Source organism: Wandonia sp. (assembly GCF_984588085.1).
In genome coordinates, this window is sequence record NZ_CFIGVI010000002.1 from 115,343 (window position 1) to 161,070 (window position 45,728).

Here is a 45,728-nt window from a genome sequence, read left to right on the forward strand (position 1 = left end):
CGTACTGTGGACGTGCATAGGTTTCATGAAAGTCTTTTGAACTGAATTGTTTTTGTTCAACATGAATACTTTTTTTAATTTCTGTTTTAGACATACCAAATTGTTTTTGTTTTTTGCAGTATTGCAAGTCAAAAGTATTGTATATTTGGACTATTGAAGTGATACAGTTTTTGTAATTTTAAATAGTCCAGATGTTGCGTCCGTGGAAAATAGAAATCCAGTTAGATAAAAAATCAGGTAAGGCAGTTTATCTGCAAATAGCAGACGCTATTGTTTCTGACATTCAATCGGGAAGGCTTAAGCCGGGAGATGCTCTTCCGGGTAGTAGAAATCTGGCGGGAATTATTGGTGTAAACAGAAATACGATTGTTGAAGCATTAAATGTTTTACTGATAGAGGGGTGGTTGATTTCAAAAGAAAGAAAAGGGACTTTTGTATCGGATACCCTTCCTCTAACTTCCCGAAACAACAAACAATCATCAAAAGATACGGATCAACCCATTGTCGATAAAAGAATGTTTATATCGATTGATGATGGTCATCCTGACAGTAGCTTTGCACCTGTTGCAGAGTTAGCCAGAGCCTACCGTCAGCTGTTCGGGAGGAAAGCCAAGTGGCAAATGATGGGTTATAACGATGAGCGGGGAGACCCTGAGTTTCGTCGGGCTATTGTCCAGATGCTCAATCATAACAGAGGTATGCATGTTGATGAAGGTGGTGTTTGCATTACACGAGGTAGCCAGATGGCTATGTACCTCATTGCACAGTGCCTTTTTGAAAAGGGAGATTTTGTAGTAATCGAAAATCCGGGATATAAACCTGCCTGGGAAGTGTTTGAGCGGGCAGGTGCTGAGTTGTTGCCTGTTACTGTGGATAACGATGGAATAGTTATTGATGAAGTTGAACGTTATCTTAAAACGAAAAAAAAGATAAAGGCTGTTTATTTGACCCCTCATCGACAATATCCTACAACGGCAACGCTTAGTTTGCAGCGCAGGCTGGAGTTGATTCGCTTATCAAATCAGTACGGTTTTACAATCATTGAAGATGATTATGACAATGAGTTCCATTTTGGTTATCGACCAGTATTACCCATATCCAGTTTTTTTGAATTGGAAAATTATGTGTACATCGGTACCATGAGTAAAGTTGTTGCTCCGGCCTTGCGTATTGGTTTCTTAGCCAGTGGTAATCATGCATTGGTTTCCCAAACAGCTGCTTTACGAAAATTGATAGATGTGCAGGGAGATACGATTATGGAGCAGGCAGTATTGGAGTTAATTCGGGATGGAGCGATTAAGCGTCATATCCGAAAAGCTTCGGCATATTATGAAGCAAAGAGAGATTGTGCTGCCAAATTAGTAGAGAAATACTTAAAAAATAAGGTGAAATATCAGCTTCCTGACGGGGGGCTTGCCTTTTGGCTGATACCACTTCAGGAAACTGATTGGACTAAACTTTCGGATCAATTGGAAACGAGAGGAATTCGCATTATACATCCTGAAAAGTACAGTTACGGGAAACCAATTAATGGCTTGCGCCTTGGGTACGGTTCTCTTTCGGAGGAACAAATGGAAGAAGCGCTGAGAACATTATCGGAACTTTTATAGTCTGATTCTAAATGAAGTGATTCCACTTGTGCGTATCGGGAATATTTCCTTTCCTGATTTTTTCTAATTGCTGTTTCAGCCGGAACATAACTGCATCCTTTTCTGTATAAGGAAAGTAGTCATCTGTTTCAATTCTGATACGAGATATGGGAGAAATAACAGCGGCTGTCCCTACACCAAATAATTCAATTTTATTTCCGTTTTTTATTTCACTTCTAAGCTCTTCATGGGAAATACGTCTTGTTTCTGTTTCTATTTTGAGATCTTTTGCGATTTGCAAGATAGAGTCTCTTGTGATACCATCCAGAATCGTATCGCTGAGTGGTGGCGTGACTAGTTTATTCTTTATGACAGCCATTATATTCATTGTTCCTGCTTCTTCAAGGTATGTGTGGGTTGTTGCGTCTGTCCATATAATTTGGTCAAAACCCTCATCTTTTGCTTTTTGAGTCGGATAAAATGAAGCTCCGTAGTTTCCTCCACATTTCGCGTAACCCACACCTCCTTCTGCTGCTCGTATAAATTGGGTCTCAATTTTTACCTGTACAGGTTTGGGGTAATAGAGACCCATTGGAGTACAGGTTATACAAAAGAGGTATTCATCAGCTATTTTTACCCCAAGCCTTGGTTCTGTGGCAATAACAAAAGGGCGTATGTAAAGACTGATGTCCGTTTTATCAGGAATCCATTGTTGGTCGATGCGAACCAGTTCCTCTATTGCTGACATAAATAAGTCTTTGGGGATTTGGGGCATGGACATTCTGTCTAAAGATTTGTTTAGTCGGGAATGATGCTTTTCAGGTCTGAAAATATGTACAGCCCCGTTATCCTGACGGAATGCCTTCATTCCTTCAAATACGGTCTGTCCATAATGCAGACAAAGTGTATTGGGACTTAAGGAAAGATTTCGGAAGGGTTCGATTCTATGATGTTGCCATTTTTCATTTCTGAATTCAGAAAGAAATATGTGATCGGTAGGTTGTATGCCAAAAACAAAATCATCGTAGTTGAAATCTTTCTGGCTACTTTTTGTAACCTGTTGGATAGAAATGTTTCTTTTTATCATGTTTTAAAGTGTTAGTTCCATTTTCTTAGTATTTAGTAAAAACAAAGAAAATTGAAACTTTACGATGATAACAGATACAATTTTGTTAATTTCATTGAGTACAGTTTAAATATGAAAGAGTTACTTTATCAACGGATTGCCCGGATTATTACAGGGCAGATAAAAAGTGGGGTGTATGTAACGGGTGATAAGTTGCCGTCCCTGCGAACTGTGTGCGATGAATTCGGAGTTAGTATGAACACCTCTGTTCAGGCTTACCTTGAATTAGAAAAAAGTGGATTGATTATTTCGCGGCCACAATCGGGGTTTTACGTTACATTTAAGTCTGGGCGTCTGAAACCTCCGAAAGTGAGTCGTCCTATAATTAGTCCGGGAAGTGAAAGTGTAGGAGGGTTGATTGCAAAAGTGTACCAATCACTTAATGACAAAGAAGTTACCCGGTTCTCTTTAGGTGTTCCTGAAAATGAATTGCTTCCCATTGCAAAGCTAAACAAATCTCTTGTTGAGGCTATGCGATCATTGTCCGGTGGAGGAACCGCTTACGATGAGATTCAGGGAAATTATAAGCTCAGGAGAGATATTGCGAAGTATGCGTATAACTGGGGAGGATCTTTGTCTGCGGATGATATTGTTACAACTTTTGGTGCGATGAATTCCATCGCGCTCGCCTTGATGTCATTAACGGAACGGGGGGATATCATTGCAGTCGAAAGTCCTGTCTATTTTGGTATTTTACAATTAGCCGAAAGTTTGGGGTTGCAAGTATTAGAGTTACCAACTCATCCTCGTACTGGGATTGATCCCGATGCTTTAAAAGCGGTTGTTCAAAAAATAAAAGTTTGCCTGTTGGTAAGTAATTTTAATAATCCTTTGGGGAGTTGTATGCCTGATGAACATAAACGGGGGGTAGTACAATTGTTATCGGAAAATGGAGTTCCGCTAATTGAAGATGATTTGTATGGAGATGTTTATTTCGGGAGTACTCGTCCCAGACCTTGCAAAGCATTTGATGAAGCGGGAATTGTACTGTGGTGTGGATCTGTTTCTAAAACATTAGCACCGGGGTATCGCGTAGGGTGGATTGCCCCCGGCCAGTTTAAAGAAAAAATAATTCATCAGAAATTGATACATACAGTGTCAACAACGTCTTTAACACAGGAAGCAATAGCGAATTTTTTAGAGGTAGGGAAGTTTGAACAGCATTTACGTTATCTACGTAATCATCTTCATGGGAACAGTTTGCAGTTTATTCGTGCTATTAGTGACTATTTTCCGGAAGAGATTCGTGTAACTGATCCACAGGGTGGTTTTATGTTGTGGCTGGAGCTGGATAAGAAGATTAATACAGTTGAATTGTATGAAAGGGCTATGCGGCAGAACATTAGTATTGCTCCCGGACGTATGTTTTCATTACAGGAACAGTTTACAAACTGTGTGCGATTGAGCTATGGACAAGTTTGGAATGAAAAAATTGAAGATAAACTCAGAGTGTTGGGACAAATAACCAAAGGGATGGTAGTTTAAATATAATTTCCGTACTAGAAATAGTAGGAAAAAAAGGTGCGGAGAGTGAGGGATTCGAACCCCCGGTACCTCTCGGTACAACAGTTTTCAAGACTGCCGCAATCGACCACTCTGCCAACTCTCCGCGGCAAAAGTAGTAATACTTTGGATACCTGCAAGTGTTTTTTTTATTTTTTTTTCGAAGTAGGGGTTAACCTTTTGAAAACTAAATGAATCTAAGCGTGCAATTTTTAATGACAGGTAGGTGAAATCAATAGTACCATGTCTTTTAAATGTTTTTCACTGCTTGAGTATTCAGGGAGAATACCTACTTTTGAGATAAATCAGGATCAGGATTTATGGTATTAACAATTGAGAATATTTTACTGATTGGCTCTTTATTACTCCTGGTCAGTATAATTGCAGGAAAAACATCTTATCGTTTTGGCGTACCAACTTTGTTACTCTTTTTGACGGTTGGTATGCTGGCTGGCTCGGAAGGCATCGGAGGAATTAGCTTTAATGATCCCAAGCTAGCACAGTTTATTGGGATCGTATCACTTAACTTTATCTTGTTTTCCGGAGGTCTTGATACAAGCTGGAAGGCGATAAAACCAATTTTATGGCAAGGAGTTGCTTTGTCTACGTTGGGGGTGTTTCTCACCGCTGTTTCTCTGGGGGTGTTTGTTTATCTGGTAACTGATTTTACATTGTACGAGGGACTTTTGTTAGGAGCAATTGTGTCGTCTACAGATGCTGCAGCCGTATTTTCTATTCTTCGGGCAAAAAGTTTGGGGTTGAAAAAGAATCTTAGACCCACTCTGGAGTTAGAAAGTGGAAGTAATGATCCGATGGCGTATGTATTGACTATTGCCTTTCTTGGGCTCGTACTAAATCCGGAAAAGAGTGTTTTGTCTGTCATTCCACTGTTTTTACAACAAATGATTTTGGGGGCTTTGTTTGGATACTTGTTTGGAAGGTTAAGCAAATACATCATCAATCGTATCCGACTTGACTTTGAAGGATTGTACCCTGTACTGGTCATTGCTTTGATGTTTATCACCTTTTCCACAACAGATTTTCTTGGAGGAAACGGATTTTTAGCTAACTACATTTGTGCTGTCTTTTTAGGGAATCATAAGATCATTCATAAACGAACCATTATGAAAGTCTTTGACGGATTAGCCTGGCTAATGCAGATTGTTTTATTCCTGACATTAGGATTATTGGTATTCCCCTCCCAGATAGTGCCTTATATAGGAATAGGTCTGGTTATTTCTTTGTTTCTCATTCTTGTAGCCAGACCGTTGGGGGTGTTTTTAAGCCTCATTCCATTTCGGATGAAACTCCGAAGAAGGTTTTATATCTCATGGGTAGGGTTAAGGGGAGCTGTTCCCATTGTTTTTGCGACCTACCCTTTACTTGCAGGAATAGATAAGGCTGATATAATCTTCAATATTGTATTTTTTATTTCCGTTACATCAGTAATGATTCAGGGAACAACATTATCCTATTTTGCGAAGCTGCTGCATGTTGCTGTTCCTGAAAAAGTAAAACATCGTAACCCGGTTGATATCTTTCTTTCAGATAAGGAAAAAACTGTTATGTTGGAAATTGATGTCCTGGACCGTAGTCCTGTAGTAGGAAAAGAAATAGTTGATCTGGATATTCCGGACTCTTGTGTTATTGTTATGATTCAGCGCGAAGGAAAGTATATAACCCCTTCAGGGAGCACAATGTTGGAAGGAGGAGATAAACTCATTATTCTTTCAGATAGCGCAGATGGTGTAGAGAAAGTACAGCAATGTCTGGCTTAAAATGTTAAGATGGGTAAAAAAACCGGAAGGAAATCGTATATTTGTGATAACCTAACTTTACATTTTTACGAGATGAAAAACCAACCTATCAAGAACTGGTCTGTAGATGACCGTCCCAGAGAAAAAATGGCCTTAAAGGGAAGGCGTAGTCTTTCAAATGCAGAATTATTAGCAATCCTACTAAGAACAGGTACATCCAGAAAGTCTGCCGTAGAGCTAGCTCAGGATATTTTGCGTTCCTGTTCAGGTAATTTGCATTTACTTGGAAGAAAAGACCTACATGAATTTGTACAAACAAAGGGTATTGGAGAGGCAAAGGCGATTACCATAATAGCCGCCATGGAACTGGCCAGGAGGCGAGGTGAAGAAATTGAAATTTCTACCCCAAAAATTAATTCTTCCGGAGACGTTTACCGCTATATGAAGCCTGTCTTAAGTGATCTGCATCATGAAGAGTTTCATATTCTTTTACTGACAAGATCCAATGCCATTATTGGTAAAGAATTTATTTCTCAGGGAGGTTTTAGTGGTACAGTAGTAGACGGGAAGTTGATCTTTAAAAAAGCATTGGATCGCAAAGCATCAGGAGTTATTCTGATACATAACCATCCTTCCGGAACACTGGAACCAAGTATAGAAGATCTCAGGATAACACGAAAACTTGTGGATTTCGGAAAGTTGATAGACTTACCCGTTCTGGACCATGTAATTTTCACTGATAATGGTTACTTTAGCTTCTCAGATAACGGCAAGATGTAAAAAATACCGTTATCGTTTGTTTTAGAAGATGAAGAAAATAATTACGATAGTTGGTGCTCGTCCTCAGATTATAAAAGCTGCTGCTGTAAGCAGAACTGTGCGACATTCTTTTTCAAGTGAATTAGAAGAAGTTATTTTGCATACCGGGCAGCATTATGATGAGAAAATGTCGGGCGATTTTTTTAGTGAATTAGAAATACCCAAGCCTTTGTATAACCTTCAGGTTCGCTCTTCTTTACAAGGAGGGCAGACCGGAAGAATGCTTGAAGGAATAGAAGAAATTCTATTAAAAGAAAAACCTGATGCGTTACTCGTATATGGTGATACAAATTCGACTCTGGCGGGGACACTTGCTGCCGTAAAACTACATATACCCGTTATTCATATTGAAGCAGGGCTTAGGAGCTATAAGAAATCCATGCCGGAAGAAATCAATCGTATTGTTACTGATCATTCTTCGACGCTTTTGTTTTCACCGACTCAGGCCGGAATTGATAATTTATCAAAAGAAGGTTTCGAGGTTAGTTACCGGGGAAAATTTTCGGCAGATAAACCGGGGGTTTTTCATTGTGGTGATATTATGCTGGATAATAGCCTCTATTTCTCAGCTAAAACTGATGGTGTGGCATTAAAAAAGTTTGATCTTGAGAAAAATAAGTACTTCCTGGTTACGATACATCGCCCTCAAAACACGGATAATCCAGAGCGTCTGGCGTCTATTCTGAACACTTTGATGTCCATTGCGGACGAAGAGGATTGTATGATGGTTTTACCATTACATCCAAGAACAAATAAGGTGCTGACGGAAATTCATCCTGAACTGTGGAGCGATTTATTGGAAAGTCCTTCTGTACGGGTAATTCCTCCAGCTTCCTATCTGGAAATGATGGATATGGAGCGTAATGCGTGGTTTATTGTTACCGATTCAGGTGGTGTACAAAAAGAGGCCTATTTTTTTAATAAACCGTCTCTGATTTTGCGATCAGAGACAGAGTGGGTAGAAATCTGTAATGATAATAATGCTTTGCTCGTTGATGCTGATCCGGATAAAATATACAACGGAGTCAACTGGATGAAAAACGAAATGAATACAACTTTTGCACCTTACTTCGGAGATGGAAAAGCAGCCGAATTTATTGTCGGAAAGGTTCTTGAATTTTTGAAAGATGTATAATGGTTTGGATCTTCTCAGATAGTATTACTCAGCGATTAAGCTATACGCTTGATTTTATCTTTGAAGCAAGAGGGGTTACCTATACGTTGACAAATGATCCGGAACTGTTTATCCGTGAGTTAGAAAAAGGTGTAGGCTTTGTATATAGCGATTACCCTTTTTCAATGAAGTACCCTACGATATCTCCTGCAGAACTTTTGTTTGAAGAAGAAGTTTTTGATCAGAAAATTTCTACGGGAGAATGGATGGGTAATGAATGCTTACTTTTTAAGAGAAAAATAGATCCTATAGCTTCTGTTTTTTACGTTCTGTCAAGATATGAGGAGTACCTTGAATTTGTCCCTGATGAACATGGAAGGTTTAAAGCAAAAGATTCTGTACAGGCAAGAAACGGGTGGTTACAATTGCCTATCTGTGATTATTGGGCCGAAGCACTTATAAAGTGGTTGGAGGAATTGTATCCGTGTAAATTGAATCCAGTGCGTTCATCAGAGTTGCTGGTTACTTTTGATATTGATAATACTTATGCCTTTAGGTATAAGAATCCTGTCCAGTTATTAGGAGGGCGAATAAAAGACTTTTTGACGGGAAATCATCAACGGATGGATTTACGGCGAAATGTTCTCAATAATGAAGAAAAAGATCCGTTTGATACCTTTGATGTAATTGTTCAATTATCGGAAAGTACTATTCCGGTACGGGTATTTTGGTTACTTGGAGATTTGCATAAATACGATAGGAATGTCCCCTGGACACAGCCTTTTCATCAACGATTGATCCGGAATTTGAATCAGACTATCCCGGTTGGGATTCACCCTAGTTATTTTTCCAATACACAAATAAGAAAGATCTCGGAAGAAAGGGGACGTCTTGAGTTTATATTGAATCAGCCTGTGTACGATTCACGACAACACTTTTTGAAGATAGAGTTTCCGGTAACTTTTCGGAGGTTAGCTTCGTTAGGAATGAAACGGGACTATTCAATGGGGTTTGCAGACGATGTAGGATTCCGTTTGGGCACTGCCCGCCCTGTTGCTTTTTACGACCTTGAAAAGGATGAGGTTACCGATCTTACACTGGTTCCTTTTGTATATATGGATGGAACCTTGAATCAATATCTGGGACAAACGCCTGATGAGGCAAAACTATTGATAGAGAATTTAGTGCGGGAGGTTAAGAAATACGGTGGTATTTTTTGTTGTATCTGGCATAACGAAACGATTGGAGAAACGGGAATATGGAAAGGGTGGAAGGAAGTGTTAGATTATACCGTTTCGACATTTAACAGCTAAGAGAAGAATAATGAAGTTTCGAACAGAGGTATTGGTTGATGATTTTCCTACTAAGTTATCGCATGGGGACAGGATACTGAGCCTGGGAAGCTGTTTTTCAGAGAACGTAGGAAACAAGTTACAGTATTTTGGTTTTGCAGTGTTAAATAACCCTTTTGGGACCCTTTTTCATCCATCGGCCATGGCTGAAATTCTTGACCGGATTGTTAACAATCCGAAAAGTGAGTTTAGGATGTGTCAAAGAGATGGACGTATATTTAGTTATGATGTACATGGAAAATTATCAGGTACCTCTGAAAGTGAATTGAAAAACATACTGGAAGTTCGATTTGCTGAATCACGGGAGTTTTTAAAAAGAGCAAAAGTGTTAATTCTAACGTTTGGTACGGCCTGGGGCTACTATCTGGATGAACGGATTGTAGCGAATTGCCACAAACAGCCAGCAGCCTTTTTTTCCAAACGCCTGACGGAAGTCGAGGAAATGCAGAGCATTTGGCGAAAACTCATCACACAAATCAAGATTCTGAATCCCGAAATTACGATTGTAACAACGGTAAGTCCTGTCCGGCATATCCGGGATGGGATTATTGAGAACAATAGAAGTAAATCCCGCCTCATAGAGCTTGTTCATGCGTTGGGAGTGAGTTATTTTCCCTCTTACGAATTATTTATGGACGATTTGCGGGACTATCGATTTTGCAAAGATGACCTTGTGCACCCTTCAGAATTTGCTATACAGTACATTTTTGATAAATTTTCGACAGCAATGGTAGCTAAGGAAACAGTTCAGTTATTCGGTAGGATCGATAAGCTTCGGAAAGCTGAAATGCATAGGGTAATGAGTGATGGAGATGCTGCGAAACATTTTTATCAGGAACAGGCTAAAAAAAGAGAGGGCTTTCTAAAAGAAAACCCTCTGATTGTTTGGTAATTTGTTATTGTACTATAATAATATTTCCTGAATATTTTTCGGGGAGACCTTCTTCATTAATGAGCGTTACTACCCAAACAAAGTTGTTCCCTAATTTTGCTCGTTCTCCATTAAGTGTTGTACCGTCCCAGGAACTATATTTATCCGTTGTTTGATATACAAGCCCTCCGGATCTGTCAAAAATGCTCATTTTGAATTCAACTTCTCTCGTTAGCAGGGCTTTAGGAATAAATCGGTCATTAAGACCATCTCCATTTGGAGAGAATCCGCTAGGAGCCAATAGATTATAGTCTTCTCGTACCTCAACTTCTCCTTCGTATTTCACAGGACAGTTATTCAAATCACGACCTTCAATAGAGTAAGTATATCTACCTTTTTCGGTCATATATAATTCCAAAACATCTCCGGATGCATGTGAATACTCCATCGTCCAGTTAATGTCTTTTATCTCTTGATTTTGATTTTCAAGTTTGAAATAGGGTTTGGTATTCTTGATGTCTTCAGTTATCCTAACAACAGGTTTTTTAGATTCTTTTACGATAGCCTGTGCACTTTGGTGCACTTTTTTATCGGTATTATCTTTATTTGTCAATAGTACTTCAATCAGAACGGACTCTTCAGGAGACAGTGTTATCTCTGAAGTGTTCGCAGCAAGTAAATGACCAGCTTTCCATTCGATTAGCGTATTCTTCGGTACATTTTTCACAACAGCTGTGATTTCAGATCCTTTGCAGATCGTTTTTTCACTGAGTTGAATGTATGCATTCTCAGCAAGTGGGGTCCAGGTGTCCGCTATATTTTTAAGTGTACCGGTTGCATGATTTGAATTAACAGGAGCAGGATCTTTTTGCGTTTCCTGATGAGTTGATTTTCCATCGATCGAAGCAGGTGTGTTTCCTCTTTTTTCTGCTTGCTCTGGCATTGAAGAATCTGCTTCACCTGAGGTTTCAGCTTGTAAAACGGAAACTGTTTCTTCTGTCTCCTGTGAATTTGTTTTTTCAGTATTCTCAGTCGTTTTTTCGATGGTTTTAACCGGAGTTGTCTGAGAAGGTTGTTGCACAGTTTGTTTATCCGTATGTTGATCAGGTAAGGTAAAAAATGTGATTAGCGATACAACAGCAATAATACCGGCAGCAATCCCTGCTTTAGTTAAAGAGGATAGCTTGCCTCCTGGTAGTTGATTTTTTACATTTTCCCAGGCTCCGGCATCATAAGGCATCTCATGATTCTCAAGAGATGCTTTGAATATTTTTTCCAGATTCTGTTTCATTTTTTTTCTAGTTTCACCAAATTTTGATGGATTTAGTGGTGTATTTTGTCAAATTCTTTTTCTAATATTTTTTTTAAATTGGCTTTTGCCTTGGCAAGATTCGATTTTGAGGTTCCTTCTGAAATCCCGAGTATTTCTGAAATTTCTTTGTGTGTTTGATTTTCGAAAACGTAGAGGTTGAAGACAGTTTGGTAAGCGGGTGAAAGACTTTGAATCGCCTTCATTGCCATTTCAGCTTTCATTCCTGTTAGTTCAATCTCTTCCTCATGGATCATTGGTTCAGGACTATTGTCCTTAAAAGTTCGTGCTTCGTCTTCTGCCAAAAACGGATCTTTTTTAGACTTACGTATGGCATCTATAGCTGTATTGGCCATAATTCGTCGTAGCCATCCTTCGAATGAACCATTAAAATCGTAACTTCCCAATTTATCAAAGACCTTAATAAAACCTACTTGTACTATCTCCTGCGCAGAATCCTGATCGGGCATGTAACGCATACATACAGATAGCATTTTTCCGTAATACATCTTAAAGAGACGCTCCTGATACTTTCGTTTTCCCCGAACGCATCCTTCTATGATCTCTTTGAGTTGTTTGTTACGGTCTTCTTTTTCCACAAGTTTGTTTCGGATTATTAACGTTATTTTTCCCGGACGGTTGCCTGAAAGTATAAAATATTCCAGAAACAGTTGTCCTTCCGGATGTAAATAAATATTGTGATTTTTGAGAAAAGTTGAATGATCTGCCCTACTTTTGTATCGGTAAGCTACTTCATCGCTGTTTCGGTTGATAAAACCGGAAGAGAGGAAAGTCCGGGCAGCACAGAGCAGTGTACTTCCTAACGGGAAGGCTTCGTTTGCTGAAGCAGACGGGGACAGAAAGTGCCGCAGAAAATAAACTACCTTGCAGAGTTTACTTTGTCAGGAAAAGGTGAAAAGGTGGGGTAAGAGCCTACCGCTTTGGTGGTGACATCAAAGGCAGGGTAAACCTTACGCGCTGAAAGACCATGTAAACCGGGGGTTGAGGGTTGCTCGCCCGATCCCGGAGGGTAGGTCGATTGATCCCGGTTGTGAAACCGGGGCTAGATAAATGATGAAGATGTGTTGTTAACACATTACAGAACCCGGCTTATTGGCTTGCCGTTTTTTAATCTTCCAGAAGCCAAAGTGCTTCTCTTATTTCGTTAATGGCCTTCGGGTCATTTTCTTTTTCAGCAATCCGAAGAGCTTTTGTCAACCAGTTTATAGCTTCTTCAATATTATCGCTTTCAGCGTACCACTGCCCTAGCTTAAAGTGAACGGGACAGTAAGAGGGGTGTTCTGAAGCTAGCATTTTCATGTGTTGGATAGCAGAAGCGAAATCTTCTGTTTTATATACCTCCAGACCGATTGCGTATCGGACAAAAATGTCGTTGGGTGTTTCTTTAAGCATTTGACGAAGTTGTTCCAGTCTTTCGTTTTTCATTTTGCAATCGTTTGTTACAAAAATACGGAAGTTCATTAACTTTGTACTAAAATTATAAAGATGGCTGATAATACGAAGAGTAAAAAAGAATTGAAGATTGATACTTTGCTGGCGGATGTCCGATCCGGAAATAGCACAAAAGCGAAGGGAGCAATTCAAAGTCTGAAAGTACACGGAGACAGTACGGTTATTGAGCCTCTTTTACGTGTATACGCAGATCCGAGGTTTGAAGATCTGAGAAGTGAGATTCATGCTTTTCTTTCTGATATTCACGATGAAACAGCACGACCAGAGTTTGTACGTGTGGCAGAAGAGATAACTGATTTGAGAAATGACACACTAAATATCGTATGGAATTCTAAGATGGATTTTAGCGGGTATATTGATTCTATAGTTACTCTGGCCGTTGAAGGTGATTTTATGACAACAGTAGAATGTCTGACTATTATCGAGAATATGCAGGGACCTTTTGAGGAAATGGACCTGATAGAATGTCAGATGGCATTGGCAAAATATCCTGAACACCCGAGTAAAAGTGATCAAAAAGATCAGTTAATCAGCGAAATTGCTTTGTTGATTCAAGATATTGAAAGAAATATAGAGGGGTAATCAGAATAACCCGTTGATTTCTGCATCAATTGAATTAATTATTTTTCCGAGATCCTCGGCATCTTCATTAAAGTTATTGTTATCGACATCTACGATCAGAAGCTTTCCTTTATCGTAGGTCGAAATCCATGCCTCATAACGCTCATTAAGACGTTTCAGGTAATCGAGACGTATACTTTCTTCGTACTCTCTCCCTCTTTTTTGGATTTGGTTGACAAGTGTAGGGACACTTGCTCTTAGATAAATCAAAAGATCCGGAGCGGAGATAAAGCTTTCCATCAGGTTAAAGAGTGAGAAGTAATTCTCAAAATCACGGGTGGTCATTAACCCCATCGAATGTAGGTTGGGAGCAAAGATATAGGCATCTTCATAAATTGTTCTGTCCTGAATCACATTCTTCTGGCTTTCTTTTATTTCCTGAATTTGTGTGAAACGACCGTTTAGATAATAAATCTGAAGATTAAAAGACCAACGTTGCATATCCTCGTAGAAGTCATTAAGATAAGGGTTTTGTTCAACATCTTCAAAGTGAGTATCCCAATTATAATGCTTTGCCAGTAAGCTGGTAAGCGTTGTTTTTCCTGATCCTATATTCCCTGCGACTGCGATATGCATAAGTATAATTTTAGCGAACTAAATTACAAAATCTGACGAATATGTGCCTATTTTTTTGATTTGATTATTTCACAAATTCGTATTGTTTTATCCTGAATGAGATAAAATCGGTTTTTACTGTATTGAAAGTAAGGAGATGTTACAGGAACTTCATCTGTTGAAAAGAATTGTGCAGTTTTACGATTAAATGACCAAAGCTTTTTATCCTTGACAAAGTACAGATTGTTTTCTCCCGCCTGAATCCACTGTACTTCTGGTAAATCAATAAAGTCAACAAAGGTTCCGTACATATCAAAAATGAAGATTCCGTGAAATTCATCAACTAGATAAAGGAGGTTATTTTTCTCCAAAAGCTGAACGGGAGATTGAATATCAAGTAACCCCATCAGGTTTTCTGTTTCCAGATGCTTGCGACCGTCATTTTTAAAGAGCAATAGCCGGGAATTATCCTGATCATATACCCAAAAGCGATCCGGCTGGTTGGAATAGCAAATTTCAGTTCCGTAAGAGACTCCAAGTGATGATAGTTGCTGCGAAGCCTGATACGGAGTAAGTGTATTATCCAGAAATAAGATGGACTGCTGTGCTTCAAAAAAGACAAGGGGTTTCATCGGGTTGCTTACGTCTATATTCTCTATCCGGCCGTTTGACTTCAGGCTTTGCCGAAAAAGAAGTACATTACTCGTATCATATTTTTCAATCATGTCATGATCAAAAAAAGTGAAGTAGCCGAGTTCATCCACTCTGAAAGATTCTCTTACAAGGGAAATTTCCTGAATAGTACGGAGAGAAAACTGGCTCCATACTGCCGTGGGCAGTAAATATGCAATTATGATTATACTTCTAACTGACAAAATAATTTAATTTCTTCGATTATTTTCCGATCGTTTGAAAGACGGGGAACTTTATGTTGACCACCTAATTTACCTTTCTGTTTGAGCCAGTGGTCAAAATCTCCTGCGTTCAAAACATGTACTTTAGGGCGCTTGAGTGCAATGTCTGCTGTACGCTTGGCTTCGTAGTCACTATTCAATTGCTGTAAAGTTTGATCCAATGTATCGATAAAACGATCTAAATTTTCCGGTTTATGAATAAACTCAATCAACCATTCGTGAGTTCCGCCATCCGAATTTTCCATAAAGAACGGAGCTGCAGTATAATCTCTGATTTGAGCACCATGATTCTCGCAGGCTATACCGATGGCCTTGTCTGTGTTTTCTACAATTAGTTCTTCTCCGAATGCATTGATAAACTGAGTTGTTCTACCTGTAATTTTGAACCGATAGGGAGAAGTACTGGTGAAACGAATTGTATCCCCAAGAATATAACGCCACAGCCCTCCGTTTGTAGAGATGACCAAAGCGTAATTTTTGTCGGGTTCTACGTCTTTTAGACTAATCACTTCTGTTGAATGCATGCCATTGAACTTATCCATAGGAATAAACTCAAAAAATATGCCGTAATCCAACATGAGAAGTAGTTCGTCCGAATCTTTCTGATCCTGAATTCCAAAAAAACCTTCAGAGGCATTATAGCTCTCAACATACTTCATGTTTCCGGAAATAATCTTTTTGTATTCATTTCTGTACGGGTCAAATTTTACCCCACCGTGCATAAATAATTCCAGATTAGGCCATACTTCCTTGATATCTTTTTTTCCGGTTATTTCCAGAATTCTGTTTAGCAGAACAAGTGTCCAACTTGGAACCCCGGCGAGAATGACAACATCTTCCTGTATCGTACTTCGTGCTATTTTTTCTATCTTCTCTTCCCAATTACTCATTAGAGCGATTTCACGGGAGGGAGTGCGCTTAATTTCTGCCCACCAGGGTAAATTTTTAACAATAATAGCTGAAAGGTCGCCAAAGTACCCATCCTGACCAATCTGATAGGGTTGAGAGCTTCCTCCTACCACCAGGTGCTTACCTTTATACAGCTTTGTATCCGGATAATTATTGTAATGGATGCTCAAAAGATCTTTACCACCTTTATAATGGCAATCCTCCAGTGATTCTTTTGTTACAGGGATAAATTTACTTTTGTCAGAAGTGGTTCCGGATGATTTTGCAAACCATTTTACATCTGTAGGCCATAATAACCCCTGCTCGCCATCAAACATTCGGTTTACCCAGGGTTTGAGGTCATTATAATCCTGTAAAGGAACTGCTTTTTTGAACGCGTCGTACGAATCAATGTTTGCGTACCCGTGTTTTTCTCCCCATTCAGTAGTTTCTGCCGTAGTAATGAGTTTGGTCAGAAGTTCTTCCTGAACTTCAATGGGGTATTTTTTAAACAAATCAATTTGATGTATTCGTTTCTTTATTATCCACCCAAATATTGAATTTAACGGCATCTGTACGTATTTTGTGAGCCTAATTTACTAAAAAAAGAACGCTTTTAACCGTTTAGGGGAAAACAAAAGAGAGGTCGCTTAAAACCTCTCTTTCGTATACCACAAAATTAACTAGTACAATGACATTACTTTAACTCACAGGAAACATTGCTGTGTTCTGCCTCCGCTTCTAAAAGAGTTTTATGACTGTCACATACTTTTTCAGCATCTTTCTTTTTAGCATCCGTGATGGAGTAGTTAGCACTTTCGTCGTGTGTATGATCTTCATGTGCTGCTTCAAAAGTACAGGCACATGAATAATCTTTTTTACATGAAGCAAATACTGCTGTCATACCAAGTAGACTGAAAATAATAAATGTCTTTTTCATATTTTCCTTATTTAAGAATTAGAATTATCTCTGCAATAGTAGTATATAAAATTCATTTATGCAACAATGTTGCATAAATAGTTTGTGAATTTTTAGAATAAAAAAATCAGCCCGGACAACTGCCAGACTGATTTCAAAAATACGATGTGTATACTTACTTAGTAGGTAAGTACATCATATTTGTCAATTACCCTACTGAATTTTAGTGTATTGCTACTGTCAGTTAACTCAATCAGATAGGTGTGTTTCCCTTTCTTTAATTCTTTGATCTTCCTGCTGTCTGCAATTGAAAAGAAGGAAACACGTTGATTAGGAGTAATTTCAACAAGAGAGTCGTGAATAACATGATTCTTTTTAGTATCCTGTTTCAGGATTCGTAACATCAATTTTTGTGTTTTATTCAGGTCGTTAACCCCCACGAATTGTAATTGACCGTTTTCTACTTTTGGTATGACGGCTACGGGGGCATAAATCCATTGTAATTGTTTGTGGGATTCTTTCCATCTACCAAAAACATCACGTGTGGACCAACTGGGACCGGGCCAACAATCATTCAGTTGCCAATAGAGTGTCCCCCCGTTGTATTCTGCAAGACGATGGGCATCAATAGCAACACGCATTGCCAGCGCCTGTGTATGTTGACTGAACCGGACAAATTCTTCAAAATCTTTCGGCTTGTCAAAATATTGAAGTCCTTGTTTTTCGATTAATCCGTTACCGGGAGGACTTTTCTGATGCCATTTCATGACTTCACTATCCAATGCCCAGTCTTTTTCCGAACTAAATGCTTTTATCGTTTCCATGTCGGGAAAGGACTGAAAGCCCCATTCGGCCATAAAACGCCCGAGATATTGTCTGTATTTTTCAAATGGATGTCCGGCATGCCATACTCCCCAGTAGTGAACAGTCCCTGATTTTATTTTCTTTAGTTTGGTATAACTTCTTTCTGGTGAAGTTGGGGTATAACTTCTTTGCGGATCATATTGAGAAACGACAGAAGGAATAAGTGTGTCGAACAATTTGAGATAATTATGGTAAAGGAAAGTAGAATCGGATTTTGAATAATTGAACTTGCGTTGCCATCCCCATTGGTGCCAGGCTACTTCTATTTCATTATTTCCGTTCCAGTGTGCGATACTTGGGTGATTTCGTAATCTCAACACATTCTCTTTCACTTCCTCTTTCACATTGGAAAGGAAAGTTGAGTCACCGGGATACATGGTTCCGGCAAACATAAAATCCTGCCAGACAAGTATTCCGTTTTCGTCACAAAGTTCATAGAAGTAGTCGTTCTCATAGATTCCACCACCCCAAATCCGGATCATGTTAATGTTTACTGCTTTTGCATCAGCGATCAGTGAATCATACTGTGTGGTTCTGACGGAAGGTAGAAAGTTACTCTGAGGAATATAGTTTGCTCCGCGGGCAAAAAATTTCTGACCATTTACCGTGAAGTAAAAACTTCTCCCCAAATCATCTTCCTCCTGAACAAGTTCTATTGTACGTAAACCTATTTTTCTTGTTTTTTTATCCAGAAGAAAATAATCTTGTTTTAGTTGTACAGGTACAGTGTACATATACTGGTTTCCCCATTCGTGCGGCCACCATAATTTGGGGTTTTCAATAGAGATAGTGTAACGTATGGTCGTATCGCCAATAAAGTTCGACAGTTGAATATTCTTAGCTCCGGTAACGACCGAATAATCTTTTTTCTCAAAAGAGCGAACGGAAACAGTAACCTCCAGTTCGGCCAGTGAATCCGATAATATTTTCTGGTGAACCTGAACATCATTTAACATTGCCGTATTATAAAACTTCAGATAGACCGGACGCCAAATTCCCATAGTAACATATCTTGGACCCCAATCCCAGCCAAAGTGATATGGAGCCTTACGTACATAAGGACTAACCCTGATGTCAACCATTTCGGATGAAGCAGGAAGTTCTACAGGAGCATTTTTTACATATTCCTGCCATTTGGTTACCGGAGATTCAAAAATGACTGTAAGGTTATTTTCTCCTGCTTTTAATAGTTTCCTTACTTTAAATTCCCAGGACCTGAACATATTGTTAGATATACCGATGGTATCGCCATTAAGGATGATAGTTGCATAGGTATCCAAACCTTCGAATATCAGTGATACATTGGAATTTTGTAATTCCTCCTCGCTAATTTCGAAATCCAGTTGATACTGCCAGTTTTTTTCTTCTACCCATTGTATTTCTTTCTCGTTTAATCCGTACCAGGGGTCGGGAATCTTATTATGAGTAAGTAAATCCGTATGCACAACACCCGGTACTGTAGCTTTTAACCAATTCGTTTTTTGTGCTTCTGAAAATACCCATCCCTCGTGCAACTTGCGGATTACAGGTTGTTGATCAACTTGTCCGTGCGACGAACAACCGGTTAGGAGGGACAGGAATAAAATACTTAAAAAGAAGAACCGCATGTATCAGATTTACGTTTACTACAAAGGTAGAATTAATCCTACGATCCTTTTTATATTTTATTGTGTTGCTCTGTGAGCAAAGAATATCAGAAGATAAAAAAAACCGGAGAATGAATTCATTCTCCGGTTTTTGTACGTACAGATTAGATTGAGCTTATTGTTTTATAAAACGTTTTCTGATAACAGTATTGTCTTCACTTTCAATAAAAAGTGTATAAGATCCGGATGCAAAATCAGTTGTATTTACCTGTTTGATCCAGGAACCTTTTTGACAAATGAAGGATTCATCCCAAACGATTCTTCCTGTAGCATCAATCACTTTCATTCCTAGTTTTCCAGTCGTCATATTGGAAAACTGAATGTTTAGTAACGTAGAAACAGGGTTAGGGTATAAGCCCATGACGATAATGTCCTGATCGTTTTCCAATGCATTTGTAGGTTCTTCTTCGGGTTCCTCCTCGGGTTCTTCGACTACAACTCTCGGACAGTATTGAGGGACGTCACTGAAAACATCTTCTCTGGCAAAAGAAACCGTATTTGTTTCATGTAATTGATTGGCGTTGGTATTTTTGTAGTACGACTTTGCCCATGAGTATGACGTATTGGGCTCATCTATGGTTGACATAAAATACCAGTCAGACTGAATTCGGTTTTGATTAACATCGACAATTATATATCCTTTCTTGTCAAGGTTTGTCCACTTAATATGACTATTGGCAGCAAGAATGGCTCCCGCTCCGATATCAGCAGCAAATTCTACCCCTGGAGACGTAACACTTGGTGTGACAAATTCAACTCCCACATTTGTAGAATTAATCCGTATTTCCGAAGCCCAGGAAGTATGTATATCTCCGGTCAGTACAACAAAGTTTTGAATACCCTGATACAAGATATGGTTGAGAAGCATGGATCTTTCCAGCGGATACCCGTCCCACTGATCCATGTTTAAAGCAATACCAAAAGCGGTAAGTGGTGCAATCATAACCTGTTGGGCAACGATTTTGTAGGTTGCACTACTATTCGATAATTCATTGAGTAACCAATCTCTTTGGGGAATTCCCATCAAAGTTCTGGTTGGGCTGTTAAGTTGAGAACTGCCAAAACTAACCTGTTCACTTCTTCCTTCAAGCCGGGTGTCAAGAAATAAAAAGTCGACCAACGTTCCGTAGGATATGGAACGATAAATCTGATATTGTCCCTGTTCATTATTATCGCGGATTGGCATCCATTCAAAATAGGCTTTTTTAGAAGCATTTTTTCGTTCGATCCAGTCTCCTTCATCCGAAGTGTGATTCTCAGCACCGTTTAGCCAGGAATCATTTGCCGATTCGTGATCATCCCAAATACAAAACCAGGGAAACAGCTGATGTAATCTGCGTAAATCGGGATCTAGTTTATAAATGGAATGTCGCATACGGTAATCACTTAGTGTAACAATCTCATGCATGGGGTCAACAACTCTTCCCGCTTGAGGGTTAGGTGAGTATCCGCCTGTCTCGTATTCATAATAATAATCACCAAGACAAAGTACGGCATCAAAATCCTTGCGTTCTGCTAAAGAGGCATAGACATTGAAGAACCCAGCTTCAAAATTAGCGCAGGATACAACTGCATAACGCAAACTATCCTTAAACGTCATTTCGGAAGGAGTTGTTCGGGTTCTTCCCTGAATACTGCGTTGTCCGAAAGCGTAAAATTCATAATAATACCAGGTGTCCGGAGCAAGATTGGTGACATCGATCTTAACGGTATAATCCCGCTCATGAGTTGTGATAAGGCTACCGGATTGCACAACATTAGTCATCGCAGTATCTGTAGCTACTTTCCAGCTTACAATAACCGGTTCCTGATCGGTTGAGATCGGAGTGACACGGGTCCAGATTATTACCTTATCCTGTAAAGGATCTCCGGAAGCCACACCATGATAAAAAGGCTCCATACAGGGTTCCGGAGTTATACTTTTCGGAGTAAGAAGGTCCGACTGAGCAAACAAGAAATTTCCTGCGGATATGATTAAAATGAATAGTAGAAGACGATTCATAATTACTTAGTTTTTGAGAATCTTGGTTGTAACGTAAGCATTCTGTCTTTTAATCGTAACAAAATATAGACCGGAGCTCAGTCCTGCCATACTTATTGTAACAGAAGAAGGAATGTTTTCCTGTGATACAACAGTTACTCCTTTTGTATCAGTAATTGTTACTGATGATGAACCAGCCTCTCCATTGAGAAGATCTACCGTTAGAATATCATTTACAGGGTTCGGATAGATTGAAAAACGAATAGCTTCTTCATGATCCAGTCCTGCATAAGCTTCACAGACATACGCATACGTTCCTTCTGAGGCAGTTACTCCACCTGCAATATTTATTTCCGGGGTAATCTGGTTTGTACTGCAGTATCCCGTAAAAATCTTAATTCGACCTCCGCCGCCTGATCCTCCGTCTCCACCATTTTGTCCATTTCCAGTGGTAATAGATTCTGAGTCACAGAACAAATTTCCACCATAGCTGCAGGAACCTCCAATACCACCGTTCCCGCCATTTCCACCATTTCCACCAGCTGCTGATAAAGTCCCTGATATAGAAGCCGTTTCGGATTGGATAAGAATTCCTCCCCCTGATCCAGCACCTGCACCCGATCCGGCACCTGCACCAGAAGAAACTGTTGCTTCACCACAATCATCGCAAGCGTCGGAGCAACATCTGGGAGTTTCTCCTCCATTTCCTGCATGTCCTCCGCTCAGACCATCTTCGCCGTTTACATGAATGTAACCGGTTATTTCAACTGATTCAGTTGCGGACAGGATAACAAGTCCTCCGCCGTTTCCTCCTCGGTTACCAGAGCTACCGGATGTGAAAGAACGTCCGCCGCCGCCACTTCCGGCACCACCTGATCCCATATCGATATCTTCTTCCGAATCGGTTCCATAGGTCTCTCCGTATTGGCCTCCTGTTCCGCCAATTCCTGCGGTTATAGGGTAAGCAGAAGACGCAGAAGGTCCGTTGGATCCATGTGTAGAAGAGCCGTTACCACCGGTAGAACCACTTGTTCCGTGTCCTCCATAACTGGCACCGCCACCTCCACCGGCACCACCACCACCGGGAATCATTCCATAAACATCACCATTGTTTTCACAGCGTTGCTTGGGACCTGAACCGTTAGATCCTGAATTTCCGGGTAAACCGGCTCCTGAGCCATTTCCTGTTGCTCCTGCATCTCCTCCGGAAACTGAAACAACACCGTGATCATCTTTACTACTGCATCCGGTAAGTGCATTAGCATGTCCTGTCTGACTGTTTACTGCTATTCCTCCCGCTCCGGCAGTACCACCGGGGTATCCGGCATAATCACCGTTAATTTCTCCTTCGATAGTAATGTTTTCAGCGTGTATTTCCAGTTTTCCACATCCTCCTGAAGTAAAGGGTTTTACATAGATCGCAACATCTGAAGCAATTGTAAAGTTCCCGTCAACGTAATAAACTCCTGACATGAAATCGCTCATTGTGATATCCATATCACCAGTAATATAAGTGGTATCACATTGCGCCTGGGCTGAATAACCGAGCAAAAGTGCAGTGATCGTTGATAGGATTGAGAATCCGGTAGATCTACTCTTTTTCATAATGACGATTACTTAATAATTAGTTTTTTCGAAGAACGGCCTGATTCTGAAATGATTTCAACGAAGTAAACACCTGCTTGAATTCCGGATAAGTCAATATTTGTTTTTTCGGAAACCGGAGTTATATTTGTTTTAACTTCTTTTCCTGATAGATCTTTGATAGAAATAGAAGAAGGTGTTAATGTGTTGTATTCGATTGTAATCATATTTTCAGCAGGATTTGGAAATACATTCCAGGAATTGCTCAATTCTTCTTCAGATAGCCCGACACTTGCTACAGCTATACAATCAGAAGTAACTGTACAACCATTTTCTGTAACCTGAACAGAATATAATGAGTTGTGGGTAGCAGTGAAAGATTCGTAGATAGCACCTGATACAGGGGAATTTCCGGTAACACAGTCAATCCATTGGAATGTTGCATTCCCAATCGCTCCTGAATATTGAGCGGTAAGAGTAACTCCTTGTTGATTAATCGATACCGTATTGTTTGATACCTGAAGTTGCTCCGAAGACTGGGCACTACCATTGGCCCCATAAACGATAATCGATCCTGAAGTAGCATTATCTAGTTCGGAAAGAGTAATTTCTGTATCACTAACAACTGTGAAAGGTACATTATTGCCATTAACAGAAACTGAATCAATGTCAACGAAATTGGTTCCGGTTATTACGACGGGTGAGGTACTGTTTGAACAAACAAAATCCGGTGTAAATGAAGATATGGTTAACCAGGAAACAACGACGATCCCCTGCGCTCCGGAAGCGCCATAACGGTTAGATTCAGTTCCACTCCAACTCTTTCTGGCGCCACCGCCACCGCCACCGTAGTTATATCCTTCGACACCGTCATCGTCACCACCGTCAACGCCGCCGTTACCACCGCTACCACCATAATTGGAAGTCCCTATACCCGGAGTTCCTACTCCACCGTTTTGTCCGGGACCGTTACTTCCGGCGGCTCCACCACCACCGCCACCGTAGTCGTTATCGTTGGTTGACCCTCCGTTACCACCATTGTAACGGGCAAGGTTCCCTACTGAGTTGGCTGCTTTTCCCCCTTGTGCTCCTGTCGATTGACTTCCGTCAGATAGAATAAGTGTTTTTCCTCCTTCGGCACGAACCGTTGTTAAAGCGTCTGTAGAGGAAGCGCTACCGAAATACGAGTTTCCTCCATGGATAGCGGTACTTGAGTTTTGGACTCCGGCGTTACCTACATGGATAATATAGGTTTCTCCTGCTGTTACGTTAACAATACCACTTGCATAAGCAGCTCCGCCACCACCACCGGATTCGCGAGCGGAAGAACCTTTTACACGTCCTCCACCGCCACCGCCACCGATAGCCTGAACTTTTACGGATAGTACACCTTCGGGAGCAACAAAATTATTGTTGCCGACATTTGTGAACTGTTGAGTTTGTGCCAGACCTCCTAGTGAGGTTAGCATCATAATTAGTACTAGTTTACTTGATTTCATAGTGCTGGATGTTATTATTTGATGATGTTTTATTACTGTTTTAAGAATGATTGCTGAACCTCTACCTGATCTGATTTTAAGCTGATTGTATAGGAGCCTTTGGCGAGATTACTAATTTGAACGGTTGAAAATGATTCAGATACATTACCCTGAAGAACGATTCTACCACTTGCGTCCGAAATCGTGTAGTTGGCGTCTTTCAAAAGATCAGGAATGACCAATGTGATTTTTTCAGATGCAGGGTTCGGGAAAAGCAGGAAATTTTCATTTTCAGAAGATGTCAGACCCAGTGTTGAAGGGTAGCTATATTCTTCTGAAATAGTCGTACATCCGTTCTCAATATTTGTGATGACAACATGATATACACCATTGAACATTGGTTGATAGTATTGACTCGTTGCCCCCGAAATAAGATTGTCATTGAGATACCATTGGTAAGTATAGTTACTTCCTGATGCGGCTGCAAGTACACCCGGAATCGGCTCTGTTATTTCTGTTCCGGCAGCCGGAAGTACATTAATGGTAAATGACTCACTAACTTGCTGTCCTGTTAAGTTGTCTGTAACAGTCAGTGTAAATTCTGTCGTTTCTGTCGGAGAATAATTTACGATTGAATCTGTCTGATCTGTTTCCGACCATACATAGTTGATGTCATACGATCCGCCTGTATACAAAGCTGCAACATCAATTGACTCTCCAAGACAAATTGTATGATCGGGGAGATTACTAAGATCAAGATCCTTTTTCAGGATGGTAAACTGATCCGCAATAGCACCTTCTTTTGTCAGGTATTTCCCATCCAGTCGGTTTCTGTCAACATCTATTATAAAGGACCCCATAGCGTCCTGATCTCCATGTCCGAAGTACATAGCAGGGTGATCCAATGTAGGACTACTTTCCGAACTTCCTGAGTTTCCACATACCACATAAATAGTCCCTTCCGGTGTGCTGTATGAGTTATCTTTGATGTAAGGCGTTCCCTCATCGTAGTTCCCGTTAACACCATTCTGCATTAACATTGTACCCGGGTCAAAACTGTCAGAGTATCCGTAATGACCTTTAATAAGATAACTTCTTTCAAAGACGTGACTGTGTCCGCAGACAACCAGATCAATATCGTATTGCTCAAGCAGTGGAATCACTTTTTCGCGCATTGCTTTCATCACCAGTTCATACAAATCGTCAGAGTCATGAGAACCTTTACTGTAGGGAGGTTGGTGGAAATAAGCAATTGTAAATTTACGCGTGTTCTGCTGCAAGTCTGCCTCAATCCATTGTTTCATTCTATTGATTCCGTCATACGAGAAAGTATAATCAAACACTTCGGAATTAAGAGAAAGGAAGTGTACATCTCCGTAGTCATACGAATAAAACACTTCAAGGTGAGAAGGAAAACCTCCTGCTTCAGCATGCTCAGGAACATCCACCATGTCGAAATATGGACCTTCGTGATTTTCAAGAGGGATATTCGTGTAGGGAATTCCGAGTGTTGTACTTTCTGCCCACACGGTATTATAATCATGGTTTCCGGGTGAAGGGTAGAAAGGAAGATGGGAGAAGATGTCACTAAATCCGTTTACAGCAAAAACTTTACTTTGATACTGTGCATCCGTTCCGTCATTATAGGCATTATCACCTAGCCAAATCCAAACATCAGCTTCGCGATCACCAGAATAGTTCTCGAAAGCTTGTTTCATTGCTACCTGTCCCTGATTTCCACGTCCAAAGTCACCAATAGCCCATACTCGGGTCGGAACGGTAGTTCCGGGTATGGGGTGGGTTTTGAAATACTGACTGGCAGCGTCTGGGGCAAGTTCATTGTTTGCGTCTCCTACTTTATAATAATAACGTGTAGCGGGTAGCAAACCTGTTATCAGAACCGTGTGGTCAATAACATTGTCGTAAATTATTTCAAAATCAGTCAGGTTGTCGGGGTCGGTACCGTACCAAACTTTCGAGCTGGTACTGATGTTTGTACGCCACATGACCGTGATACTTTCGTGTGTGGGACTTTGTAAATAAGGTCCACGAACAATTGTTTGGGAGTAAACCGCAAATACATTTAGCAAAATGATAGCAGAGAGTATAGTATTTTTCATAGTATCGGAAAATTTTCTGCTAAAATACTTTGTACTCATTGCTTGTTGATTAAGAGCTTTTTATGAGTGAATTAATTTTTATTCAAAAACGCTTGATCTTATTTATCAATTAGATAACATCCACTTAATCGTGTTACGTCTTCTGTCAGATTAGCTTTGTTACATGAAAAGTTGGAGGGTAAAATACATTCCGGTAATACTGGTTTCAGTGTTGTTTATTTTGTCTATTAGTTCGGTTAAGGACAGGGCAGATGTTATCGAAATGAATTCTGCTGAGAAGATTGGGGTCTTGTATGCTGAGAATCTGAATCATTTTCTCCGGAAGATAGATACACTTGATAGTCTCGTACATCAGGGGGTGAAGGAATCTGAGTTGATACCTGCGTTTTTGGAAATGCGGGAGGTATTTAAGACGTGTGAGTTTTTACTATGTTATATAGAAAGTGATGAGGTGAGACGTATTAATGGTGCTAATCTGATTACGAATGCATACCATCATAAAACGCCTATGGAGGAGAAGTACCCGCACGGTCTCCAGGTAATTGAGGATTTGTTGTTTAACCCAGGGGAAGGGACTTACGAGGAATTGGAGAAAGAGATTGTTTTGCTGAGAGAAATAATTGCAACATCTGTTGAAAGAAGAGAAAGCGATTCAATTGTACGTGCAAAAGAATACAATATAGTTGTCTGGGATGCATTTCGTTTGGAATTGTTTCGGATAGAAACTTTAGGAATTACCGGGTTTGATGTTCCGGAAAGTCTCAATAGTCTTCCTGAGACAATGGCAGCAATGAGATCATTAGAAGAAGTTGTACAGGCTTATGAACCGGTATTTAAATATAAAAAAGCAAAAAAACAGTTCAAAGAAGGGATCGCACTGTTTCGTAAATCCAGCGAACTTCTTCAACAGGCTGTCGACTTTGATTCATTTGACAGGTTGAAGTTTATAACAGAAGTCCTTCATCCGCTCGAAAAATGGACGAAACAAGTTATCGATGAGTTTGCCTATACTTACCCGGTAAATTTTCGTCCAATTGATAATCGCGCGACATTTTTGTACGACACTTCCTTTTTTAATACTGATTTTTTCGCTCCCGGAATAAAACCCGAAAGTGTGAGATTAGGTAAGAAATTGTTCAATGATCCATTGTTTTCAGCAGATGGATCGAGGAGTTGTGCAAGCTGTCATATCAGTGAGAAAGGTATGGCAGACGGAATGATGAAAAATACGGCATTGGATGGAAGCGAATTGCTGAAACGAAATACACCTACCTTATTGAATGCAGGTTTTCAGACGCGTTTTTTTTATGACAGTCGTGCAAAACGATTGGAGATACAAGTGGTGGATGTTATTCATAATCCTCTGGAGATGGGAGGTAATGTAGTGGAAATTGTATCCCGGTTAGAGCAGGATTCATCGTATGTACAATTGTTTAAGGAAGCCTATAATGGAATCGTCACAAAAACAACCATCTCAAATGCGCTTGCTGATTATGTGCGGTCGTTGGTAAGCTTTAATTCCCGTTTTGATAAGTATGTCAGAGGGGATAAGTCAGCCCTGAATGAATCGGAAAAAAACGGATTCAATATTTTTTCCGGAAAAGCTAAGTGTGCAACATGTCATTTTGCTCCTCTGTTTAATGGATTATTACCACCTCATTATAAAGATAACGAATCAGAAATTCTGGGAGTTCCGATTGCAGCAGACCGGCCTGATGTATTAGATGATGATTTGGGGAAATTTAATAATACGAAACTGGAATTGCATAAATATGCTTTTAAAACAACTACGATAAGAAATGTGGAAATAACAGCTCCTTATATGCACAACGGAATCTATAACACGCTGGAGGAAGTTGTAGATTTCTATGATAAAGGTGGGGGACTGGGGCAGGGAATAAATCTTCCGTCACAAACTTTGCCCGACGCTCAATTGCGGTTAACAGAGATAGAGAAAAAAGACCTGGTCAATTTTATGAGAACCCTTACGGATAATCCGCAGGAATAGATGTAAGGGGTGGTTAGATGGATAAATGAAAAAGTCCCGGATATCCGGGACTTTTTGTTTGTTGGAATGAATTTATAGTCGTGTATATCGTTGAGGATATTTATCTTCTGCAGATGATCTTTTTTAGTTCTTTCTGTGTAACTTTGACAATCGAAATATTTGGGCATGGAAGTAAAAGAAGAACGTCATATAAACTATGACAGAAGTGAGTTTTCAGATGATGAATTGCTATCTGTCTATAAAGCAATTAAGAAGCCTCGTGTTATAGAAGAGAAAATGTTGGTGTTACTTCGACAGGGGAAAATATCAAAATGGTTTTCCGGTTGGGGACAGGAAGCAATTTCTGTTGGGACAACATTAGCAATGGAAGCGGAAGAATACATACTTCCAATGCACAGAAATCTGGGGGTTTTTACAACAAGAGGGATTCCATTGAACCGTCTTTTCTCCCAGTTTCAGGGGAAAATGTCAGGATTTACCAAAGGAAGGGATCGTTCATTTCATTTCGGTGCAAGTGAGTACAATATTGTAGGAATGATTTCTCATTTGGGGCCTCAACTTGGTATTGCTGATGGTATAGCGCTTGCTTGTAAATTGAATAAAGAAAGTAAAGCAACTCTTGTTTTTTCCGGTGATGGAGGAGCGAGTGAAGGAGATTTTCACGAAGCGTTGAATGTTGCTTCAGTATGGCAGTTGCCGGTGATTTTTGCTGTAGAGAATAACCAGTGGGGGCTTTCAACTCCAAGTAATGAGCAATTTCGTTGCCGCCAATTCATCGATAAGGGAATCGGTTATGGAATGGATGCTTTTCAGGTGGACGGGAATAATATCCTTGAAGTGCTTTCTTCAGTTAGAAAGATTGCACAGTCTTTGCGTGAAAATCCACGTCCGTTTTTACTTGAATTGATGACATTCAGGATGAGAGGTCATGAAGAAGCTTCCGGAACAAAATATTATCCGGAGGGAATTCAGGATCAATGGGAGAAAAAGGACCCTGTCAGAAATTTTGAATTGTTTTTGCAGGAGCAGGGAATTCTTACTGAAGCCATGATCGATCAGGTAACGGAAGCTGTAAAGAATGAAATTCAGGAAGGATTGGATCTGGCTTTTGCAGAAGAAAAAATCGTTCCTGATACGACTGTGGAGTTGAACGATGTATATGCTCCAACAGGAGACTATACCGTTCTTCCAGCTACAGAAAATAAATCGGAAAAGCGTTTTGTTGATGCGATTTCAGATGGTTTGCGTCAGGCAATGGAGCGCCATGATAACCTTGTTATTATGGGACAGGATGTAGCCGAATATGGAGGTGTCTTTAAAATTACAGAAGGGTTTGTAGATCAGTTCGGGAAAGACAGAGTCCGTAACACGCCTTTATGTGAGTCTGCTATTGTAGGAACAGGACTTGGACTTTCGATTAAAAAAATGAAAGCGGTTGTAGAAATGCAGTTTGCTGATTTTGTGACGTGTGGATTTAACCAAATCGTAAATAATTTAGCTAAAATGCACTGGAGATGGGGACAAAATGCAGATGTTGTTGTCCGTATGCCTACAGGAGCGGGTGTTGCTGCAGGTCCGTTTCATTCGCAAAGTAATGAAGCGTGGTTTGCTCATACTCCGGGATTGAAAATTGTATATCCGGCTTTCCCCGAAGAAGCAAAAGGACTATTAGCATCGGCCATTGAAGATCCGAATCCGGTTATGTTCTTTGAGCACAAGTTCTTGTACCGAAGTTTAAAAGAAGAGGTGCATGATGATTATTTTACGGTGGAAATCGGAAAAGCAAAAGTAAGAAAGACAGGAAATCAGATTTCTATCATTACTTATGGAATGGGAGTGCACTGGGCATTGGAAATGGCTGAAAAGCATCCGGATATTGACATGGAAATCGTTGATCTTCGTACATTACTTCCTTTGGACACGGACACTGTTTATGCTTCCGTTCGAAAAACAGGGCGGGTAATTGTAGTGCATGAAGACTGTTTGACAGGTGGTTTGGGAGGTGAAATTTCAGCCTTGATCAATGAGAACTGTTTTGATGCGTTGGATGCTCCGGTTGTTCGGGTAGCCTCTTTGGATACACCGGTTCCTTTTGCTGCTGATCTGGAGCAGAACTTTTTACCAAAGCATCGCTTCGAAGAGAAGTTGTTGAAACTGGTAGAATATTAAGAACTTGTTAGTAGGAACTGGCGTAAAAGTATATTTTTACTAACTTTCGCCCCGAAATAGACACATTATGGCAACATATTTAGACTTTGAAGAACCACTTAGGGTACTTCAGGAAGAGATAGAGAAAGTAAAGGAAGTCAGCGGAAATACAGAGGTTGATATGTCCGATAAGGTGGAGGAACTGGAAAAGAAACTTGCCGATAAAACGAAAGAGTTATTTTCTTCATTAACTCCCTGGCAGCGGGTTCAGTTATCCAGACATCCGGAGAGACCCTATACGTTGGCTTATATAAATGCAATCACAGATGGTACTTTTCAGGAGTACCACGGAGACAGAAATGTTCGTGATGACAAAGCGATGGTCGGAGGTTTCGGTATGTTGGATGGACAAACTGTGATGTTCATAGGACAGCAAAAGGGAATGAATACAAAAATGCGTCAGTATCGCAATTTTGGTATGGCTAACCCTGAGGGATACCGGAAAGCACTTAGACTTATGAAACTGGCAGAGAAGTTTGATAAACCGATCGTTACTTTTATTGATACTCCTGGAGCATTTCCTGGATTAGAAGCCGAGGAGAGAGGTCAGGGAGAAGCTATTGCCCGAAACATATATGAAATGATGAAACTGAAGGTGCCTGTAATCTGTGTGATTATCGGAGAAGGTGCTTCAGGAGGTGCGATAGGAATCGGAGTGGGTGATAGAGTGTTGATGCTTGAGAATTCATGGTATTCTGTCATCTCACCTGAAAACTGTTCTACTATTCTTTGGAGAAGCTGGGATTATAAAGAAAAAGCAGCGGATGCATTGAAGCTAACTTCTTCAGATATGAAAAAGTTGGGATTGGTAGACGATATCATTAAAGAACCGTTAGGAGGTGCGCATCGCCATCAGGAGGAGATGTTTGAGATTGTCAAGAAAGAATTGAAAAAGCAGGTTAAAGCACTTGCTAAGATTGATACAGATAAGCGGATCGAAGAACGCATTGAAAAATTCTGTAAGATGGGGGTTGTAAACGAGAAGTAAGCAAACTATGAAAAGAATTTTTTTCGTTGTACTTACGTCTGTTCTGCTTACAGGATGTTCAGAAGATGATTCGGTCGATGTAAAAGATGAAAACCAAAAGGAGTCATTCAACCCGGATGCTCCTTTTGAGTTTAATGAACAGATGTTTTTGAAAGTGGCTCTATCGAAAATCGGGGCTGTGGAAAATGAAGTAAGTTGGGAGGTCGGGAGAGCCCACCTTAATGAGGATGGTATTCAGGATGCATATTTGTCTGTAAATTTATCCAGAAGAGCGCAGAAAGATGTCGAAAATGCTAAGAATCCTTCCTTTTTGGTAGATCTGGGATATCTTGGTAATTATAATTATCTGGTTATTTGGGATGGAGAAACCAAACAGGTAAGTAAACCATATCTTATATCCAGTAATGGACTGGAAGCTTTAAAAGTAAAAGAGCAAAACCTTCTTGATCCGGGGTACAAAACGCTGAGTGCAATATACAGGGTTAAGAATAGTGCTTTCGAAGTCTTTTTTCGTTATCTAAACGGAAGTATAGTACCGGTTTTCTCCTATAAAATTATTGATGGGATAGGAACAGATCACCCTGAAGCGTATGTGCATGAAATTGTCGATAATCCACAGCAGCTTCAACAGGATATCATTATTTATGAAGCAGAGATACCAGGGTATAAAGCAATAAGTGAACACGATCCCAATTACTACCCGATTAATAATTTAAAAGCAAAACCAACTGTGGTGGTGCGGTTTTTCTTTGAGAAATCAATGGGAAAATACGCTACTAACGTTGAGGAAGAGGATTAGTTATTATTAAAAAAATCCAAATCTCCTTTTTTCATTTTGTGATATGCTTGTGCCAGCTTAACCAGCATTTTACGCATGGCATCAAAAGCCTCTTCCGTTTCTTTGAGGATTTCTTTCCCCTTTAGTTTGAGGAGGAGTTTCATGTAAAGTGCTTGTACAGCCAGATCAACATCGTTTAGTTTTGAATCTGATTTTTCCCGAAATTCAGTAATAAACGGTAGAGCCTTATTGAAAGCTTCGGTATAATTTTTGTCTTTTACCAGATTTACCAGTGTCGTGTGCAGGTAAAAAAGTTCCATTTGTACTTCATGAAGTTCAAATATATGTCCTTCTTTTTCCTTGCGTTGTTCTTTCATCGCCCGAATCAGCCCTGTATACCAGTTTCTGTATTCTTCAGCTAGTTTTTCATCCTGAACCTGAGGTTCTATAATACGTTCATAAAGTAAATCCGCGTCCAGTTGATGGGCGCGGATCAAATCTTCTATCTGAAACATATAGAGTAAATACTCAATGATATTTTCCTCTTTTTTCTGACGTGCTATTAACATAGTTTACTCTTCGCTTTCAAGCGTTTCGTTAAGTTCTGTGTATTCGGTATTCAGACCATTTACGATATCTTCAGTAACATCCATTCCGGGAGAGATATAAATTACCTGTCCTCCTTTGGCATATTGAAGAATCATATCAAACCCGTTCTTTTCCGCATAATTCTTTACAAAATTCTCCACGCGGTTGAATGCTTTGATAAGATTGTCATTTTGTAGTTGCTGGATTTTACCCTGAAGTTGTTGTTCCTCCTGAGCCAAAGCCATCTGACGTTGCTGGAATTGCTCCTGAAACTTTTGAATTTCTGAGGAAATCAGCATATTGTTTTTGATCTTTTCGTCATAAGAACGTGCCCAGTTTTCAAAACTCTTTACTTTCGCCTCAAAATTACTACTCATCGTGTTTACCTGTGCTTCGAGATCTTTTTCAATAGCCTTGATTAACTTGTAATTGGCATTAAGTGAATCACTGTTATAATAACCGATTTTGATTCCCTCTGCATAAACAGGTGTTTCTTTAGGGGTAGTAGTTCCCTCTTCCGTAACAGTTTTTTTATCTCCGCCACAAGCGGTGATAGTCATAGCAGCTCCGAAGAACAAGGCGATAAGTTGTACCTTTTTCATTTTTCTAGTTTACGTTTTTATTTGAAAAGCTTTTTAACCAGTCTTCCCGCATCGTTAGAAAACGACCCATACAATTTTCGAGAAATTCATCAGTGAGCATACCTTTTACTTCTTCAAGCCCGATAACATCTGCTTCACTTATTTTGTAAATTTGCTCAAACTGTCCGAGTTCTATCTTAACAATGTACTTGGAGTTGTACGAAAAGACAGAAATGCGGAATGTATGATGAGGAATTTCAGCAATTGTACGCACGAAAATGTTTTTTTGCAAATGTAATATAAAATGAACCATCGGAATAGAGTTTTAACGAATATTCACTTACGTAACCTGTATTGGCTGCTTTTTTCTCCCGTTTTGGAGGTGAATACTACATATGAAAAGTCAGGATTACTTTTTCCGCAAGGATTACAAGACAAATGGTTGGCTTTGCATAGGGATTGGTTTTACAAAGAAGATGGTGCGCCGGGAAAAATTAATAAACTGATTACAAATTGTCATGCAGGGTATAAGATTGGAGTATATGCAGAACAGTTATTGTTGTACTTTTTTTCTGAATCTCCATTTATCAAACTTCTTGAAGCAAACAGGCAACTAGTGCGGGATTCCGTTACGGTAAGCGAAATTGATTTTTTGGTGGAGTTTGAAGGAAAACTACTTCATCTTGAGGTGGCTGTTAAGTATTATCTTCTTACGGATATTAAAGAGTGGGTAGGACCTAATAAAAGAGATACTTTTCAAAGGAAATGGGAAAAAGTTGTTCAGAAACAAGTTCCGGAGGCTCAACGTTTTTTCATAGAGCAAGGGTATGGTAATGTCGAAAGCTTTTTTTTCGTGAAAGGTTATCTTTTTACTCAAAATTCGGAAAGAAATAACTGGGTGGCGTTAAGCGATGATTGTCTATATGAAGATAAAATGGGAAAAGGATTTGTCTTGCCGAAGAAGCCAAACTGGATGGCAGATTTTGAGCATTTCAGAGGAAAAACTTTGAATGCGTTTGAGCTAAACCGCCAACTAAAAGAGTATACTACGGTTCTAAAAACAGCGACCCCTGTAATTACCCTTTCGGGAAGCGGGCAAAAAGTAACGTTTATTGTTCCGGAAGACTGGTCGGATAAGACTATACAACCATAGCTAAAGCACTCTGATCCTGTTTTTTGAACTCAAAAGGAACTTTAACCATAAATGCATAATCCTGACCAACTTCATACATGTCGATATCCTCCGTATTATAGTACCATTCAACAACGGCTTCAAAACCTTGTGTTTTCATTTCGTTCAATTTATAAAGAAGTAACAAGAGACTTTTTGAGGAAGATATATTGAAGTATTCCAGGTCAATGCGAATTGTTGTTCGTTGAGCAGGAGTGCGCATATAAAGCGTAAACCAGTTTAATACCGGATTCCAGAAAGTCTCGGCATCCTTTGGAATAGAACGACCCTTAATGGTCATAATACCAGATGCTTCGTCAAAAGATATAAAAGGTGTTTTGGTGGTAGCTTCAACAAACAATTTCTCCATTGATTCTATGAATTTCTGACCCCAATATCGGAATTATTTTCTTTGAAAAATCATAAATTCTACAAAAAAACAATGGCTATCGACCAATGGCGTGTAATGTCAAATGAAAAAAATGGTCTCTTTTTGGTTTATTATGAAAGAGTTAGCTTTGGGCTAGGAGAAAATGAATGGGTGATGGAGTCAAAAGCAGGGTAGATGAGTGAAAAAACTGTTGTAATTCGTCCTGTAAAAAGTTACCGATTGATCCGCTTACACCAATCCGAGAATACTTTTTATCCGAGGGAATTTCTGCTGTAAAATCAACAAGGGCTTTGGTGATTAAGTTTTTCAGCATCGGGTTCTGTTTGTTGCGGATAACGGGTCTGGCAAGTTTACCAACTTCTCCGGGTATAAGCTGCTTTTTAGAAGTAAGTTGTTGTACCAGTTCATATTCATCTTTGGTGAGAAAAGGAATGATATCCTTATGATCATACTGTAGAAGCCGAAACCCCAAATCAGCTCCGCCGGCAAAATCTCCACCAGGAAACCCTTTTCCTCCAAATACCTGAACAGGTTTTTTTCCGTCCCATTCAAAAGCTACAGAACCGGTTCCAAGTATAATCCCTAAACCGGCGTGATTTTTTAATGTACTGATTCCTGCCGCGTGAAGATCGGAGTATATTTCACTGCTTCGAATAGAGGGAAATACTTGATGCAGAAGAGAACGTACACGTTGGCTAGGTTCGTCTCTCAAACAACCGGAACAGAAAAGATGAATTTCGTTAAAATAAGCAGATTCAAACTCCACTTTAACCTCCTGAAGAATTTTATAGATATCTTCTGATTTGCTTTGTGTTCCTCTGAATCCTTGGGTTGTAAACAGAGTTTTCGGTTTTCCGGCTATTCCCCAGGACGATTTTGTTGCGCCGCTTTCACCAATCAGAATCATGAAACGAAAATAAACAAATTTAGTTCATTTCAATCTTATTCCATGTTTTGATCAGGCGGTGGTACTCTTTGTAGAATTTGCTGAGGTAGAGCATAGTTTCGGAGTCATTTTCCTTTGTGCGATTTTTTAACGAGTGGAAAGACTTCATAATGAGAAGAATAATATCGGAATTCAGAAGTACTTTGGAGGTCTCCGGGTCAACATCATAATTTTCGTAGACATGGAATACAAAAGCTTTATCTTGTTTCTCTTTCTTGTTCAACCTTTTCTTTCGCGTAATTTTTTCCAGATAGGGCAGGAGATGAGCACTCAGTTCAACAAAATGTTTCATAACCAGTAGTGCTTCATTCAATTGCCTGATTTGCGACAGTCCTGTTTGCATAACATCCTGTTTATTGTTGGTAACTATATTCTAAGACGAAGGATAGACGTAGAACGTTGGTTTCGTCTCTTGTTGATTGTAAATCAAGCTGTTTTTTTCATGTTAGGATTGTGTGATTTTTTTTCACTTTTACGGTAAATCGTAAAATAAAAGGATAATTTTTTACTTTTGCTGTTATGATATTCTCCCGGTTGGGTTGAGATCAAACTTACACTTATGAAAAAGATTTACACAGGAATTATTGTTTGTGCTTTCCCGTTTTTGGGATTTACTCAGCAACAGTTTGAGAATGGAGGGTTTGAGTCATGGGAAAACACGGGGTCGCCTACAGAAGAACCTACAGAGTGGTCTTCACTGAAAACATCCGGTGGTGGACAGGCAGGAGTAGCACCTAAGGTAATATCAAAAGCTCCGGGGAGATTAGGGGGAAGCTCTATTCGTATGGAGAATGAAAGTGCCCTGGGAATAACAGCTAATGGTATTTTAACAAACGGTCGGGTTTTTGCTCCTGATTTCAATCCTGAGAATGGTTACGTGGCGACAATCTCTGCGGAAGGGAAATGGAATACGCCGTTTACATCTCGTCCGGATAGCCTTGTGGGGTGGTATAAGTATTCACCGGCAGGAGGAGATAAAGGAAAGGTAGAGGTTGCTCTGCACAGAGGATCTACCTGTGAACTACCTGAAGGAAATACGCCAAATGATCTTGTGGCTGTTGCGCGATTCCATATGGTAGGGACAACAGCTAACTGGAAACGTTTTTCGGTGCCTTTTAATTATATGAATGGTAATACGCCGGACTATTTATTGTCAGTATTAACGTCAGGGGATAGTACACTTGCTGTAGTTGGGTCGGTTGCTTATTTTGATGATCTACAATTGATTTATAATTTACCCGTAGTAACTCAGAACCTGGTTTCAAACACGTATGCGATTACAAATACAACCGGAGCTGCAATAAGTGTTCCTTATACGGTTCAGGGAGGTTTGTTTTCAGGAACTAATGAATTTATTGCGGAGTTGTCAGATGCTAATGGTGACTTCTCCGATCCGATAGAGCTTGGACGTATTACTTCTTCATCAAGCGGAACTGTTGCAGGAACTATTCCGGCACAGATTCAACCGGGTACGGCTTACAGAGTTCGCGTTCGACCTTCGGAAACCGTTTCAGGATATACAATTTTGTTGAACGATAATGATGAAGATATTACGATCACATTGACAGGAAGCTATATTGGGTTTACAGGAAACTCTACTTCTATTGTCGGAGAAGATCCAATTGACATGATGGTGTATGAGAGTCCGGCTGCTACGGATCGTGAGTGGAAATACTCATTGACTTCCGGTGGACCTTATGAATCTTTTGATCCTGTAAAAGTACAAATAACAGAATCTTTTTCTTTTGATAATGGAGGATTCTATTACGTGATTTGTGAATCGGTTATTGAAGGGATTACTTCCATTTCAAATGAGCAGTCATTGTACTTTGGTGTACTGACGCTTCCTGAAGTGAAAAATGAAGAGAATGAGTTTCTGGCTTATCAAAGTGGTGAAGAGATTATGATGAAAGCAACAAAGTCCGGTGATTTTGCTGTGTATGATGCTTTAGGGCGTAAACTCAAGTCAGGTACTTTATCAGGAATACAAACGGTTACTCCAAAAGAGTCGGGGCTTTATTTTATACAGTTTTTTGATGGTCAGAAGCAGGTGACCAGAAAAGTTATTTTTTCAGCGAATTAATTGAAGATTATGAAAAAGACAGGAATAACACTTTGCTTGTTGGCGATGTCAGTAGGACTTACTTCAGTAGTTTCAGCTCAGACACAATTGCCGAATAGTGATTTTGAAGATATACAAAGTATTTCGGGAGTTGCAGATAATGGAGGACAACCCTATACCTATGAGTATGATTCGCTTGGACAGGGTTGGATTTCCGGAAACCCCGTTAATAGATACCTTGAGATTGATCATATTTTCATGAAGGACACAAGTTTTACGCACTCCGGATCTCACGCTATTGTTATGCGGACAGATTCTATTGGTCCGGTAGTAGCCGTTGGAAATGCCGGCTTGGGTGAATTCGTTTTTAATGAGAGTAACCCGTTTGCAAGCATTGTATTTGGCGCTCCTTTTACGAACAGACCGCAAGCATTTGCCGGGTGGTATACGTACAAGTCGGTCGGAGGGATAGCACCATCTGATGGTGATGACAGATTGATTAACGGAGATTCTCTTTTGATTCTTTGTTATCTTACCAAATGGAATTCAACACTTGAAAAGAGAGATACAGTAGCACTCGCTTCTTGGACATCCAATGAAACAGTTACAGATTATACGGAGTTTATTATACCGTTTAATTACTTTTCTTCAGATGTACCGGATAGTGCGAATGTGATGTTCCTTTCCTCTTCTTTAGGATATGTAGCAGATTTTTCAGAACGTCCATTTGGAGTTAAGGGAAGTACCCTTGTTATTGACGATATCCGGATGCATTATTCCGGTGCCGGATTTGACGAGTATGTAGAATTGAAAGGAACGGCATACTCCGCAGGGAAAAAAGTGGTGATCAGTTTGGATGAATTGCCGTCTGATGCATCAGTAAGGATTTTAGATATGGCAGGAAGAAATCTGGTTTCACGTCAATTGTCTGATAAAGAATCAACATTTGAGTTAGCTTATTCCGGTATTGCTTTTGTAATTGTCAAAAGCGAGAAAGGAACACTGACCCGAAAACTATACATACATTAACTTAGTTGCTCCTTCACTGGGGAAGCAAGAAGGTACTACAAATGAATAAGTTTATCACTATTTTGGTGTCCATATTCATGGGCGGACAGTTTTTTGCTCAAAATGGAACCCTTACAGGTATTATATCCGATGCGGAAACAGCAGAACCATTAATCAGTTCCACCGTTATTTTACGTGCAGATCCGACAATAGGATCAGTTGCCAATTTTGATGGGGTATACAAATTAAGCCTTGCTCCGGGTGAGCACACTGTAATTTGCCGTTTTACAGGAATGGTTCCCGATACGTTTAGTTTTTCCATTAAGTCGGGTGAGGTATTGAACCATAATTTCGCCTTGAAAGCATTTCCTAATATGTTGGGGGATGTAGAGGTACGTGTAGGGAAATTTGATAAACCAATTGAAGACCTTACCGTTTCGATGGAGGTGATTAAGCCGGAAATTATAGAAAATAAAAATACAAGAAGTATTGAGACGATTCTGGATCAGACACCGGGATTAAATATTCTTGATGGAGAGCCACAAATCAGAGGAGGTTCCGGTTTTACATTTGGAGTAGGCTCCAAAGTTGCTGTTATTGTAGATGACATGCCTATGTTGTCTGGTGATGCGGGGCGTCCGGAGTGGAGTTTTATTCCGGTAGAAAACATTGAACAGATAGAAGTAATAAAAGGAGCAAGTTCTGTTTTATCAGGATCTTCAGCTCTTTCTGGAGCAATCCATATTCGTACAGCATATCCCCGGGATAAACCAATTACCAAAGTAAATGTATATTCTGGAATGTATTCTAAGCCTAAGGACCGTTCACAGGTATGGTATGATGATTATCCCGGAATCCACGGGATGAATTTTCTACATTCACAGAAGATCGGAAATTTTGATTTGGTAATCGGAGGGAATTTCAATCATGATCATGGGTATATAGGACCAGCTGTTAAAGATTCGGCGTATATCTATTGGAGTTCAGAGGAACCACCTGCGTATGATACAATTTCCAACTTTGGAAATAAAGAAATGGCAACTACCAGAGGTCGCCTGAATTTCAATCTGCGTCACAGGTCGAAACGAATAAAAGGACTGAGTTATGGGTTGAATGGAAACGCAATGTATAGTGATGGAGTTATGGCGTTTGCCTGGTTAAATGACACATCCGGATTTTACCAAAGTTATCCGGGAGCTGTTTTTACACATAACCAGTTTATAACAAACTTGGATCCTTACATTCAGTTCTTTCAGGAAACAGGGTCAAAACACAGCCTCAGAGGGCGTTTTTTACATTCTGATAACAAAATTTCTGGAGGGCAGGATAACAGAGCGACTGTTTTGTATGCAGACTACCAGTTTCAGAAGAGCTACAAAATATTACACGGGTTTGATTTCATAGGTGGGATAACCGGAATGCATACCGATTCGTATGCTGAACTTTATATCGGATCGGGAAGTCCGCGGAATAAATTGTTGAATATATCCGGGTATGCGGAAATCGATAAAAAATTCTTTAACGTATTGAACCTGTCGGTTGGGGGGAGATTAGAATACTTCCGATTAAATGATTCGATTCAGAAACTACAACCTATATTTAGAGCGGGAGCGAGCCTGAAATTATTTCAAGAAACCTATTTGAGAGCTTCTTATGGACAAGGCTATAGATTTCCGACTATAACAGAGCGCTTTATCCGAACTGGAATTGGAGATTTAGGAATGTTCCCGAATCCGTCTTTGAAACCTGAGAAAAGCTGGAATGCTGAAGTAGGGATTAAACAAGGTTTTAAATTCTGGGAGTTTTTTGGATACCTGGACGTAGCCGGTTTTATGCAGCGCTATGAAAATACAATTGAGTACTTGTTTGGGTATTGGGAAAGTTTGGTCGGGGCAACAACAATTCCGGCGGGATTTCGATTTGTAAATACGGGAGATTCACGTGTAGTCGGGATAGATATTTCATTTACCGGATTAGCAAAGATGGGAAAACATGCTTCATTGGCTGTTATGGCCGGGTATAATTATATCATACCAGTGAGTATGAATCCGGACTATATCTATGCTGTTGATTCGGTTGGGAATGAATTAAGTTATCAGGAAACCAGTATCGATCCTTCAAGTCGTATTCTGAAATACCGGTCATTACATAACCTGAAAGCAGATGTTGAATTTTCGTACAAAGGCTTTGCGGTAGGGGTTAGTTTTAAATACTTTTCGAAGTTGGTTAATTTAGATGGAGCTGTTCAGGATTTTGAGGATTATACATTGAGTACCGGAACAATGCAGCCGATTCAATACATGAATTATTATAATACCAGAAATACAGGACATCCGATATTTGATGCGCGAATCAGTTATGCTATAAATGATATGCATAAGATTTCACTTGTCTCTGCTAATCTCTTCAACCGTGCGTATTCGTTGCGACCTCTAAAAGCCGAAGCTCCGAGAACCGTAATGTTGCAATATACCTTTAAGCTGGATCAGAACAAGAAGAAAAAAGGCTAGAATTGTTGTAACAAAATGATACAATTCCGTTTCTATACTGGTATGCGCTATTGTATTTTACTTCTGACTTTTTCTCCATTTCCGTTTTTTGCTCAGGAAGGACACTATCCATCGAAACCCTTTGAGTGGGATGGTGAGTTTAGCGATATGTACACATTGTGTGTTATGAATAGAGACAACGAAATTTCTGCATTCGGTAATCTGAAGAATGGAGTTCCTGATGGAGCATGGCTATTTCTGAAAGAAGAGAAAATCATTATTGAGAAGGGAAGTTACAAGAAAGGACTGAAGCACGGACGCTGGATAAGTTACGATATACATGGAAATATTGAGTCAACAGGGGTCTATAAAAAAGGAAAAAAACATGGTCCCTGGTATTTCTATGAAAAATTAGCCTATTATAAACGAGGAATAAAGATACAGTGAAGCTACAATTTTTAATTACCACTCTACTATTTACGGCTTTTTTTGCAAAAGCACAGGAAGATACTTCTTCCGTATACAAAAGGGCTAAAGAGAAATTGCAAACAGTCAACTATAATTTACTTAAATATGGTGATTTTAAGCCCCGGAGTTTGGATGAGGCCTTTTTGGTTTTTCTGACAGGCGACTCTGTTTTGCTGGATAAGTTTAAAGGTCTGGAGCAAACAGAAGCGATTAATTTTGCACTGCAGAGAGAAAACCATATCTTCAGATACGATTGGGGACAGGAAGTTTTCCTGCATTTTTCACTACAATTAATAAGGGAGCATAAATTATTTGCCCCGGAGTTACAGAATAAATATGCTCTGCTTTGTTTTTACGGGTGGATGAATGAGGTCAATTTTGATCAAAACAAAACTGCCCGACAGGTAAAAAAAGGAAACAGAAAAATGAATCGGTACTGGAAAAAACGTTTCCGATATACTCAAAAACAGATTAGCCGTAAATACGATAAAATCTGGAAGGAAGAAAAAAAAGAACGTAAACAATCAGAAAAAACAAGCTATCCTTATTTAGAGGATTAGAAGTTACTTTTGTTTTTCTGCTTGTTTGGCGTAAAACCCGTTTTCATCTACTATTTGTGTTCTTAGTTGTTCCGCTTTAATTGTATTCCCCAGTTTCTTATTCGACAAGTAGCGATACCAGAGACTTTCTTCGTAGAAATTCTGACGAAAGGATTCTCCTGCAGCAACAAAACGAGGAAGTGCTTTTGTATAATTATGTGTTTGAAAATAACAAAAACCGAGATAGAAAAGTCCATTTTCATCTGTTGGATATTGTTCCAGTATTTTTTCCAAACGTGGAATAGCAAGATTCCATTTCCCTTCTTTAATATAGACAGCTGTTTTTGAGAGATAGTCGTGATAATCTATCTCGATTGTTTGCCAGGGTAAGGAAGAACTTTCTGAATCTCTGTTTTCGAGTTCTGCTTCTGTTCCTGATAAAAAGAAGCCTCGCGTTGTAATAGGTGTAGTTCGGATGCCTCTGAAGTCAATGAACTTCAGGTCGGATAAATAAATTTCTTTTTCATAGTCAAGTAAAATTTCAAATTGAGCTGGTTTTAATGAAAGAGGATGCGTCTGTCGCGGGGGGAGTTGAGGAACATAACTTTCGTATTGTTCCGTACTTACCGACTCTTTTTCTTGAACGTTGCTTTCTGGAAAATTAGTGTTGACAGTTATTGTTTCGGGAAGTGTTTCCTGTGTTGGCTCTTGAGATAAAATTTCTTCCTCCTCTATAAATGCTGTTTCTGGAGCTTGCGAAACCGGAGAGGGATCAATAGTTATCGGTGAAATGAGTTCCTTGGTTCCTGTTGGTATTATAAAAAAATAGAGAGTTGTAACTAAAAGGAAGGAGAGTGTTGTTGCAATCCAAATAAAATTTGATTGTGAAAGGAATTGTTTATCCATTCGTTTTTTGAGAATATCCGTTTTTAAGCCGGAATTACGATAACCTTCCATTGCCTCATTATCAAAATCGGAGAACTCTAACTTCTCTTCAATAAGATGTTGTTCTTCCGGAGATAATCTACCTGAAAGGTAATCATCGATTTCTTTTCGGGTAAGTGAATCTTTTTTTCCTAATATTTTATGATGTAGATTTAACAACATGATGCTCTTCCATATATAGTTTTATATTTCTTTTACCGTTTTGAATTCGGCTTTTTACTTTTTTTAGATCCCAATCTAACCTCTCACCGATTTGTTTATAGGATAATTCCTCCAGATAAAACAGTTGAACGGCTTTTCTCTGTTCTTCCTGAAGCTGAGCGATTGCTTTTTCAAGTAAGAGGAGCTGTTCTTCCTTTGAATGTATACTTTCCAATTCTTCTTCCTGGGCTGAATAGTCATGATTTATGAGCGTGTCTTCATATTTTGTGGACTTTTGTTTTCTTAGAAACTGGTAACATTCGTTACGGGTTACAACATATAACCAGGATTTGAAATGACCAATAGTATGTTTACGAGTTTTTTCATATAGAGATTCGAATACTTGCATGGTAAGATCTTCAGCTATATTCTTATTCTCCGTTATTTTTAAACAAAGCCCAAATACGAGATGCCCATAACGGCGATACAGCTCTCCGATGATTAAACGATCCTCAGAAGATTTGTAACTATTTAACAATTCCTCATCACTTTTTGACTTATATTTATTTCTTCGAAAAATCAAATGTTGTTATACTTTATATATAAGGATACAGTTTTTGGTTTTTTCCATAAAAGTATTGAATTAAATTTAAGAGTGCAGTCCTATTTATATAGAATAGAGTCTGCCTGACAAATAGGTTAATTTTTATGAAACGTATTGGAGTTTTCACATCAGGAGGAGATGCCCCGGGAATGAATGCGGCTATCCGAGCTGTTGTACGTACAGGAATATTCCATGGGGCGGAGGTATATGGGATCTATAATGGGTTTTCGGGAATGATAGAAAACGAGATCCGGCAGTTACAGTTTTCTGATGTTGGAAATATACTTCAAAGGGGAGGTACTATATTAGGTAGTGCACGATCAGATGAATTCCGGACACCTGAAGGACGTAAAAAAGCATATTCAAATCTTACTTCGCATGGAATTGAGGGTTTGGTTGTAATCGGTGGGGATGGTTCCTTTACCGGAGCTAAGAGATTAAATGATGAATTTGGGATGCCGTTTGTCGGTTTACCTGGTACAATAGATAATGACTTATATGGAACCGACGCAACAATCGGATATGATACGGCTCTGAATACAGTTGTAGAAGCAGTAGATAAAATAAGAGACACGGCCTCGTCTCACCATCGTGTATTCTTTGTTGAAGTTATGGGAAGAAATTCGGGCTTTATCGGATTGGATGCCGGAGTAGCGGTAGGGGCGGAAATGACCCTGATTCCGGAAGAGGTTACTAACCTTGATGATCTGGTTTATTATTTGAAGCGAATTAGAGGGAGGAAAAAATCAAGTATCATTCTGGTTTCGGAAGGAGATGATGAAGGAGGTGCGATAGATATAATGAATAAAGTTAAACCGCAATTAGAAGGTTTTGACATTCGGGCATCGGTTTTGGGACATATGCAGCGAGGGGGAAATCCTTCTGCGGCTGATCGTATACTAGCAAGTAGGTTAGGGGTTGCAGCAACCGAGACTTTAATTAAAGGAGGGACAAATCTGGCCTTTGGTGTTATAGGGAACAATGTAAATATAGTAGGTGTTGAAGAGGCAATTAGTAATAAAGAGGTAATTGACAGAGAGAAATTACGTGTTATTGAAATATTATCCCGTTGTTAACTACTTATTTTATAGTGTTTTATTAAAAACATCATAAAAAAGGGGTAAAAAAGTTGTGTATAAAGATAAAAAAGTATGTATCTTTGCCCCCGCTTTCGGGCATCGTTCTTTAGGAAATGGGAGTTATAGCAGAGTAGAAGGGGAGTGAAAAAAAAACTTCATATTTTTCTTGCAGGTTAAAAATAACTCATTACTTTTGCAGCCCGCTAAACGAGCGGCGTTCTTTGAAAGGTTGATGAGTTGAAAAGCTGAGA

Annotated in this window: 41 protein-coding genes, 1 tRNA gene and 1 other RNA gene (1 of these 43 cut by a window edge); 20 read left to right on the plus strand and 23 right to left on the minus strand. The window is 39.6% G+C overall.

Going from position 1 to position 45,728, the window contains the following annotated elements:
- A protein-coding gene (locus AC4PL9_RS01655; protein ID WP_343785627.1) for a cupin domain-containing protein crosses the window boundary here: on the minus strand, positions 1-94 show its 5' portion. 395 nt of this gene lie to the left of the window's left edge; the window shows 94 of its 489 coding nt (coding positions 1-94); the start codon lies at positions 92-94; its stop codon lies off the left edge, out of view.
- A gap of 97 nt (positions 95-191) precedes the next feature.
- Here AC4PL9_RS01655 and pdxR point away from each other — a divergent pair, with 97 nt between their 5' ends.
- Entirely contained in the window at positions 192-1,610 is a 1,419-nt protein-coding gene (gene pdxR / locus AC4PL9_RS01660) for a MocR-like pyridoxine biosynthesis transcription factor PdxR (RefSeq protein WP_491603051.1), read from the plus strand.
- A 7-nt stretch (positions 1,611-1,617) separates the two neighbouring features.
- On the opposite strand, the gene AC4PL9_RS01665 is transcribed toward pdxR, so the two are convergent.
- Positions 1,618-2,676, minus strand: a complete 1,059-nt coding sequence (locus tag AC4PL9_RS01665; RefSeq protein ID WP_491603052.1) for a branched-chain amino acid aminotransferase — start codon at positions 2,674-2,676, stop codon at positions 1,618-1,620.
- Between the two features lie 111 nt (positions 2,677-2,787).
- On the opposite strand from AC4PL9_RS01665, the gene AC4PL9_RS01670 reads away from it, so the two are divergent.
- Complete coding sequence (locus AC4PL9_RS01670) at positions 2,788-4,200, plus strand: aminotransferase-like domain-containing protein (protein WP_491603053.1); 1,413 nt, start codon at positions 2,788-2,790, stop codon at positions 4,198-4,200.
- Between the two features lie 39 nt (positions 4,201-4,239).
- On the opposite strand, the gene AC4PL9_RS01675 is transcribed toward AC4PL9_RS01670, so the two are convergent.
- A tRNA-Ser gene (locus AC4PL9_RS01675) sits at positions 4,240-4,324 on the minus strand.
- A gap of 214 nt (positions 4,325-4,538) precedes the next feature.
- Here AC4PL9_RS01675 and AC4PL9_RS01680 point away from each other — a divergent pair.
- From AC4PL9_RS01680 to AC4PL9_RS01700, 5 genes are read left to right on the plus strand one after another with little or no spacing between them, the layout of a single operon-like run.
- Complete coding sequence (locus AC4PL9_RS01680) at positions 4,539-5,996, plus strand: potassium/proton antiporter (RefSeq protein ID WP_491603054.1); 1,458 nt, start codon at positions 4,539-4,541, stop codon at positions 5,994-5,996.
- Between the two features lie 9 nt (positions 5,997-6,005).
- On the plus strand, positions 6,006-6,755 hold the full coding sequence (gene radC / locus AC4PL9_RS01685; protein ID WP_491603055.1) for a RadC family protein: 750 nt from the start codon (positions 6,006-6,008) through the stop codon (positions 6,753-6,755).
- Between the two features lie 28 nt (positions 6,756-6,783).
- A complete protein-coding gene (gene wecB, locus AC4PL9_RS01690) occupies positions 6,784-7,929 on the plus strand; it encodes a non-hydrolyzing UDP-N-acetylglucosamine 2-epimerase (RefSeq protein ID WP_491603056.1) in 1,146 nt (381 codons plus the stop codon).
- Entirely contained in the window at positions 7,929-9,221 is a 1,293-nt protein-coding gene (locus tag AC4PL9_RS01695; protein ID WP_491603057.1) for a polysaccharide deacetylase family protein, read from the plus strand. The genes wecB and AC4PL9_RS01695 overlap by 1 nt, the downstream gene beginning before the upstream one ends.
- 10 nt (positions 9,222-9,231) lie before the next feature.
- The gene (locus AC4PL9_RS01700; protein ID WP_491603058.1) at positions 9,232-10,152 is read left to right on the plus strand and encodes a GSCFA domain-containing protein; all 921 of its coding nucleotides are present in this window, start codon (positions 9,232-9,234) and stop codon (positions 10,150-10,152) included.
- A gap of 4 nt (positions 10,153-10,156) precedes the next feature.
- On the opposite strand, the gene AC4PL9_RS01705 is transcribed toward AC4PL9_RS01700, so the two are convergent.
- Both AC4PL9_RS01705 and AC4PL9_RS01710 read right to left on the minus strand, forming a co-directional pair.
- On the minus strand, positions 10,157-11,422 hold the full coding sequence (locus tag AC4PL9_RS01705) for a T9SS type B sorting domain-containing protein (RefSeq protein ID WP_491603059.1): 1,266 nt from the start codon (positions 11,420-11,422) through the stop codon (positions 10,157-10,159).
- A 32-nt stretch (positions 11,423-11,454) separates the two neighbouring features.
- Entirely contained in the window at positions 11,455-12,039 is a 585-nt protein-coding gene (locus AC4PL9_RS01710) for an RNA polymerase sigma factor (RefSeq protein WP_491603060.1), read from the minus strand.
- A gap of 141 nt (positions 12,040-12,180) precedes the next feature.
- On the opposite strand from AC4PL9_RS01710, the gene rnpB reads away from it, so the two are divergent.
- Positions 12,181-12,569, plus strand: an RNA gene (gene rnpB, locus AC4PL9_RS01715) — RNase P RNA component class A.
- On the opposite strand, the gene AC4PL9_RS01720 is transcribed toward rnpB, so the two are convergent.
- Entirely contained in the window at positions 12,569-12,886 is a 318-nt protein-coding gene (locus AC4PL9_RS01720) for a tetratricopeptide repeat protein (RefSeq protein WP_491603061.1), read from the minus strand. The genes rnpB and AC4PL9_RS01720 overlap by 1 nt on opposite strands.
- Before the next feature lie 60 nt (positions 12,887-12,946).
- On the opposite strand from AC4PL9_RS01720, the gene AC4PL9_RS01725 reads away from it, so the two are divergent.
- The gene (locus AC4PL9_RS01725) at positions 12,947-13,495 is read left to right on the plus strand and encodes a hypothetical protein (RefSeq protein WP_491603062.1); all 549 of its coding nucleotides are present in this window, start codon (positions 12,947-12,949) and stop codon (positions 13,493-13,495) included.
- On the opposite strand, the gene AC4PL9_RS01730 is transcribed toward AC4PL9_RS01725, so the two are convergent.
- The 9 genes from AC4PL9_RS01730 to AC4PL9_RS01770 form a co-directional block, all read right to left on the minus strand.
- Positions 13,496-14,110, minus strand: a complete 615-nt coding sequence (locus tag AC4PL9_RS01730; protein ID WP_491603063.1) for a deoxynucleoside kinase — start codon at positions 14,108-14,110, stop codon at positions 13,496-13,498.
- A 47-nt stretch (positions 14,111-14,157) separates the two neighbouring features.
- A complete protein-coding gene (locus AC4PL9_RS01735; RefSeq protein ID WP_491603064.1) occupies positions 14,158-14,964 on the minus strand; it encodes a hypothetical protein in 807 nt (268 codons plus the stop codon).
- Positions 14,946-16,463, minus strand: a complete 1,518-nt coding sequence (locus AC4PL9_RS01740; RefSeq protein WP_491603065.1) for a GH3 auxin-responsive promoter family protein — start codon at positions 16,461-16,463, stop codon at positions 14,946-14,948. Before AC4PL9_RS01740 ends, AC4PL9_RS01735 begins: the two co-directional genes overlap by 19 nt.
- A 125-nt stretch (positions 16,464-16,588) precedes the next feature.
- A complete protein-coding gene (locus AC4PL9_RS01745; RefSeq protein WP_491603066.1) occupies positions 16,589-16,831 on the minus strand; it encodes a hypothetical protein in 243 nt (80 codons plus the stop codon).
- A gap of 158 nt (positions 16,832-16,989) precedes the next feature.
- Complete coding sequence (locus AC4PL9_RS01750) at positions 16,990-19,281, minus strand: glycoside hydrolase family 2 protein (protein ID WP_491603067.1); 2,292 nt, start codon at positions 19,279-19,281, stop codon at positions 16,990-16,992.
- A 154-nt stretch (positions 19,282-19,435) separates the two neighbouring features.
- Complete coding sequence (locus AC4PL9_RS01755) at positions 19,436-21,322, minus strand: T9SS type A sorting domain-containing protein (protein WP_491603068.1); 1,887 nt, start codon at positions 21,320-21,322, stop codon at positions 19,436-19,438.
- Between the two features lie 6 nt (positions 21,323-21,328).
- Complete coding sequence (locus AC4PL9_RS01760) at positions 21,329-22,906, minus strand: T9SS type A sorting domain-containing protein (protein WP_491603069.1); 1,578 nt, start codon at positions 22,904-22,906, stop codon at positions 21,329-21,331.
- Positions 22,907-22,914: 8 nt separating this feature from the next.
- A complete protein-coding gene (locus tag AC4PL9_RS01765) occupies positions 22,915-24,384 on the minus strand; it encodes a T9SS type A sorting domain-containing protein (protein ID WP_491603070.1) in 1,470 nt (489 codons plus the stop codon).
- Between the two features lie 32 nt (positions 24,385-24,416).
- Positions 24,417-26,483 carry a metallophosphoesterase gene (locus tag AC4PL9_RS01770; RefSeq protein ID WP_491603071.1) on the minus strand — a complete coding sequence of 689 codons (2,067 nt, stop codon included), beginning with the start codon at positions 26,481-26,483 and terminating at the stop codon, positions 24,417-24,419.
- A gap of 163 nt (positions 26,484-26,646) precedes the next feature.
- On the opposite strand from AC4PL9_RS01770, the gene AC4PL9_RS01775 reads away from it, so the two are divergent.
- The 4 genes from AC4PL9_RS01775 (at position 26,647) to AC4PL9_RS01790 (ending at position 32,486) form a co-directional block, all read left to right on the plus strand.
- The gene (locus AC4PL9_RS01775; protein ID WP_491603072.1) at positions 26,647-28,491 is read left to right on the plus strand and encodes a cytochrome-c peroxidase; all 1,845 of its coding nucleotides are present in this window, start codon (positions 26,647-26,649) and stop codon (positions 28,489-28,491) included.
- A gap of 165 nt (positions 28,492-28,656) precedes the next feature.
- Positions 28,657-30,660, plus strand: a complete 2,004-nt coding sequence (locus AC4PL9_RS01780; RefSeq protein ID WP_491603073.1) for an alpha-ketoacid dehydrogenase subunit alpha/beta — start codon at positions 28,657-28,659, stop codon at positions 30,658-30,660.
- Between the two features lie 67 nt (positions 30,661-30,727).
- On the plus strand, positions 30,728-31,687 hold the full coding sequence (locus AC4PL9_RS01785) for an acetyl-CoA carboxylase carboxyltransferase subunit alpha (RefSeq protein ID WP_491603074.1): 960 nt from the start codon (positions 30,728-30,730) through the stop codon (positions 31,685-31,687).
- 7 nt (positions 31,688-31,694) lie between these two features.
- Positions 31,695-32,486: a hypothetical protein gene (locus AC4PL9_RS01790; protein ID WP_491603075.1), complete on the plus strand. Its 792-nt coding sequence runs from the start codon at positions 31,695-31,697 to the stop codon at positions 32,484-32,486.
- Here the strand turns inward: AC4PL9_RS01790 and AC4PL9_RS01795 are convergent.
- The 3 genes from AC4PL9_RS01795 to AC4PL9_RS01805 are packed head-to-tail and all read right to left on the minus strand — an operon-like array spanning position 32,483 to position 33,908.
- Positions 32,483-33,034 (minus strand): DUF4924 family protein, encoded by a 552-nt coding sequence (locus AC4PL9_RS01795; protein ID WP_491603076.1) that lies wholly within the window; start codon positions 33,032-33,034, stop codon positions 32,483-32,485. The genes AC4PL9_RS01790 and AC4PL9_RS01795 overlap by 4 nt on opposite strands.
- A 3-nt stretch (positions 33,035-33,037) precedes the next feature.
- Positions 33,038-33,655: an OmpH/Skp family outer membrane protein gene (locus AC4PL9_RS01800; protein ID WP_491603077.1), complete on the minus strand. Its 618-nt coding sequence runs from the start codon at positions 33,653-33,655 to the stop codon at positions 33,038-33,040.
- A 4-nt stretch (positions 33,656-33,659) separates the two neighbouring features.
- On the minus strand, positions 33,660-33,908 hold the full coding sequence (locus AC4PL9_RS01805) for a hypothetical protein (RefSeq protein WP_343785656.1): 249 nt from the start codon (positions 33,906-33,908) through the stop codon (positions 33,660-33,662).
- A gap of 30 nt (positions 33,909-33,938) precedes the next feature.
- Here AC4PL9_RS01805 and AC4PL9_RS01810 point away from each other — a divergent pair, with 30 nt between their 5' ends.
- Positions 33,939-34,787 (plus strand): DUF1853 family protein, encoded by an 849-nt coding sequence (locus tag AC4PL9_RS01810; RefSeq protein ID WP_491603078.1) that lies wholly within the window; start codon positions 33,939-33,941, stop codon positions 34,785-34,787.
- On the opposite strand, the gene AC4PL9_RS01815 is transcribed toward AC4PL9_RS01810, so the two are convergent.
- The 3 genes from AC4PL9_RS01815 to AC4PL9_RS01825 form a co-directional block, all read right to left on the minus strand.
- Positions 34,774-35,175 carry a DUF1987 domain-containing protein gene (locus AC4PL9_RS01815; RefSeq protein WP_491603079.1) on the minus strand — a complete coding sequence of 134 codons (402 nt, stop codon included), beginning with the start codon at positions 35,173-35,175 and terminating at the stop codon, positions 34,774-34,776. The two genes, AC4PL9_RS01810 and AC4PL9_RS01815, sit on opposite strands and share 14 nt — an antisense overlap.
- 142 nt (positions 35,176-35,317) lie before the next feature.
- Positions 35,318-36,103, minus strand: coding sequence for a hypothetical protein (locus tag AC4PL9_RS01820; protein ID WP_491603080.1), 786 nt, complete (start codon positions 36,101-36,103; stop codon positions 35,318-35,320).
- A 19-nt stretch (positions 36,104-36,122) separates the two neighbouring features.
- Entirely contained in the window at positions 36,123-36,485 is a 363-nt protein-coding gene (locus AC4PL9_RS01825) for a hypothetical protein (protein WP_491603081.1), read from the minus strand.
- Between the two features lie 216 nt (positions 36,486-36,701).
- Here AC4PL9_RS01825 and AC4PL9_RS01830 point away from each other — a divergent pair, with 216 nt between their 5' ends.
- Genes AC4PL9_RS01830 through AC4PL9_RS01850 form a run of 5 tightly spaced genes read left to right on the plus strand, consistent with a single transcriptional unit; the run spans position 36,702 to position 42,729 of the window.
- Positions 36,702-38,225 carry a PCMD domain-containing protein gene (locus AC4PL9_RS01830; protein WP_491603082.1) on the plus strand — a complete coding sequence of 508 codons (1,524 nt, stop codon included), beginning with the start codon at positions 36,702-36,704 and terminating at the stop codon, positions 38,223-38,225.
- 9 nt (positions 38,226-38,234) lie between these two features.
- Complete coding sequence (locus tag AC4PL9_RS01835) at positions 38,235-39,233, plus strand: PCMD domain-containing protein (RefSeq protein WP_491603083.1); 999 nt, start codon at positions 38,235-38,237, stop codon at positions 39,231-39,233.
- Between the two features lie 41 nt (positions 39,234-39,274).
- A complete protein-coding gene (locus AC4PL9_RS01840) occupies positions 39,275-41,722 on the plus strand; it encodes a TonB-dependent receptor plug domain-containing protein (RefSeq protein WP_491603084.1) in 2,448 nt (815 codons plus the stop codon).
- A gap of 15 nt (positions 41,723-41,737) precedes the next feature.
- Entirely contained in the window at positions 41,738-42,148 is a 411-nt protein-coding gene (locus tag AC4PL9_RS01845) for a toxin-antitoxin system YwqK family antitoxin (RefSeq protein ID WP_491603085.1), read from the plus strand.
- Positions 42,145-42,729 (plus strand): hypothetical protein, encoded by a 585-nt coding sequence (locus tag AC4PL9_RS01850; protein WP_491603086.1) that lies wholly within the window; start codon positions 42,145-42,147, stop codon positions 42,727-42,729. Before AC4PL9_RS01845 ends, AC4PL9_RS01850 begins: the two co-directional genes overlap by 4 nt.
- A gap of 3 nt (positions 42,730-42,732) precedes the next feature.
- Here AC4PL9_RS01850 and AC4PL9_RS01855 read toward each other — a convergent pair whose 3' ends face one another.
- Together AC4PL9_RS01855 and AC4PL9_RS01860 are read right to left on the minus strand one after the other, a co-directional pair.
- The gene (locus AC4PL9_RS01855; protein WP_491603087.1) at positions 42,733-43,815 is read right to left on the minus strand and encodes a tetratricopeptide repeat protein; all 1,083 of its coding nucleotides are present in this window, start codon (positions 43,813-43,815) and stop codon (positions 42,733-42,735) included.
- Positions 43,793-44,332 (minus strand): RNA polymerase sigma factor, encoded by a 540-nt coding sequence (locus AC4PL9_RS01860; RefSeq protein ID WP_491603088.1) that lies wholly within the window; start codon positions 44,330-44,332, stop codon positions 43,793-43,795. Before AC4PL9_RS01860 ends, AC4PL9_RS01855 begins: the two co-directional genes overlap by 23 nt.
- Positions 44,333-44,502: 170 nt before the next feature.
- On the opposite strand from AC4PL9_RS01860, the gene pfkA reads away from it, so the two are divergent.
- Positions 44,503-45,474, plus strand: coding sequence for a 6-phosphofructokinase (gene pfkA, locus AC4PL9_RS01865; RefSeq protein WP_491603089.1), 972 nt, complete (start codon positions 44,503-44,505; stop codon positions 45,472-45,474).
- Positions 45,475-45,728: the final 254 nt, after the last annotated feature.

Coding starts and splice junctions, on each gene's coding strand:
- AC4PL9_RS01785 (WP_491603074.1), top strand. CDS start 30,728: ATGGCAACATATTTAGACTTTGAAGAACCACTTAGGGTACTTCAGGAA.
- AC4PL9_RS01790 (WP_491603075.1), top strand. CDS start 31,695: ATGAAAAGAATTTTTTTCGTTGTACTTACGTCTGTTCTGCTTACAGGA.
- AC4PL9_RS01855 (WP_491603087.1), bottom strand. CDS start 43,815: ATGTTGTTAAATCTACATCATAAAATATTAGGAAAAAAAGATTCACTT.
- pdxR (WP_491603051.1), top strand. CDS start 192: ATGTTGCGTCCGTGGAAAATAGAAATCCAGTTAGATAAAAAATCAGGT.
- AC4PL9_RS01695 (WP_491603057.1), top strand. CDS start 7,929: ATGGTTTGGATCTTCTCAGATAGTATTACTCAGCGATTAAGCTATACG.
- AC4PL9_RS01680 (WP_491603054.1), top strand. CDS start 4,539: ATGGTATTAACAATTGAGAATATTTTACTGATTGGCTCTTTATTACTC.
- AC4PL9_RS01795 (WP_491603076.1), bottom strand. CDS start 33,034: ATGTTAATAGCACGTCAGAAAAAAGAGGAAAATATCATTGAGTATTTA.
- AC4PL9_RS01740 (WP_491603065.1), bottom strand. CDS start 16,463: ATGCCGTTAAATTCAATATTTGGGTGGATAATAAAGAAACGAATACAT.
- AC4PL9_RS01840 (WP_491603084.1), top strand. CDS start 39,275: ATGAATAAGTTTATCACTATTTTGGTGTCCATATTCATGGGCGGACAG.
- AC4PL9_RS01800 (WP_491603077.1), bottom strand. CDS start 33,655: ATGAAAAAGGTACAACTTATCGCCTTGTTCTTCGGAGCTGCTATGACT.
- AC4PL9_RS01750 (WP_491603067.1), bottom strand. CDS start 19,281: ATGCGGTTCTTCTTTTTAAGTATTTTATTCCTGTCCCTCCTAACCGGT.
- AC4PL9_RS01755 (WP_491603068.1), bottom strand. CDS start 21,322: ATGAATCGTCTTCTACTATTCATTTTAATCATATCCGCAGGAAATTTC.
- AC4PL9_RS01825 (WP_491603081.1), bottom strand. CDS start 36,485: ATGCAAACAGGACTGTCGCAAATCAGGCAATTGAATGAAGCACTACTG.
- AC4PL9_RS01780 (WP_491603073.1), top strand. CDS start 28,657: ATGGAAGTAAAAGAAGAACGTCATATAAACTATGACAGAAGTGAGTTT.
- AC4PL9_RS01725 (WP_491603062.1), top strand. CDS start 12,947: ATGGCTGATAATACGAAGAGTAAAAAAGAATTGAAGATTGATACTTTG.
- AC4PL9_RS01705 (WP_491603059.1), bottom strand. CDS start 11,422: ATGAAACAGAATCTGGAAAAAATATTCAAAGCATCTCTTGAGAATCAT.
- wecB (WP_491603056.1), top strand. CDS start 6,784: ATGAAGAAAATAATTACGATAGTTGGTGCTCGTCCTCAGATTATAAAA.
- AC4PL9_RS01815 (WP_491603079.1), bottom strand. CDS start 35,175: ATGGAGAAATTGTTTGTTGAAGCTACCACCAAAACACCTTTTATATCT.
- radC (WP_491603055.1), top strand. CDS start 6,006: ATGGGTAAAAAAACCGGAAGGAAATCGTATATTTGTGATAACCTAACT.
- AC4PL9_RS01720 (WP_491603061.1), bottom strand. CDS start 12,886: ATGAAAAACGAAAGACTGGAACAACTTCGTCAAATGCTTAAAGAAACA.
- AC4PL9_RS01845 (WP_491603085.1), top strand. CDS start 41,738: ATGATACAATTCCGTTTCTATACTGGTATGCGCTATTGTATTTTACTT.
- AC4PL9_RS01745 (WP_491603066.1), bottom strand. CDS start 16,831: ATGAAAAAGACATTTATTATTTTCAGTCTACTTGGTATGACAGCAGTA.
- AC4PL9_RS01700 (WP_491603058.1), top strand. CDS start 9,232: ATGAAGTTTCGAACAGAGGTATTGGTTGATGATTTTCCTACTAAGTTA.
- AC4PL9_RS01760 (WP_491603069.1), bottom strand. CDS start 22,906: ATGAAAAAGAGTAGATCTACCGGATTCTCAATCCTATCAACGATCACT.
- AC4PL9_RS01810 (WP_491603078.1), top strand. CDS start 33,939: ATGAACCATCGGAATAGAGTTTTAACGAATATTCACTTACGTAACCTG.
- AC4PL9_RS01770 (WP_491603071.1), bottom strand. CDS start 26,483: ATGAAAAATACTATACTCTCTGCTATCATTTTGCTAAATGTATTTGCG.
- pfkA (WP_491603089.1), top strand. CDS start 44,503: ATGAAACGTATTGGAGTTTTCACATCAGGAGGAGATGCCCCGGGAATG.
- AC4PL9_RS01830 (WP_491603082.1), top strand. CDS start 36,702: ATGAAAAAGATTTACACAGGAATTATTGTTTGTGCTTTCCCGTTTTTG.
- AC4PL9_RS01665 (WP_491603052.1), bottom strand. CDS start 2,676: ATGATAAAAAGAAACATTTCTATCCAACAGGTTACAAAAAGTAGCCAG.
- AC4PL9_RS01835 (WP_491603083.1), top strand. CDS start 38,235: ATGAAAAAGACAGGAATAACACTTTGCTTGTTGGCGATGTCAGTAGGA.
- AC4PL9_RS01730 (WP_491603063.1), bottom strand. CDS start 14,110: ATGCATATCGCAGTCGCAGGGAATATAGGATCAGGAAAAACAACGCTT.
- AC4PL9_RS01820 (WP_491603080.1), bottom strand. CDS start 36,103: ATGATTCTGATTGGTGAAAGCGGCGCAACAAAATCGTCCTGGGGAATA.
- AC4PL9_RS01765 (WP_491603070.1), bottom strand. CDS start 24,384: ATGAAATCAAGTAAACTAGTACTAATTATGATGCTAACCTCACTAGGA.
- AC4PL9_RS01775 (WP_491603072.1), top strand. CDS start 26,647: ATGAAAAGTTGGAGGGTAAAATACATTCCGGTAATACTGGTTTCAGTG.
- AC4PL9_RS01670 (WP_491603053.1), top strand. CDS start 2,788: ATGAAAGAGTTACTTTATCAACGGATTGCCCGGATTATTACAGGGCAG.